We start from the raw sequence: 57,671 nt of genomic DNA, 5'->3' as shown, positions 1-57,671 counted from the left end.
GTTTTATGCAGGCTCTGCGGGACCAGGGGATCACGCCCCGCGAAGAACACATTCTCTTCGGGGACTTCCACATTGAAAGCGGCTACCGCCTCATGAAGGATCTCATGGAGCAGCCGGACCCGCCGCGCACGGTGATGATTGCCAACTACTTCATGCACATTGGAGTAATTCGCTATATCAGCTTTCAACGCTCCATGGTTCCTCCGGATCTATACCTGGCAGCTTTTGACAACATGGAATTCTCCGCCGTATCCAATGTCCCCAGTCTTTCGATCGCGCAACCCATCGATCAGATAGGACGACACGCGGCGGAACGAGTATTACAGCGAATTCAGGGAAATACCGAAAACTGGCCCTGGATTGAACGCCTTCCAACAGAGGAGATCACCTACAATGACCCAAGCAACGACGGATCTTAATATTTCGTATGCCCTGCGAACCCAGGTGGGGGCGGTCTGCATCGCCCTGATCACCGCCGGGGCCTTTGTCTCGGTTCCCCTCCCGGGATCGCCCGTACCGATCGTACTGCAAAACATGTTTGTGATCATAACGGGCCTGATCATGACTCCCCTTTGGGCTCTCCTTGCGACAGGGACCTACCTTCTTCTGGGGGCTCTGGGGTTACCGGTTTTTGCAGGGGCCACCGGCGGATTCGCTCATTTTGCCGGTCCCACAGGCGGGTTTCTCCTCTCCTATCTCCCTGCGGCGGCTCTCACATCCTGGCTTGTGCGAGTCGGACGAGGAAGAGATTCATCAGCCCACGATGCCTCAATGATACGGAAAGTTCTGGCCCTTCTGGCAGGCTTCTCTCTGATTCACCTGGTCGGATTGCCCTGGCTTGCCATGGTCCTGGAGATGCCCCTGACCCGCGCCTTCTGGATCGGCACCGCACCTTTTATTCCGGGAGATCTCCTGAAAGCCGGAGCGGTGATCATCCTTCTGCGCTCCCTTCCCTCTTCACTATGGCGCTCCTGGTCCTAGAAGGGGTTTCGGTTTCCCTGGGGGAGCCTCCCAGGGAAATCCTCCGTGATATCGACCTGACCATTCCCTCTGGAACGATCACCCTGCTTCTGGGAACAAACGGGTGCGGAAAATCCGTGCTCTTCCGGACCATGCTGGGATTAACCGGAGGATACCGGGGAGAAATACGCCTGAAGGGAACCCCTTTGGGACGCGACGCCAGTCCCCTCCACCGACTGGCAGGGGTGGTTTTCCAAAATCCTGACCAGCAACTTTTCGGAGCAACCCTCCGGGAGGATCTGCTCATCGGGTTACCACGGGACACTCCCCTGGATCAGGAGATCCTCTCCTCTCTGGGACTCTCTGACCTTCTGGAGCGCGCCCCAGCCGAGCTGAGCGGAGGACAACGCCGCCGTCTTGCGATCGCCGGAGCCCTCATGGGACAACCGGAGCTGCTCTTTCTGGACGAACCTTTCATCGAACTGGATTACCCCTCCATCCAGAACCTTCTGGAACGTCTCGATACCCTTCGCCAGGGTGGCTCTTCGGTGATCCTGGCCTCTCACGAGTGTCAGGACATCTGGCCTCTGGTGGACCAACTGATAGTTATCGCCGAGGGACGCCTGCTCTACCAGGGGCCACCTTCAGGGGGCGCCCATCTGATCACTCCCGACCAGGGTCTTCGCCCTCTGCCCTCAGAAGGAGTTCTTTCATGAGATCAGATACCTCCTGCGCGGCGCTCCTCCTGGGAGCGCTTCTTCTCCAGGCTCTGCTCCTCGCCATAACATCACCAGTCCTGGCACTGGCGGCGGCGGGGGGAGGCATCCTTCTGGCGATCCACCCGGGGGGCTATACCCCGAAGCGTCTCTGGAAAACCCTCGGCGGACTCCTGATCATGATGGGGGCTGTCCTGGCAGCACGGTTGCTTTCTGATCCATCCATGGAGACTCTCGCTGCCTGGACAAGCTACGCAGCTCGCCTTACAGCGGCGGTAACGGTGGCCCTCACCCTCCTGAGTCTGTGTGGCCCTTCAGGAGTCCTCCGGGGGCTGGCACGTCTGGTGACCCCGCTTCCCTCGGGTATAACCAGGCCTGTCCTGGACCTGACCGCCTCAGCGGTCTATCTGATGCCGGCTCTGCGCAAGCGCCTTGAGGAGAGCCGGGGGGCAGCCCAGATCCGGCTGAGCGCTGCATGCCATGGCAAGGGCGCGCTCCAACGGGTGCTCCTTATCTCCCGGGCTTCGCTGATCTCAATTGCGGAACTACCCCGGCAGCGAGCTGAGGCGATGGTCGTACGCGGCGCTTTGGAGATCAGGAGGGATCGCCCATGATTCAGGTAGTACTCTATGAACCCGAAATTCCCCCGAATACAGGAAACATAGCCCGCACCTGTGCAGCCACAGGGACACCATTGCATCTGATCGAGCCTCTGGGATTCTCCATCTCCGATAAACATCTGCGCCGGGCAGGCCTCGATTACTGGGAACACCTGGCGATAACCACCCACACGAACTGGTCTGCTTTCCTGGACCACGCCGGGGAGCAGCAGGGTATCCTGTCTTTTTTCTCGACCCGAGGCAAAAAGTGCTACACGGAACTTCCCTTGCCGGAGAGCCCCCACAGGGTTCATGCATCCGATCAGACAGGCCAGGTCACGCAGAGTGATTCCGGGAACGGCCCCTTGTTCATCATCTTTGGCCCCGAGACAAGAGGCCTTCCCGGGGAAATTCTCTCCGCCTATCCCGGGCAAACCTATCGAATCCCCTTGCGCCCCGAGCTTCGCTCCCTGAATCTCTCGAACGCCGTTGCCTTGGTCCTCTACGATCTTCTGCGTCGGCAGGGATTTCCGGGCATGCACTAGACTCGAGTCAAAACAGAACCAGCCACAAGAGAGCTACATACAAAGGAGCAGAAGGTGAAAAAAATCGGACTCATTGGTGCAGGATTCATGGGAACCGCCGCAACCCGGGCGATCCGGGCAACGCGCCCCAATATAGACATTGGCCTTGCCGAGACAGATCCCTCCCGACGTCTGGCGGCGCTGGAAGAGTTTTCCGCTTCTGATTTCTCCGGAAACCCCCAGGATATGCCCTCTTGGGCCGATGTGGTGATCCTGGCGGTAAAGCCCAAGGAACTCCCGGGTCTCGCTACGGCGATTCGCGAGAAGGATCCCGAGGCTTTCAACAAAACCTTCATTGTTTCACTCCTGGCAGGAACCACCGTGGCAACTCTCCACAGAACCCTGGGCTCAGAACGGGTTATACGAATGATGCCTAACCTGGCAGCCCAGATCAGCCAATCCGTAACGGGAGTTGCTTTCTCCGAAGCCCTCCCGGAAGAATCCCGACAGGAAATCCTTCAACTTTTTTCGGGGCTTGGCCCGCTTCTCTCGCTGGAGGAAGAGCAAATCCACGCAATCACTGCTCTTTCGGGAAGCGGGATCGCCTTCGCCCTGGAGTTTATCCAGGCTCTCACCCTGGGAGGTGTAAAAGAGGGGCTCCCCTACGGGCAGGCCCTGGAAGCGGCCTGCGGAGTTGTCCGTTCTGCAGCAAACCTGGTGGCCCACACCGGCCAGCATCCTCAGGAAATCGTAAGCCAGGTCTGCTCCCCCGGAGGAACAACCATCGAGGGAGTCCATACCCTGGCCGAAAACCGCTTCCAGGCCGCGGTAATGGAAGCGGTAACCCGCACCGCCAGACGATCACGGGAACTCGGAAAAGCCACAGAAGAACCGGGAAAATAATAACACCCAGGAAAAAAGAAACAGAGGGGCTGGTTGTTTCCGGGGGCCTCTCTCGGATACAATCACCCCATGCTGGACCTTAAGTTCGTCCGGGAAAACCCGGAACTGATACGAGAAAACCTGGAGAAACGCAACACCTCAGCCGATGTAGAGGCCCTCATCACCGCTTTTGACAAACGAAGCGAACTGATTCAGTCAACCGAGGCTCTTCGTGCCGAGCGCAACGCCAACGCCCAGGCCATGAAGAAACGGGACCTCCCGCCTCAGGAGCGGCAGGAACTAATAGAAGAAGGCAAGACCCTGAAACAGCGCATCGCCCAGTCCGAGAAAGAGCTGGCCGAGACAGAACAGGCGCTCCAGGAACTGGCTGATAATCTCCCTAACATGACCCACCCCGACGTCCCCCGGGGAAGCGCAGAATCTGACAGTCGGGAACTGGAGATCGTGGGGACCCCGCCGGTCTTCGACTTCACCCCCGCCGATCACGTCGCGCTGGGAGAAAAACTCGATCTCCTTGACTTTGAGACAGCCGCCAAGGTTTCGGGAACCAAATTTTACTACCTTCGAAACGAAGCGGTCTACCTGGAACTGGCCCTGACCCGCTTTGCCATGGACATCCTCAGGGATCACGGCTTCACTCCCATGATCACTCCTGACATCGCCCGAACCCAGGTCGTGGCAGGAATCGGCTTTAATCCCCGGGGGCCGGAATCGAACATCTATAACCTTGAGGGAGAAGAAACCAGCCTGGTGGGAACAGCCGAGATAACCCTGGGAGGGTACTACGCAGACCAGACCCTCCCTGCCGAGGATCTCCCCATCTGCATGGCCGGGATATCCCACTGTTTCCGCCGTGAAGCAGGGTCGGCAGGGCAATTCTCGCGTGGCCTCTACCGGGTGCACCAGTTTACCAAGGTGGAAATGTTTGTGGTCTGCCTCCCCGATGAATCAGAGCAGATGCATCAGAAACTCCTGGACATTGAGAAGGAAATTTTCTCGAGCCTGGAGATACCCTTCCGTGTGCTGGATATCTGCGCTGGCGACCTGGGTGGCCCGGCGTACCGCAAGTTCGATCTGGAAGCATGGATGCCGGGACGGGGCGATCAGGGTGAATGGGGAGAGGTCACCAGCACCTCGAACTGCACCGACTTTCAGAGTCGTCGCCTGAATATCCGTTATACCAAAAAAGATGCGGACGGAAAAAAAGAGCGTGGATACGCACACTTGCTGAATGGAACAGCCGTAGCGGTCTCCCGAGCCATCATTGCGATCATGGAAAACTTCCAGCAGAAAGACGGCTCCATCAGGATACCCCGGGCCCTTCAGCCCTACACGGGCTTCGACACCATCCCTGCCGCCCCCCGGAAGCGCCCATGACACCAGGTCATCCCCGGATCATCGCTGAAATCGGCACAGCCCATGGAGGGGACCTCTCCCGGGCCCGGGATTTGATCCATGCCGCCGCCGAAGCTGGCGCGGACCTGGCGAAGTTTCAGATGGTTCTGGCCGATGAGATCCTCCACCCGCGAGTCGGATCTGTTTCCCTTCCAGGGGGTGTCATCCCCCTCTACGAGCGCTTCCGTGAGCTCGAGCGACCTGCGGAATTTTTTGCCCGCCTGATGGAGCTCTGTGAAGAAGCGGGGATACAGTTCCTCTGCACCCCCTTCGGCCTGGAGAGCGCACGGATTCTCCGCCGTCTGGGGATGCAGGAATACAAAATTGCCTCGCCTGAACTGAATCATCTCCCCCTGTTGCGATTCATCGCAGCCATGGGCGTTCCCATGATCCTCTCTTCGGGGGTCTCCACCGTAGCAGATCTGGCCGAAAGCATCGACGCCGTGCGAATTGCCGGAGCACGATCGATCACGCTGCTCCACTGCATCACTTCGTACCCTGCTCCAGAGGAAGAGTACAATCTCCGGGCAATCCCGGCGATCAGCCACATCTTCGGTGTACCCACGGGCGTCTCCGATCATTCCTTAGACCCGGTTCTCGTGCCTGCCCTGGCAACTGTTACGGGCGCTTCCATGATAGAAAAACACATTACCCTGAACAAGAAGAACTCCGGTCTTGACGACGCCATTGCGCTGGAACCCCGGGAGTTCACCAGGATGGTGCAAGAGGTGCGCGCCGTGGCGGAGGAGCTTCTTCAGGGGCGGGACGATCCGGTGGAGCTTCGCCGGCGCCAGGTAGCAATTACCCGAGAACTCTCGCAACGCTATGGAGAGGAGCGAGTCCAGACGGTACTGGGATCGGGAGTAAAGCATCTGGCCCCTTCGGAGCAGCGCAACTACGGGTACACCAACCGAAGCATCCACGCCGTGGAGCGGCTAAAGCCGGGCGACACCCTCTCCGAGGAGAACGCCGCCATCCTGCGCTCGGAACGGAACCTTACGCCGGGGTTGCACCCCCGCTATTGGGATGTGATCCTGGGAACCCCCATCGCCAAAGAAGTCGCCCCGGGCGAGGGAATTCTCTGGTCCCACCTGCTGGAAAAGCAGGCCTGCCCCGACCCGACATACTGACTCTGTTTCGGGCCTTTCATTGGAGCTCCCGGCCCTGTCCCGGGCCGGGCCGAGGCAGGGTGTGGAATCAATCATCCTTTTTCGGCCAGAGACCTGAGCACCGTTTTCAGAATTCCCCCGTTCCGATAGTAGACAACCTCCACAGGGGTATCAATCCGGCAGATCGCTGAAAACTCTCGGGAAGCCCCATCCCCGGACAAAACAGTAACCCCTATTGTCTGGGCCGGTTCCAGAGAATCATCGATGGCGATGGAAAAAATCTCCTGACCGGTCAACCCCAGGGATCGAGCGCTCTCACCGGGAAGAAACTGAAGAGGCAGCACGCCCATTCCAACGAGGTTGCTGCGATGGATCCGCTCGTAACTCTCGGCAATCACGGCTTTCACTCCCAAAAGCTGGGTCCCCTTTGCAGCCCAGTCCCGGGAACTTCCCATGCCATAGTCCTTGCCCGCCAGGATGATCGTGGGCGTCTGGGCCTTCCTGTAGCGGCGAGCGGCCTCAAAAATGCTGACCTCCTCGCCCGTAGGCATATGGATCGTTCTGGATCCCTCTGTTTCAGGAACAAGGAGGTTTCTGAAACGAATATTGGCGAAGGTCCCCCTGGTCATGATCCTGTCATTACCCCGTCGGCTTCCATAGGAGTTAAAATCATCCCTCTCCACTCCCAGGTCCTGCAGGTATTCCCCGGCAGGACTCGTCGGGTCGATTGCTCCGGCAGGGCTGATATGATCGGTCGTAATGCTGTCACCCGCCATAACCAGGACCGCTGCATGCTCGATCGCACCAATGGGATCAACCTTCAGGGACATCTCCTGAAAAAAAGGAGGCTCCTGGATGTAGGTTGATTCCTGATTCCAGGGATAGATTGCCTCCCGGCTCGCGGGAATCGAGTTCCACTGGGAATTGGACTGTTCCACATCACGATAACTGTCGATAAAGGCATCCCTGTCCAGGGCCTTCGCAAGATATCCCTGGAGCTCCTCCGGGGCTGGCCATATCTCCCGGAGGTATACGGGATTACCCTCTTCATCGTGGCCCAGGGGATCCTCGTCGAGGTTGATGTTCACCGTTCCCGCCAGGGCATAGGCGACAACCAGTTGCGGAGATGCCAAGAAGTTTGCCTTGGTATGAGGGTTGATCCGGCCCTCGAAATTGCGGTTTCCCGAAAGCACTCCGGCCACAACAAGATCGCCCTCCTCCACGGCCTGCGCCACCGGCGCAGGAAGCGGCCCGCTGTTACCGATACAGGTGAGGCAGCCGTAGCCCACGAGGAAAAACCCCATTTTTTCAAGGTATTCCATGAGCCCTGTCCGCTGGAGATACTCCGTGACCACCACCGAACCAGGGGCAAAACTGGTCTTCACCCAGGGATTGTGGCGTAGTCCCCGTTCCCAGGCCTTCTTTGCCAGCAAGGCAGCTCCCAGCAGGACGCTGGGATTGCTGGTATTGGTACAGCTGGTGATTGAAGCGATCACCACATCACCGTGGGTGAGGGATTTCTTTGCGTCCTGCTTCACCTGTGACCCGTGGCCGATCCTGTCGGCCTGGAGATCCAGGGGGGAAGATTGTGTCGCTTTTTCCGGGGCAAGGCCAAAGCCCCGCTCTTCCACAGGAGCGGTCAGGAGCTTTTGCCAGGAATTTTTCAACTCCTTCACGGTGATCCGGTCCTGGGGCCGCTTGGGCCCGGCCAGACTCGCCTCGATCTCTCCAAGCTCCAGATGGAGCACCGTCTCAAACTCGGGATCCGGCGAATCGGCGGTGCGGAACATCCCCTGGGCCCGGCAGTAGAGCTCTACCGTCTTGATAAGCGCCTCGCTCCGGCCAGTCGACCAGAGATAGTCCAGTGTTTTCTGATCTACCGGGAAAAACCCCATGGTTGCACCGTATTCGGGCGCCATATTGGAGATTGTTGCCCGGTCGGGAACGGTCATTTCTTCAAGACCGGGGCCAAAGAACTCCACGAACTTCCCCACAACGCCATGGTCCCTCAACATCTGGGTTACGCGAAGAACCAAATCAGTAGCGGTGATTCCCGGCTTGAGCTGCCCCGTTATCCTCACCCCCACCACAGCAGGAGAGAGGACATAAATTGGCTGCCCCAACATCGCGGCCTCGGCCTCGATGCCTCCGACCCCCCAACCGATAATTCCCAGACCATTGATCATCGGAGTGTGACTGTCGGTGCCGACCAGGGAATCAAAAAAAGCGACCTCTTCCCCCGAGCTGTCCCGGGCAACCTGCACGACTTTCCCCAGATACTCCAGGTTTACCTGATGACAGATCCCGCTGGCCGGGGGGATCACCGAGAAGTTCCGGAACGCTCCCTGTCCCCACCGCAAAAACTCGTAGCGTTCGCGGTTGCGGGAAAACTCCAGATCTGTATTTTGTTGATGCGCCTGGGGACTGTTGAAATGGTCTACCTGGACGGAATGGTCAATGACGAGGTCGACCGGAAGCTGGGGATTGATACGCTCCGGATCTTTTCCGAGACGGGCCATGGCGCTGCGCATGGCCGCCAGATCAACCACACTGGGTACCCCTGTGAAGTCTTGCAGAAGCACCCGGGCTGGCTTGTAGGGGATTTCGTCCCTGGCTGGATTCGCCGGACAATAGGAAGCCAGCGATGTAATATGATCCCGGGTAACGGCGAAGCCCTCCTCGTTGCGAAGGACCGATTCGAGCAGGACACGAACAGAAAAAGGAAGGCCTCTGATACCGGGAAATCCCTGATCGGCCAGCGCCTCAAGACTGAAATAACTTACCCTCCCCAAGGGCGTGTCCAGGCTCTTCCGCACACCAAAACTGTTTGTTTGCACCCCATCGTTCATCACACGGCTCTCCTTAACTTCGAGTTGACGCTTCTTGATCCTCCACTATAACGTTCCTGCCCGGTGATCGCCTACCCTCCCGGAATCGTGAAGAGCCCCGGCAGACCCGACACCGCAGACCAGGGACCGAAGGCGGAAAGCAGCTGGAATCCTGCGGAAAGCGAAATATATGGAATATGTGGAGAGGTAAAAAAGAAAAAACCCCCGGGGGAAAGGAGGTGAAATCCCCGGGGGTTGAACAGAAACCAACAATGATCTCACCCATTACAACAACCGGGAACCGTCGCGGTTACAGGGAAGAGGAGAAATTCTCTTCCTCAACGTATCGGACGAAGCGCCCCACCTGTTTTTGCACACCAGGCAGATCAATCTCGGCCTGATCCCGGTTCTTCCCTGCACAGGCTTCCTCGAGTTGTCTCGCCGCATCCCCCAGGTCGGAGCAGGAGAGGTTCCAGGCCCCTCCCTTTATCGCGTGAGCGGTGATACGGGCTTCCTCGAAACGGCTCTCGCGAAGGTCCTCCCGAATTTTCTCGATTTGTCCGGGAAGTCGTTCCGAGAACTGCCGGATCACCCGTTGCGCCGTTGCCTCATCGCCCATAAACGCCTCAACAGCGGCTGCGTAATCAATAGGGTTTCCCTCCACTTCTTCAACTCCTCCAACTGCTTCAGCCTCATCCATGATGGGATCACCCTCAGGAGATTCCAGTTCCTCAAGATCCAGAGCATCCTCCACGAACCCTCCTCCAGCGATCTCTTCCACTGAGTCTGGAGCAGACGAGAAAAACCCTTTCTCCTGGAGTCGCAGAAGAACGTCATCAATATCAGACTTCTTGAAGGGCTTGGTCATGTAATCATCCATCCCGACCCGCACACAACGGTCCCGGTCTCCTGCCAAGGCATTTGCCGTAACAGCAACAATGGGAGTAGAGAACCCCATCTCCCGGATTCGAATCGTTGCGTCGTAACCGTTCATATTCGGCATCTGCACATCCATAAAAATGAGCCCGATTCCCGAAAATTCCTGAACGCACCGAACCGCCTCTACTCCATCGGCCGCAAGAATTGTCCGAAAGCCTCTTTTTTCGAGAATTGTCTGAAAAAGCTGCTGATTCACAAAATGATCTTCGGCGATCAGGACCGTCTCGGGCAAGGAAGTGCTTCGTTGCTTTGGAGAATTCTCCTGACGCAGGTCCTCCTCGGAGACCTCCTGCAGCTCCTCCAACCCTCCCGAGAGGACCTCCGAAACCGTCTGTGAAAGAAGCCCTTTTTTCACGGGTTTACTGATGTAGCCATCGAACCAATGGAGAAGTTTCATCTTTGCCTCGCCCGTACTCATGCCCGTGGGAGTCATGAGAATCAGGGGCATCGCCTCGATTCGTTCATCATTGCGGACTTCCGAAGCCAATTGCCAGCCGTCCATATCGGAAAGCATGAGATCGACGAGGACAAAGGAAAAGATCGACCCCGACCGTGACGCTTCGCGAAGCGCAGCAATTCCCTCAGCCCCGCTGGAAGCGGCACGCGATTTCATTCCCCAGGAGGCAAGAACCCTTCCAATGACCCGGACGCTCTCGGGATTGTCGTCCACGATCAGTGCTCCACTCCCCGGAGGAAGGTTGCCAGGCACCGCGTGATCGGCAGACCCCTCCTCTACCACATCCAGGGGAAGGGAAAACCAGAAGTTGGACCCCACTTCGGGACGGCTCTTCACCCCGATGCGACCTCCCATCATGCCGACAAGATCACGGGAGATGGACAGCCCCAGGCCGGTTCCGCCAAACTTGCGGGTCATTGAGGCATCGACCTGACTGAAGGGTTTAAAAAGCCTGTCCTGACGGGATGGATCGATCCCGATCCCCGTGTCCCGGACCTGGACCAATAGCACATCGCCTTCGGAAACGGCGCGTCGCTCGGCAGAGATTCTGATATATCCCCTCTCGGTGAACTTCGTGGCGTTATTGACCAGATTTACCAGAACCTGGCGCAGACGGGCAGGATCACCCCGGACCGTCTGCGGGATCCCTTGTTCAACCGCAAGGATGACTTCCAGACCCTTGCGGTGAGCTTGCATGCTCACCATGTCCACAGCGTCCTCGATGGTCTTCACCGGATCATAGACGATGGATTCCAGCTGAAGCCGCCCCGCCTCAATCTTGGAAAAGTCAAGAATGTCGTTTATGAGCCCCAGAAGAACATCGCCGGCAAAAAGCACTTGCTGAAGGTATTCAATCTGTTCTTCGTCGAGGTTGGTCTCGCGAAGAAGCTCCGAGACAGCGTTGATTGTGTGCAGGGGGGTCCGTATCTCGTGGCTCATGTTAGCCAGGAAGGCGCTTTTTGTCCGTGTTGCTGCCTCGGCGGTCTCCTTTCCCCGGCGAAGCCGCTCCTCATCATTTTTTTGGGATGTTACATCGTCAATCACTCCCAGAAGAAAGGGATCCTGACCGGGAGCGTGGACGGCCCGGATATCAACCCGCCACCAGGCCTCCTGCTGATTTCGGGGCCTGCAGCGGGATACAACCTGAAAGGAATCCCGGTCTCCTTCAAGGAGTTCGGAAAAGAGCGTCTGGAAGAAATCTGAATCATCCCAGTGGGAATAGGCCGTAAGAAATCCTCCGGCAAGATCCTTCTCGTCGCATCCGAGGAAGGTGCGAACCGCCTGGTTGGCATACTCGATCCGGCCGGATCCGTCCATGATCACCAGGCCTATGGGAGAATGTTCAAAGACAACCTGAAACCTGCGGCCCGAATGATCTTCCATGGACACCTAAAAGTTCAGCTGCAGAATTTCCGATGCTTTCGTCCGGATATCCTGGGGTTTCAAGGGTTTGATCATGTAACTGGTCACCCCCATTTTGAGCGCCTCCAGGACCGTCTCGCGCTTCGAAAGGGCCGAAAGGACTACGATTGGAAGCCTGGTTTGTTCCTCTTTCAGAGCCCTGAGAACCTGAAATCCATCCATCTCGGGCATCATCAGGTCCAGAAAGACCAGGTCCGACTCTCGCCCCAGGGAACTCTCGACAAAACGCTTTCCGTTGTCGTAGGTATCTATTGTCACGCGGGTATCGGAGAAGGCAGCCTTGATCAGTTCCTGGATAATGAGGTCATCGTCAACGATTGAGACGCGGATATTGTCTCCCAGGTTGGAGAAATCCCTGGCGGGAGCACGCTCTTCCTCGAAGCGCATGTTGATCGCTTCTTCCCGATCCTTCTTGGGAGCACTTCTCTGGACCAGATCGTCCCGGGCATCGTTCTTCTGTTCCAGAATGGGACCACCCACTTTTTTTCCCAAAAGGCCGTCCATAATCGCGTCGAGATTTCCTGTTACCTCGATCCCGGAGAAATCCGGCCGGTGGGACACAAAATCCCGCACAAGGGAATCCTTGGTGAGAACCTTGCAATAGCGCTTCATCACCCCTGTGGCACCTACGATAGTGGTAAGCAGCGCTGAGAGCTTGATTGAATCGGCCGTGGTAAGCTCCAGACCGGACATCATGATGAGCACTTTGGGATTTGTCAGATCGTAGAGGTCAATCAATTCGGTCAGCTTGTATCTCAAGAGGTCCACCTTCTCACGGTTGATCCCCTGGGCAACCTCGATGAAGATGATGTCGTCGTTGACGTGAGCCTCGATGATGCACGGAGTTTCATCGATAGTGACAGAGACGTCCAGGGTCTCACCTACAGCCTTGAGGAGCGCGTCTACCCGAAGGGGCTTGGTAAGAAACTTCTTGATTTTGTAGGGTGCCACCGAGACGAGAGAGGCTCGATCAACCTTGGAAGAAGCGATAATGACGGGAATCTCCTGGGTATTACGGTTAGCCTGCTTTTCCCGGAGCAACTCGGTAATCGGCTTCCGGCTCAGATGGAAATCGGAGATGAGCAGATCGGGCAACTCCCGCCGCAACTTGGTTGCCCCATCGAGGCCGCTCACGGCGGTAAAGACGGTAAATCCGTAATCTTCCAGCTTCCGTTTGAGGTAGTCCCGAAAAAGCTGGGACTCATCGATGACCAAAATTTTTTTCATGTACCTTCCACCTTGCCTACTTTCCTCCCATTATCGCCAGCGCTGGTGGAAAAGATCAACCTCTTTGGTATACTCCGCCTATGAATACAATAAATCATCACAGCTCCGGGCAATTCAGCACCAGCCCGGAGCGGGAAACGATTCTGCAACAGATGGTTCTCTCGGCCTCGGGCTGGAGGCTTTGTTTTGGCACCGACCAGGACTCATCCTCTCCGGCCATATCACCGGCTCAGCGGGATCTGGTAATTCTGGGAGCAACGGTCTTTGCCAGACATCTCAAGGATCATGACCCCACAAGACCTCTCACGGTGGCTATCGCCACGGACACCCGCCCAACGGGTCCGGCAATTGCCGAGGCCGCCATGAGAGCGTTCCTGGCTGAAGGAATTTCCCTGGAATGGCTGGGAGTTTGCACCACGCCAGAGATCCTGGCCTACACGAAACAAAACGACGCCCTGCGGGGGTTTTTCTATGTCACCGCCAGCCACAACCCGCTCGGGTACAACGGCTTCAAGTTTGGCCTCTCCGACGGGGCCGTCCTGCCCGGATCCGCAGCCTGGGGCCTGATCGACACCTTCCGGGCCCTTGCCCCGAACCAGAAAGAGGCCCTGCCTGTTCTGGAACAAGCGATGGCCGTCTCCCGGAAAGTCCTGGCCGAGCTCGATCAGGCCGGCCCGGCCCATAAGGAAGCGGCCCGGGAATCCTACCGCCGCTTTGCCCTGGCCGTTGCCAGCGGAACACCACCAGGGGAGGAGCCCGAAAGCTCGCTGGAACAGGAGTTCCTTGTTCCCCTGCGAAGGGCCCTGGCAGAACGTCCTCTGGGAATCGTCGCTGATCTGAACGGCAGCGCCCGCACCACCAGCGTAGACCGCACGCTGTTCCCCTGGCTGGGCGCCCGTCTGGTCCTCCAGAACGATGAACCCGGGATGATTCGCAACCAGATTCTTCCCGAAGGCCCCGGACTGGCGCCGGCAGCACAACTCCTGGAACGGCACCATCGTCAGGATCCGGCTTTCCAGATCGGCTACGCTCCCGATAACGACGGAGACCGGGGAAACCTGATCTTCATGGACAAAACCGGCAAGGCCGTCTCTCTGGAGGCCCAGGAGGTCTTTGCGCTGGTGGTAACAGCAGAACTGGCCTGGCTTCATCGGAAGGGCGAGGCCCCAAAGCGGGTCTGCCTTGTTGCAAATGGCCCCACCTCGTCCAGAATCGACGAAATCGCAGACTGGTTCGGGGCAACTCTTTTTCGTGCCGAGGTGGGCGAGGCCAACGTAATCTCCCTGGCCCGGGAGAAGCAGGACCAGGGCTGGTGCGTTCCTGTCCTGGGCGAGGGGTCCAATGGCGGCGCGATCGTACCGCCTGCTACGGTGCGAGACCCCCTGAGCACCGTTTTGGCCATGATGAAGTTCCACGCCTTCTCCCTGGAGCGCATCCTGGCAGAGCGGTGCCAAATCACTTTGCCCCCGGGTGGACCGCTTCTGCTCTCGGAGGTGGTGAACCTTCTTCCCCGGTACACCACCATCGAAACTGACGATCCTCTGGCAAAGATGCACGTCGGATCCTGCTCCCACAAGGATCTGAAGGCGCGCTACGAGTCTCTGGTTCCCCGAAAAATTGCGCCGCTTGAACGGGAACTCGCCGAGACGCTGGGGGTCACAACCTGGGAAATCTGGAACTACGAAGGAACCCGGGCAACCCGGGGGCCCGGGAATCGCACAGCCAGGGAAACAGGAGGGCTGCGAATAGCCTTTCTCGATGATCGGGGAAGAACGCGCGCCTCTCTCTGGATGCGGGGGAGCGGGACCGAACCGGTCTTTCGAATCCTGGCAGACTGTGCCGGTGACAACCGACCCCTGGCAGAGCGGATGATCCGTTGGCAACGGGCCCTCGTTCAGGAAGCTGTCGAGACATAACTCCGGGTGTCGCTTCTGGAAAAATGAACGGTCACGAAATGAGGCAGACCCTTCCCTGACCGTTCTGCTCCAGAAGGCCCTCCCGGGCGAGCCGATCAAGGACAGAATCGGCCCGCTCGGGAGCCACCCCCAAATACTCCGGGATTTCCTGGGCCACAACCTCCCCCTTTTCCAGCAACAGCCTCAGGAGGGCTCCCCGAATCTGCCGATCGCTCCCCTCGAAGGGCGACTGGACCGCGTAGTGGGCACTGCGCCGGTTTGCATTCTTGCCGGTCCGCGCCAACAGAACACCGTAGTCCATGAGTGCCCAATACCACTCCCGGGAGCGATCTTTCTCCAGAGCCGCCTCGACCAACGGAAGGATCTCCCTGTCGTGGACCTTCTCCCGATGGGGGAAAAAATGTTCCAGAAAGACTCGCCGGATGTTTGTTTCGATAAAAACGACCGGCTCGTTAAAGGCAAAGGCCGCGATGGAACCAGCCGTATTTGGCCCGATCCCCGGCAGGGTCTGAAGCACCTTGGTGTCTCGAGGTAGATGCCCCCCCTGGTCTTCCAGAATTTTTCGGGCCGATTCCTGGGCGTAGCGGGCACGGCGGTTGTACCCCAGGCCACTCCAAACAGTGAGAACCTCAGGAAAAGGCGCCTCTGCAAGCTCCCGAAACCCGGGGAAACGCTCAACGAAGGGAGGAAACTTTTGAGCTACCCGGGAAACCTGCGTTTGCTGGAGCATAATCTCCGAGATAAAAACCCGGTACGGCGAGGGATCGCTGCGCCACTCCATGGGTCGGTAATGACGGTGATACACAGCCCAGACCGTCTCCCGGAACTGGGCCAACCGGGCCTGCGACAGAGCTACCCCGGCCAGAGATGAATCCATCCTTATCGGGCCGCCTTCTCTGCCTTGCGGCGAATACTGTTCCAAACTCCGCCCAGACCGGTGGCCTTCCGAACCTCCGCAAGGGTCTGACGAGCTTCCTCGCGAACCCGCAGGGTCCCCTCCAGGATAATCTTGTCCACCAGGCCTTTTTCAGCCTCGTAGGCAGCGCGGCGCTCCCGGAGAGGGTCCAGAAATCGGTTCAGAGCCTCTGCCAGACGCTGTTTTACTTCCACATCCCCCACTGTGCCGGACCGGTAGCGTTCTTCCAGATCTGCCACCTCGGCCGTGTCGGGATTGAAGATTCGATGGTAGATAAACACGGGGTTTCCCTCGACGGTACCTGGCACATCAGCACTGACTCGGTTGGGATCGGTGAACATACCCCGGACTTTTTTCTCCACAGCCGTGGCATCATCGGAGAGATAAATTGTATTGTTCAGCGATTTCGACATTTTTGCCTTGCCGTCGGTCCCTACCAGAGTGGGGACATCTCCCACCAGGACCTCAGGAATCGGAAAGACCTCACCGTAGAGGTGGTTGAAACGGCGGGCAATCTCGCGGGTCAGCTCTACGTGAGCTTCGTTGTCCTTCCCCACCGGCACCAGGTGCGCCCGGGGAAGCAGAATGTCACCGCTTTGAAGGATCGGGTACCCCAAAAGCCCGAAGGGCATCTCCTGCAAGTTTGCACTGCGCGCCATGTCTTTCAGACTGGGGAGCCTTTGAAGGCGGGGAACGGTCACAAGCATCTCGAAGAGAAGGTTCAGTTCGTATATCTCGGGCACCGCACTTTGGAGATACACTGTAGAAATTTGGGGGTCGACACCGGCCGCCAGGTAGTCCAGCACCATTTCCCGAGCGTTCCCGGCGATCTCCTGGATAGCGGTTTTTTCGGGGCGGGTGGTCAGGGTATGCAGGTCTGCAATAATAAAGAAACACTCGTACTGATCCTGGAGCTTTACCCGGTTCTGTAAAGAACCGACGTAGTGACCAAGATGGAGCCTCCCGGTAGGACGATCTCCTGTGAGAATGCGAGGCTTCTGCACCGTCTCACGGCTCGCAAGAGGGGTATCTTCCGAAGACTGGCAAAGGGGCTTGTTGGTTTCCACAGTTCTGTTTTCCTCTCTGCAATAGGTCTGGTTTGAATCAGGGAGGGCTCGTTCCGGGCCTCTTTCGGCCCTGCCGAACCCGGCGAGGAGCAAAGTTACCGGTACCCATAAGAATTCCAAAGGGTTCAAGGCCCGGAATGTGCTCGAGAACAATTTTGATCACCACGGTGAGGGGAACCGCCAGAAAAAGCCCGGCAGGACCCCAGAGCCACCCCCAAAGGAGAAGGGAGAGAAGAATCACTACAGGGCTCAGATTCAACCGGTCCCCCAGCATCTTGGGATCTACCACGTTTCCAATCGTGAACTGGGTGATGGACATCCCGATTATGGTGGCAAGAATGGGACTCCAGTCGGGGAAGAACTGGATCACTGCAAACACCCCGGTAATAAACGTGATCGCCACAGAACCAATGGAGGGGATGAAGTTGAAAAGAAACGTCATGATCGCCCAGATGAGGGGAAAATCAACTTTGATGATGGTAAAGAGAACATAGACGATCACAGCAGTGATGGAACTCACCAGTATCTTGATCGCCAGATATCGGGCAATCTGACTGTTGATATGCGCCAGCACCCTGTTCAGACGCCGTCGTGTTTCATTCCCCAAGGCAAGCTCCATCTTCTTGCGCACATAGGGTTTTTCCACCAGCAAAAAGAGGAGAAAGATAATAACCACCATGAACCCGCTGATGAAGGCCATGAAGTTGCCCGAAAAGGAGATTATCGCGTTCCCCACGGTCCGGGTGATCTCCAGCTGGCTCACGATATCGGCGGGCAAGTTATATTGCTCGATAGCTTCCCGAAGCAGAGCGGTAAACCGCATTTGATACTTGGGGAACTCCCGAAGCAGACTGTGCACCGTAGAATACAGGACCAGCACTACCAGATAGCCCAGGAAGAGAAAGAGCGCCAGAACTGCCGTAATTGCAAGGAAGCGCGGGACACGATACTTCACCAACGTACTTACCACAGGGGCAAAGACAAACGAGAGGAGCAGGGCTATTACAAAGGGAATAAAAATGCCCCCGGTAAGACGTAAAACCGCGCCCACCGCTACCAGGGCAATAACAAAAAGGTATGCCGTATTGGCACGAAGAAGGGCCAGAGGCATACGAAACTGTTGCCCCGGGGGAGGCAACGGGCTCCCTTGACGGGGAGATTCTTCCTGATCTTTCCTCTCAGAACTGGTGCTCATGGGTTTGCGAGAATACCCTTTCCCCTTCGTTATTGCAACACACACCGGAAGGCGCGCAAGACCACAGGCAAGACTGAAAAACCGGAGGTCGCTGATTTTTCTGACAACCTCCGGTTCACGGGCAGGCCTGTCTTACCCGTGAATAGCCCACCCCTCGACTTTACGGGCCGCTTCCATCACCGCTTCTGAAAGCGTAGGATGGGCATGGACCATGGTGGCCAAATCCTGGGGAAGAAGTTCTGATTTCTTTGCCAGGAGCAGTTCGTGGATGAGCTCTGTCGCGTCCGCTCCGGCCACATGGCCCCCGAGAATCTCCCGGGTCTCTCGATCATAGACGATTTTCACAAGTCCTTCGCTCTTCTCGATAGCCACCGATTTACCCGCTCCCCGGTAGGGAAAAGACGCTGTCTCCACGTCAAGGCCCTGGTCGCGCGCTTTCTTCTCGGTGAGGCCAAAACTTGCAACCTGGGGCTCGCAATAGACTGCCGAAGGAATCTCCCCGGGATCAATTTGCTTCTCCGGGTTTCTCCCCGCCATATGTTCCACGGCTATCTCGCCCTCTTTGCTTGCCACATGAGCAAGCAGAGGCGAAGCTGTCACATCGCCGATCGCGTAAATCCCGGGCACACTGGTCTGGCCGTAATCGCCCACAGTGACAAAACCGCGATCGAGGGTCACACCCACTGTCTCAAGACCGATTTCTGCGGTATTGGGAACCCGCCCGACGGCAACCAGCAACTGCTCAGCCTGAAGGGTCTCCTGCTCCCCATCTTTCTCTACCACCAGGGAGACACCTTCTCCTTTGGTATCCAGCGAGAGCGCTCGGGTTCCCAGGTGAACCGTTATGCCATACCGCTTGAAGGCCTTGGCAACAACATCGGCCGCCTCCTGGTCCTCGAGAGGCAGAATCTGGTCCAGCATCTCCACCACGGTTACCTGAACCCCGAAAGCATTCATCACATAGGCAAACTCCATCCCTATGGCCCCAGCCCCCAGGATCACCAGACTCTTGGGTAGCTTCGTCTGCCCCAGGAGGTCCCGGGAAGAGAGAACTTTTTCATGATCGAACTCGAAGCCCGGGAGTTCGCGAGGACGAGAACCCGTGGCAATCAGAAGGTGCTTCCCTTTGATCGTCTTTGTCTTCTCCTCCGATTTCACCTCCACCAGAACTTCCTGAGGGCCTGTAATAACCCCGGAACCGCTGATGTAGTCAACGTTGTTTTTCTTGAGAAGTGCCTGAACTCCCTTGGAAAGTTTTTGGGCTGCTTCACGGGATTTTCGGTGGACCACGGCATAATCCAGTCCCTCCAGGTCGATCCGGGCACCGAGCTTCTCCAGGTCCGCCACGGAGCGGACCAGTCCGGCCTGATGGATCAGGGCTTTCGAGGGGATACATCCCCAGTTCAGACAAACCCCGCCGGGCGCTTCCTTTTCAATGATGCCCGCCCGAAGCCCCAGCTGAGAGGCTCGTATCGCCGCCACATAGCCTCCCGGGCCAGCTCCAAGCACAAGCACATCGTAGTCATGATCACTCATTGTTATTCTCCTTCATATCCGGCTGCGTTCCCCCCATGGCCCGCAGCCTCTCCGATACCATCGTCCACCGTCCTGTGTTATCCCCAGAGCTTTGGGAACCTCTCAAAGAATCGCCCGGCCCGGCTCTTCCAGAAGCTGCTGAAGCTCCTTAAGAAACCGACCTCCCGCTGCTCCATCTATCACCCTGTGATCGCAGGAGAGAGTCATCTTCATGACTGTAGCAACACCCAGGGATCCATCAGAACGAACCACCGGGGAGGGCTTGCTGGCCCCCAAGGCCAGGATGGCTGAACCAGGAGGATTAATAATCGCTGTAAACTCTTCCACTCCAAAGGATCCCAGATTGCTGATCGTGAATGTCGCACCTGTATACTCCTGGGATTTCAACGTTCCCTGGCGGGCTTTCTCGATAAGCCCCTGCAGATCCTGATCTATCTCACGCACCCCCCGGGCACCACAATTTCTCACCACCGGCGTTATGAGACCCTTTCCCGCATCGACGGCAAGACCGATATCGATACTTCCCTTCTCAACAATCTCTTTTCCCTGCCAGAGGGCGTTTATTCCCCGATGGCGCTTCAGAGCCTCGGCGACGAGTTTGATAAAAAAAGCGTTCAGCGAGATTTTTGCATCGCTCGGGCCGTTAATTGCGGAACGCAGTTCCTGGAGACGATCCATCTCTACGGAGTTGGTCAGGTAGTAGTGGGGAGCGCTGAACTTGCTCTCGCTCAGGCGCTCGGCGATAACCGCCCTCGCTCCCGCTACAGGAACGGTCCGGTCCTGGATCGCCCCGGCATGGCCATGGGCCGCGTCGTCCCGGGCACCTTCTGACCAGGAACCCGCGCCTCCCGGAACACCTCGAAACGCTTCGATGTCCCGCTTTACGATCCTGCCCCCCGGACCGGTTCCCTTGACCAGATGGAGGGGGACGTTTTTCCGGGCAGCCATCTTTACCGCCAGAGGGCTTGCGGGGCTTCTTCCCTGGCGCCCTGCGCCGAGACTGTCATCTTCCCCAGGATCATCTTCCCCAGAATCAGACGAATCACGGGACACCACTTCTTCTACCGGCTCTTCTCTCGGAGCTTCCTGCGGAGACTCCTTCGGCGCACCCTCTGCCCCACCGTCTTGCTTCGGGGCATCCTTCGAAGAACCTCGGGAGCCCTCCTCTGATCCGGAAGCCCCCTCCTGTTCGATCTCTTTCAGGAAACCGCTGATATCTTCTCCGGACTCTCCGATCACGGCGATGGTGCGCCCCACGGCAGCCCGCTCATCAGCTCCCAGGATTATTTTGAGAAGCGTCCCCTCCTGGGACGATTCGTACTCTACGGTGGTCTTGTCGGTTTCCACCTCGCAGAGCACATCTCCCGCTACGACAGGATCGCCTTCCTTCTTGCTCCAGCTAACAATTGTTCCCTCCTCCATAGTGGGAGAAAGCGCCGTCATTGGTATTTTTTCTGCCATCTTTACTACTCCTTGTACGTGACCCGCTTCACCGCAGCGATGATTTTTTCCACCGTGGGTTGCACCGCCAGCTCCAGCGTGTGGTTATAGGGCATGGGAACATCTTCACTCGATACAAGCTCCACCGGCGCATCCAGGTCATCAAAGCAGTTTCTGGAAATCAGCCATCCCACGTGGGACCCCACGCTTGCCACAGGCCAGGCCTCATCGACAATCACCGCACGATTTGTTTTGGCCACACTGGCGTAGATCGTCTTTTCGTCGAGGGGACGCAGACTCCGCAGATCTACCACTTCGGCATCGATCCCCATGTCAGCCAGCTCGTCAGCAGCCTTGAGAGCCATGTGAACGGGTTTGGAGAAGGAAATCAGCGTTACATCGCTACCCTGGCGCTTGATATCAGCCTTTCCGAAGGGAATCAGGTACTCCTCCTCGGGAACCTCTCCTGCAAGACCGTAGGTCATCTCGCTCTCGAACATTACCACAGGGTTGTCGTCGCGGATCGCCGTCTTCAGCAGACCCTTTGCATCGTAGGGGGTACAAGGAGCTATTACCTTGATCCCGGGGACGTGGACAAAATAACTCTGCAAGGCCTGACTGTGCTGCGACGAGAGGTACTCTGCCGGCCCATTTCCACCCCGAAAAACGATAGGAACCTTGAGCTGCCCCCCCGACATATGACGAAGCTTGGCAGCGTTATTTATCACCTGGTCCAGGGCGAGCAAGGCAAAATTGAAGGTCATCCATTCCACAATGGGCCGAAGCCCCACCGAGGCTGCTCCCACAGCGAGTCCTGTGAACCCCAGCTCTGCGATCGGCGTATCCAGAACACGCCGCTCGCCGTATTTATCCAGCAGCCCCTTGCTGACCTTATAGGCCCCGTTATATTGGCCCACCTCTTCGCCCAAAAGAAAGACGTTCTCGTCACGGGCCATCTCCTCATCCATGGCCTGACGAATCGCTTCACGCATCTGTATTTCCGGCATTATCTTCGTCTCCTTGATCTGGGCTCTCGTTACGCCAGAATGTCTTCGTACATGGTATGGAGAGCCGGTTCGGCGCTCTTCTCGGCAAAATCAACCGCCTCCTGGACCTCTTTCTTTATCTGAGAGTCCATTTCCTGGTAGTCCTGATCGTCAAGAACCCCTGCGGCAATCATTCGTTCCTTGAGTTGAACGATCGGGTCCTGTTGTTTATAGGACTCCAGCTCTTCCTTGGTGCGGTATTTTGCAGGATCACTGGCGGAATGCCCTTTGTATCGGTAGGTTTTAATATCCAGGAGCCAGGCGTTTCCCTTTTCCCGGGCATCAAGAGTAACCTCTTTTATTCCCTCGTAGACAGCCAATACATCCATGCCATCCACCACTTTTCCCTGCAGGTCATACCCGGCCGCCTTCAAAGAGAAATCATCCAGTCCCGACACTCGTTTCACGGCTGTGCCCATGCCAAACTGGTTGTTCTCTACAATGTAGATCACCGGCAGGTTCCATATCTTCGCCAGGTTCAGGCTCTCGTGAAATGCTCCCTGATGAATTGCTCCATCCCCGAAAAAACAGAGGGTCACACCACCGTCGTTATGGTACATCTGCTTGAAGGCCACTCCCGTAGCAATAGGAATCTGGGCCCCCACAATACCGTTGCCTCCCAGAAAGTGGCGTTCGGCATCAAACATGTGCATGGAACCACCCTTGCCGCGAGAGCAACCGGTAATTTTTCCGTAGAGCTCAGCCATGACAGATTTGGGGTCCATACCAACTGCCAGAGCGTGACCATGGTCACGGTAGGATGTGAGCAGATAGTCTTTCTCCAGATCCAGGGCGGCAACGGCTCCAACAGCTACAGCTTCCTGCCCGTTGTAGAGGTGAAGAAATCCGCCAATCTTTCTCAGGCCGTACATCTGGGCGGTTTTTTCCTCAAACCTCCTGATAAGCACCATGTCTCTCAGGAGTTTCTTCAAGAACCCGCCGTCGTAATTTCCAACATCACTCATCTTTTGACTCTTTTTCTCGCTCATCTTTCTGTTATCCCTGCCTTGTTTTCTGTTGCCCCGACCCCTTGATCAATCAGCCAGGGATCCCCGGACCCGATCTCCCCGGGAAGCGGAGAAAACTTCGATCTCATCGGGGACTGTCTCGATGACAACCAGATCGCTTTCCATGGCATTGGCACGCCAGAAGTTCGCCAGATCCTTTCCGATGGCCTCAAGAACATCGGCCTTGAGAGAGGGATTATCCACAACCCGGGCTTCCCCCCGCAGATGGACGATCTCATCCAGAGCCTCATCCTGGAACATCCAGGATACTCCGGGGTTCTTCTCCAGGTCTTTTACTTTCCTGAATCCTGGCGACGTAACGGCGTAGACATAGCCCGGAGCACCCCGAAGCATTCCGGCCACCATCCACCGGAGGCGGGGAATACCCTGCTCGTCCACAGTGGCCATCACCGCCCGTCCCGACGAATCCAGAACGCGTTCCAGAGCATCCAGCAACACCCTTGATTTCATGCACTCCTCCTGAGCTCATTCATAATCGTATTTCTATATTGTTATGACCTTGTCTCGCTGTAAAGTAATAAAACCTCTCATAATGTCAAAGGAAGATCACCGATTTACCTGACAAATCCTGACAAAATATGTATTGTTTTCCCGCTATACCTTTAACGGAAGCTATTGCTATACTAAATGGAGTATTGAGGAGGACTCGTGATCGATCAGTATTTTCAAAAACAGGATGTTATGCGGCGCCTTATCTATGCGCTGATACCGCTCTTTTTTTTCGCGGTACTTCTCTACGGCTGGAGCGTTCTGTTACAAACGGCGGTTGTCTTCGCCGGCGGAATCGCCACGGAGTATGTTTTTACTCGCCAGCGGGGGAAGAAAATCAGCGAGGCCGTTCTGGTAACCTGCGCGCTCTACGCGCTGGCGCTTCCGCCGGCCCTGCCCCTGTGGATCACCCTGGTGGGAATAGTTTTTGCGGTAGCCCTGGCAAAAGAGGCCTACGGCGGTTTCGGCAGGAACATTTTCAACCCTGCCATAGCGGGGCGGCTCTTTATCTTTCTCTCCTTTCCCGTACCGTACAATGCGGGATGGATCGTTCCCGCCTCCCGGGGCCCTCAGGGCTTCTCCGGTCTCTTCGGCACGACCCAGGCAGCAGGAGTTGACACGGTAACGGCGGCTACACCCCTGGCGCTCCTGCGCACCGGCGAAATCCCGCCCCTGATGGACCTTTTCCTGGGCTTCCGGGGAGGCTCCTCGGGCGAATCCAGCGTAATCCTTATCCTGCTGGCTGCTCTCTTTCTGGTGGCAACCAAGACAGCCAACTGGAAAACTATGGCCTCTACCTTCCTGGGAGCACTTACAGCGGCAGGAGCCTTCTTCTTTGGAGGTCTCATTCCCGGATTAAGCCCGGCATCCTTTCCCGGTCTCTCGGCGCTGGTTCCCCTGGCGGCCTACATGATGAGCGGGAGCATCCTCTTCGTCACTGTATTCATGGCCACTGACCCTATAACCGCTCCTAACAAGCCCCTGGCCCAGTTTGTCTACGGTCTCATGATAGGGGGAGTATCCATGACGGTCCGAACCCTGGCGGGTTTTCCCGAAGGAACAAGTTTCGGCATCCTTGTGGCAAACACCTTCAGCCCCTTTCTGGACGAGCACCTGCCCTCTCCGAAAAAGAAGAAAAAGAAACTTCAAACAGCGGGAGCAACCCAATGAACAAGCAGAGTTTACCCTACACCATAGGTTTTACCTTCTTTATCTCCTTTATCTTCGTCCTCTTCCTCTCCTTCGCCCACCACAGCACAGCCCCTCGGGTGGAGCAGAACCGGGAAGTCACCCGTCAGCGATCGATTCTCTCTGCCCTGGGCGTGGAGGCATCCACCCCTGCCGAGGTGCAGAAGGCCTTCAAAACCGTTGAAGAGGTGGAACAGGGCGGAATAACCCTCTTCCGCTTCACCGAAGGAGAAACAAGGGTTTACGCCAAGGAGTTTGTTGGTTCCGGCGTCTGGGGTCCCATTGAGGGGATTCTGGCGGTCACGGGAGACATGGCCCGCGCCAGGGGCCTGGAGATCGTGGATCAGACGGAAACCCCCGGCCTGGGAGGTCGCATCACCGAAAGATGGTTCAAGGAACAGCTCCGGGATCTCCGAATCGTCGATGGGACGATCCGGGTGGCCGCTCCGGGCGAGGGCGACAGTGACAAGGAAAACGGCAAAATCGATGCGATCACCGGAGCAACCCGCACCAGCGAGCGAATGGGAGTGATCTTCAAAAACGAACTGGAGCGGATCGCCTCCGCCCTGGGAGTGGAGTTATGAGCAACCCGAAAGTAATCATGAGGGAAAACCTCTGGACGAATAACCCGATTTTCATGCAGATTCTCGGAATCTGCTCCGCCCTGGCCGTGACAAACCTCATGATCAACACCCTGATCATGACCCTGGGAGTCGTTTTTGTGACGGCCATGTCGAATCTCACGGTATCACTGATGAAAACCCTCATTCCACGAAAGGTTCGCATGATCGTCCAGACCTTGATCATCGCCTTCTACGTTATCATCGTGGATATTCTGCTTCGGGCCTACATGCCCGATATCAGCAGGGCCCTCGGACCCTACGTGGGGCTTATCATAACAAACTGCATTATCATGGGACGCGCCGAGGCCTTCGCCCAAAGCAATCCTCCCATCCTTTCCCTTTGGGATGGGGTAACCAGCGGGATGGGCTACATGGGAGTTCTCATGACGATCGCCTTCGTGCGGGAGCTTCTGGGCTTTGGAACAGTCCTGGGATTCCCGGTCCTCCCCTCGGGTTTCGAACCCTGGATCATCATGGTAACCCCTCCCAGCGCCTTTTTTCTTCTGGGAATCATTATCTGGATCGGTAAGACAATCATGAACAAGGAAGGAGCTGCAGCATGAACGCAGAACCGCTTCTGAATCCCTTTTCGCTCTTTTTTGCATCCATCATAACGAGCAATATTCTGCTCTCAAACTTTTTGGGGATGTGTTCCTTTATCTCAATCTCCAAGGATTCCAGCTCTTCCAACGGTCTGGGCATGGCTGTAACGGTGGTCCTGACGGTAACTACAGCGATCAACTGGTTGATCCTGCACAACATTCTCATTCCTCTGGATCTGGTCTATCTGCGGTTTATTGTCTTCATTGTTTCCATCGCTGCCGTGGTTCAGATTCTCGAAATGATCATTGACAGGGTCTCCCAGGCACTCTATCTGAACCTGGGGATCTTCCTCCCCCTGATCACGGTAAACTGTGCCATTCTGGGTGTCTCGCTCTTCATGGAGATTCGCCAGTATACCCTCCTGCAGTCAGTGGTCTACGGTCTCGGCTCCGGGCTGGGCTGGTGGCTTGCGATCATGCTGCTTTCGGCGATTCGCAAGAAAACCGAAAAATCCAAGGTCTCTCCAGCTCTTCAAGGTCCGGGTCTCACCATGATTACCATCGGGTTCATGGCCATGGCCTTCATTGGCTTTTCGGGAATGCTGGCGGTTCAATAAAAGCCGGTGTCACATAATCCTCCGGCACCGTATACACAGAACTATGTGAACAGGAGCATCCATATATGAACGCACTTTTTTTGACCGGCCCTCTGGCGGTGGGATCCATAGCAGCAGCCCTGGCAGCGCTCATTGCAATCACCGACAAGATCGTAAACAACTACGGGGAAATAACCCTGGATATCAACGGCGGCAGGAAACAGCTCTCCCTGAAGGGGGGGCAGCCTATGCTCTTCGGCCTGGCCGAGGAAGGCATCTTCGTACCTTCCGCCTGCGGTGGACGCGGAAGTTGCGGTGCCTGCAAAGTTGTGGTGCACAGCGACATCGGTCCAGTGATGCCCACCGAAGTTCCGTACCTCTCAAAGGAGGAACTTCAGCAGAAGGTCCGCCTCTCCTGCCAGATCAAGCTCAAGCAGGATGTATCGATCGAGATACCTGAAGAGCTCTTTAACGTGCAGGATTTCTCCGCAACCGTTACCTCCCTCAAGGGTGTAACCCACGATATCAAGGAGGTTCTCTGCACGCTTCCCCAGGGCCGGGAGGTCTCGTTTCTCTCGGGGCAGTACGGGCAATTTGAGGTCCCCCCCTACGGCAAGGTCAAGGAACGAACCATGCGGGCCTATTCCATATCATCCCCCCCGGGAAACAAGACAGAACTGGAGTTTCTCATTCGTCTGGTTCCGGGCGGCATTGTGACCACCTACGTCCACGAACATCTGAAAGAGGGAGACACGATTCGCCTGGTTGGCCCCTTTGGAGACTTTGCTGTGCGTCAAAGTGGCGCCGCCATGATTTGTGTCGCCGGGGGATCCGGGATGGCACCCTTCAAGAGTATCTTCCAGGACATGATCGACAAGGGGACCCTTCAGGATCGGGAAATATGGTACTTCTTCGGGGCCCGCTCGCTACGGGACCTCTTCTATCTGGAATGGCTGGAAGAGCTGGATCGGACCTGCGATACCTTTCACTTCATCCCGGCCCTGAGCGAACCCCAGCCGGAGGATGACTGGAAGGGTGCCACAGGCCTCATCACGGATGTTCTCGACCGGTACCTGAAAGAGGAGATCTCTTCAGATCTCCCCAAGGAAGGGTATCTGTGCGGAAGTCCGGGTATGCTGGACGCCTGCATGGCCGTCATGACCGATAATAGCATGAACACTGAAGATATTTTCTTCGATAAATTTGCCTGACCAGGAGGAGCGCGAAATGAAGATGTCCCCCCACTACAGCAAGGCCCAGGCCAACATGCAACCCGGAGTCATCACCGCCGATGGCTTCCTCGGCGACGATCACCGTAGTCTGGCTGATATAATCGAGGCAGACGAAGAACAGTTTTCCCGCCTTGATCTCTCCTTCCAGGTGGTATCCGAAAAATTAAGGCACCTTATAGAGGAAGGCAGAAAAGGCCTGGGAGAACCGGTCACGGTGGACGGAAAGTGGATCGTCACCATCAGCGAAGCCCGGGGTCGCCTCGCCTCACCTTTCGAGGACGGTGTCTTCCGGAAGATAAACGCCACCGTCGTGACCGCACGGGACGGACAACCCCAGGGAACACCTCTTCTGGTGAGCGATCTCTCTCTTCACCTTTTGGAGAAACATCATTTTCTCGAAGGGAAAGGAGCCCCCTTTCGGCTTGAACCAGCAGATCTCAAGCGCGTCCTGGATCTGTAACGTTATGATACTCCGGCTCTTTATCGTTGCTTTTTCTCCTAAGACCTTCTATGCTGTTGATCAACTGCTATGGTGAGCCGACGAGTATTAATCGTAGAAGACGAGAAGATCATTGCCCTTGATCTTCAACGACGTCTGGAAAAATTCGGGTATCGCGTGGTTGCCCTCTGCGCCACCGCCGACGAGGCTGTGGCGCAAGCTCTTGAGCATTGCCCCGACATAATCCTCATGGATATAATGCTCGGAGGAGACCGGGACGGTATTGATGCAGCCATAGAGATCAAGGAGCGGCAGAGCACGCCGATCGTTTTTCTCACGGCCTACGCCGACGACAACACCGTAGCCCGGGCAAAGAAGGCCGAACCCGTCGGATACGTCCTCAAGCCCTTCAAGGAGCGCGAACTCCGGACAACCATAGACATCGCCCTCTACAAAGCCGATGTGGACCGGAAACTCCAAGAGCAGGAACAACTTTTCGAAACGATCTTCGACACCATGAACGACGGCCTTATTGCCGTCGGTGCCGATCAGACGATCCGCTTTCTGAACCCCGTGGCGCGGGATCTTACGGGAGTTTTTGACCAGGATGTGACGGGCCTGCCCCTGCAGGAAGTATTCTCGCTTTTCGACGACCACTCCCAGATTTCGGCGAACATCCCTTTCACCTCGGTTCTCTCGGGAGACACCTTCACCTTCGAAAACCTCTATCTGGAAACTGAACAAGGTGGTCGCGTCGACATTGCCGGCTCAATATCTCCAATAAAAACAAACTACGGCACCGATGGAGCGCTGGTAACCTTCCGGGATATCACCAGTCTCCGAAAAATGTCACAAGTTATAGAGTACCAGGCCAGCCACGATACACTCACCGGCCTTATGAACAGGGACGAGTTCTTTTCACGCCTGAAACAGGTTGCCGAAGCAGCCCGGGACGCATCTCTTCAGCACACCCTGATCTACCTGGATCTGGACCAGTTCAAGATCGTCAACGATGTCTGCGGGCACCAGGCCGGGGATGAGCTCCTTCGCCAGGTATCGAGCGATGTAAAGGGGATCGTTGCCTCTGAGGAGCACCTCCTGGCCCGCCTTGGAGGGGACGAGTTTGGCATTCTTCTGATCAACACTGATATTGCCCGGGCCATGACAACGGCCAACGCGATCCTCACGAGCCTGAATCGCAAGTTTATCTGGCAGAAGCACGCTTTCCACGTCACTGCCAGCATCGGAATCGTCCCCGTCCGGGGAACGAACGCCGATGTCTACAACATCCTCGCCGCAGCCGACGACGCCTCGTACCTTGCCAAGGAAGAGGGCGGGAATATCATTAAAGTCTACGAGATGGAAGACTACACCTTCCTCAAGCGACGGGGCGAGATGCAGTGGATATCACGGCTCAACCATGCCCTGGACGACGACAAGTTCGAGCTCTGGGGACAACCCATCGTCTCCACCAACGGCACTGTCCGGGATCACCAGGAAGTGCTTATCCGCATGATCGACACCGACGGCCGCCTGATAAGCCCCTCGGATTTCATCCCGGCTGCAGAGAAATACAACCTCATGCCAGCGGTGGACCGGTGGGTTCTGGCCAAAGCACTTGATCTCCTTGCGGCCATGCACAAGGCGGGTCGCAACCCGCTCTTCAGCATCAATGTAAGCGGCGCCTCCCTGGCTGACGAGAGCTTCCTGGATTACGCCGAGGAGTTGATAAGCACCCATTCGATTCAGGGGTCACAGATCTGCCTTGAGATCACCGAGACCGCGGCGATCGCGAACCTCTCCCGGGCAACAGCTTTCATGCGAAGACTAAAGAATCTGGGCGTCACCTTTGCACTGGATGACTTTGGAAACGGCTTCTCCTCCTTTTCGTATCTCAAGACCCTCCCCGTGGATTACCTCAAAATTGACGGGTCCTTCGTCAAGGACATCGCCGATGATCTTATTGACCGCGCTCTGGTGGTGGCAGTAAACGATATTGGCCACGTGATGAACATGCAGACGATCGCCGAGTTCGTAAAAGATAATGAAACACGAGTGCTCCTGGAAGAAATCGGCGTTGATTATCTCCAGGGCTACGAGATCGCAAAACCGGCTCCCTTCGCTATGCCCTGATGAGTTCTCCAGGATATCTCACTCTGACAGGACTGAAACACACTGGAAAGTCCAGCATAGCCCGGGGGCTTTGCCAGGCTATGCCAGGAACAGCCTGCCTCGACACCGATCTGGTTATGCTGGAACAAGCCTCCCAGGAAGGGCTTGTTGATATCCCCTCATCCGATAATGCGCCGGAGAACAACCCTCCTGGTTCGACAGTGCTCCTGCGGCAGCTCTATCGGAACCTGGGGAAAAAATCCTTCACCGAGAGGGAAAGCCTGGCACTTCGGCATATACTGGAAGAACCTCGGCAAGGAAAGGCCATCATTTCCACCGGCGGAGGTGTTTGTGACAACCCTGAAGCGATGGAACTTCTGGAGCAATGCCGGCCGATCCTGTACCTCTGGACAGATCCGGAAGTGCTTTTTGAGAGAATCTCTGCCGGAGGAATCCCCCCCTTTCTGGACCCCCAGGACCCCCGGGGATCTTTTCTGCGTCTTGCAGACCGTCGAGACCGTCTCTACCGACAGAAGGCAGACCACGTGGTGGATCTATCGGACCTCACCGTGGATGAGGCTGTCAAAGCCATAGAGAAACTTGGATACTTGAAGTAGCATCCGTACAAGGCAATTATCAAAACTACCGAGGTGCATCATGGCAGGAAATAACTTTGGCGAGATTTTTCGGATCACAACCTTTGGGGAGTCCCACGGGGGCGCCGTGGGCGTTGTCGTAGACGGAGTGACCCCCGGGGTAGATATCTCGGAAGAAGACGTTCAGAAAGAACTGGACCGCCGCAAACCGGGACAATCCTCGGTAACGACCCCCAGAAAAGAACCTGACCGCGCTCACATCCTTTCGGGGATTTTTCAGGGCAAGACCACGGGAACTCCCCTGCTGGTGATTCTCTACAATTCTGACGCCGATCCCTCAGCCTACGATGATATCAAGAACCTCTTCCGTCCTGGCCATGCCGATTACACCTACCTGAAAAAGTACGGGCTTCGGGACTGGCGGGGAAGCGGCCGGGCTTCGGGACGCGAAACAGCCGGTCGGGTTGCTGCAGGAGCAATTGCAAAGAAGATCCTCGCCGCACGGGGAATCTCCGCAATAGCCTACACCAAAGCAAGCGCAGGCATAACCTGCAAAAGCTACCAGCCCGACCAGATCGAGAAGAACCCTCTTCGTGCCTGCGATCCCGATGCAGCCCGGGAGATGCTTCAAAAGATCACCGCTATCCAGGAGACCCAGGACAGCGTTGGCGGAGTTATCGAGTGCCGCCTGCGGGGCGTGCCTGCAGGCCTCGGAGAACCTGTGTTTGACAAACTCGACGCCGAACTGGCTCGGGCGATGCTCTCCATCGGCTCTGTGAAGGGAATCGAGTTCGGCGCAGGATTTGCCGCAGCTGCCATGACGGGGAGCGAACACAATGACGAAATGACCCCCTCAGGTTTTTCCACAAACCACGCAGGAGGAATTATCGGGGGTATCAGCACGGGCGAGGAGATACTGTTCCGGGTTGCCGTAAAACCCACCAGCTCCATTGCCCGGCCGCAACAGACCGTTGACACCGGGGGCGCAGCCCGGACGATCAGGACCGAGGGAAGGCACGACGCTTGCATCTGCCCCCGTATCGTCCCGGTTATCGAGGCTATGGCGGCGATAGTCCTCCTGGACCACCTGAAACGACAGATCGCCCTGCACGCACCAGAATCCTGACAATCGCCTTCCCCTGCCCCTGCCCTTCCTGTGGCGGGGGCTTGCGCTTTTCACCCCCCCAGATCGTCGTCCTCAAGTAAATCGAGCGGATCCAGAGGCTCCTCCTCTGGCAAGCCTTCCTCACCCTCGGGAACAGAGCGCCCGGGAAGAAGAATCAGGATTCCCAGAGGAATCAACAAAATCGGCCACCAGCGAATAGCCACAGAAGCAAGACTTCCCTGGACAAGATCAAGGCTGAAGAGGAGGAAAAGGAGAGAGAGAAGAACAATCGCTCCCCCCGGAATCACCAGGGAATAGAGATGCCGCTCCCCCCGGCGGAGACCATAGGCGACCAAAGCCAGCCCTGCAGAGGTAATAAAAACAGGCCAGAGAGTTTTGAGGTCCGTCTGGGTCAGAACTGTCTGCTGCAGGACAAAAAATATCCCCAGAAGCGTCAATAAGGTTCCGGAAAAGACGTTCACCTCTCTTCCTTCGGGAATAAAGGCGCGATAAAGCAGGAAAACCCCCGCACAAATCAAGAGGAGGCCGCCCCCCGTATCACCCATAGACAGGAAGCCCGTGGTAAAGGGCAGGAGGGATACCCCCCCCGCCGTCATACCAAGGCCTATCAGAACGCGCCGCTGTATAGCCATAGGTCGTCACGCATCAGCCGGCTGGTCAGTCATATGACTGATGATCGCCTCACCAAAGCCGCTGGTGGAAACTTTCCTGGCGTCGTTCATGAGACGAGCAAAATCGTAGGTAACCGTCTTGGCGGCGATCGCCCCCTTCAGTCCCCTGAAAACCATATCGGCCGCCTCCTGCCACCCCATGTACTCGAACATCATCCGTCCCGAGAGGATAACCGAGCTGGGATTAACCATATCCTTACCTGCGTATTTCGGTGCGGTACCGTGGGTTGCCTCAAAGATTGCATAACCCGACTCGTAGTTGATATTGGCTCCCGGGGCGATTCCTATCCCCCCTATCTGGGCAGCCAGAGCATCGCTCATATAATCACCGTTCAGATTCATGGTGGCTACCACATCAAACTCGGCTGCCCTGGTCAGAATCTGTTGCAGAAAGGCGTCGGCGATGGCGTCTTTGACAAGAATTTTTCCCTCGGGAACATCGCCACCGCAGTCATCCCACGTCACGATTCGATCACCAAACTCCCGTTTTGCCAAGTCGTACCCCCAGGAACGGAAAGCCCCTTCGGTGTACTTCATGATGTTACCCTTATGCACAAGAGTAACACTTTTCCGGTTATTCTTGATGGCATAGTTGATCGCAGCCCGCACCAGACGCTCCGTACCGGTGACGGAAATGGGCTTGATCCCCATTCCTGAATCGGGCCGTATCTCCCAGCCGTAGGTTTCTTTCAAAAAATTTATGAGCTTTGCCGCATCAGCCGTCCCGGACTCCAGCTCCAGACCAGCATAGACATCCTCGGTATTCTCCCGAAAGACGACCATGTCCACATCTTCGGGGCGTTTTACCGGCGACGGAATTCCCGGCACATAGGCCACCGGACGGAGACACACATACAAATCAAGCCGTTGCCGGAGGGCAACATTCAAACTTCGAAATCCTCCACCCACGGGCGTAGTCAGAGGCCCCTTGATGCCCACCAGGTAGTGTCGGAACTGCTCCTCTGTTTCCAGGGGAAGCCACTCTCCGGTCTTCTTGAAGCTTTTCTCTCCCGCCAGGACTTCTTTCCACTGGATCTTGCGACGCCCCCCGTAGGCCTTCTCTACGGCGGCATCGAAAACACGAACGGCCGCAGCCCAGATGTCCGGCCCCGTACCATCACCCTCGATAAAAGGAATTACCGGGTTATCCGGTACAATGAGCGCATCGCCCTCTTTTCGTATAACCTCTTCCACCAGGACACTCCTTTCTGCCTTCGAATTTCTACCTTCGACCATAACGCTTTCAGAATACCCAAAATAACGTTTGAGCCCGTAGTGTACCTGTAGAGTCCCATGTTGCCAATAACGGGAAGTCAAGATATTGTGTAAGAGGAAATGGGACGCATCACAACATCGGCACTTTTGCTCGCACTGACAACAGGAGCTTTCCTCTTCGTCTCCTTTCAGGACCCCTCCGATGCACAGGTTCTCCCCCTGCAGAACTACGAGGCCTTCGGTGATCAATCACCTCCTTTTCCGGTGGTTGAACGGGCAGCCCGAGCCGTACGTCAAACCGACGGAGACGAGGAAATGATTGCCTTCCTCACCACCCATGTAGCCCGCCATCGGGAGGACCCCAACAACGGCTACTACTTGAGCGTTGCCGCTGATCTCTATCGGGAAAAGGGCTTAAGCGAACTTGCCCGGCAGTACTACCGCCGGACGCTCTTCCGGTATCCCGATGTAACCGTTCGGGGCGTCCCTTCCCACAGGATTGCAATAAACCGCCTCCTGACCCTGGAGAAAGATCCCCGACAACGAGTTGACTATCTCCACTACCTGCAGGATCAGTACGCCGGATCCCTGGACCGCGGGCTTGTGGCCTATCACCTGGCCAGATCGTATGAGGAGGCAGGCCGCTGGGCTGAAGCCTTTGAGAGTTACCGGGTCTTCCTGGCTCACCCTGGCACAAAAATTCCGGGAGAGCCAAATGCACGCCAGGAGACGCAACGGCGTGTCGCCTTCTACGATTCAAACCGTCGATGGACATACCAGGATCTGGATACTCTGGTGGCACGCATCAAGAATGCTCTCTGGCGACAGGACCCCGCAGCGCTTCTTCGGCTCCGGGCAGGGGAAAACTTCTTCACCATGTCCTGGCAACAGGACGAGATGGATGCCAACAGCGATATCCCCACCTTTGACATCGGAGCCTTTCTCCGACGATCCCGGGTACGCTTTAGCCGGGACCTGGAAGTAAATTCCAACGCCACCGAGGCTTACCTGCGAACCTGGGGATGGTCGCACCGAATCCCCACGTGGTATCTCTACTTCCGCCGCATCGACTTTCCAGCTGATCCCGAAGTGCACGGAAACTGGGAATGGGGAGGCATTCTCTTTGGCGAAGCGTTCTAGCACTCCCCCGGCACGCCGAGACAGCGCCTCTTCAGCCTCCTCCCGGAGTTGCCGACAATCGCAATAATGGAAAGACCGGAACGATCCACGGCGACACCCTGCAAGATCATCCTGCGGAGGGTGTTCTTTTCCATCGCCCTCATTTCGACCGGCCTCGTCACAGGAACACTTCCCGCCTCGGGCCAGGACACCCCTCGCGTAACCAGCTCTATCAACTGGGAAAAGAGCGCCCTGGAAATTACCGTCACTCAACGATCCCCGGAGAGAGACACCAACAGCCCGGCCCAGCTCTATCGGGCCCAGCGGGAACTGGAGGAAGAGTTTCCATCGCTTCTCTTTTCTGAACTTCTCTCACTGCAGATTGATTCTACCCGAACTATCAGAGACGCGATCCTGGCCCGCCCCGAGCTGGCAACAGAAATCAGGAGCCTTGCGACTCGGGCAGACCGGGGATTTCCCCGGCCATCCCTCGATTTTTCATCCATCACACGAAGTTACGACGTTCCGCTTTTTCCCGATGTCGCGAGTCTTTTTCTCCAGCATCAGCACCCGTTCCGGATGGAGCGGGTCCTCTCCTGGGTGCCAACACGAAACTTCACGGGGCTTCTCATCTACGCAGTTGATGAACTTCCCCTGCGAGGAACGGAGGAAACTGTCCGCATCATTCCTGCCCTGCTGCCGGAAATATTCGACACCGACCTCAGGCCGGTACTGGAACAGGACATGCTCCTGCCTGAAGCAATTAACCGCTGGGGCGTGGCCGCCTACACCGAGCATTACAACGAAGAACCATGGCGAGACCGGATAGGAGCAGATCCACTGCGAATCATGGCTCGCCAGGCCTTCGGCGTGCATCCCACGGATATTATCATCAGCCGGGAAGATGCCGACAGGATTCTCAGCTCTCCCCACAACCGACAGCTGCTTCGCGAAGGAAGGATTCTGATCATTCTTGCGCCCGGTGTGGCAACAGGCCGTTGACCCGGCGCTATTGGTTGTGATCATATTGGGGTGCTATGAAATCTCTCTTGGCGTTATGGGGTTCCCTTTTTGTTCTTGCGTCCTGTTCTCCCCGCATTGTCGGCTATGCTGTGGTCCTCTGGCCTGAACCGGGCTCAGCCTTTTCGGCGGGAGATATTCTGCCCGTCACCGAGACCTCTCGCATCCAGAACACCGTCACCGTTCAAGCCGCAGGCGAAGCCCATGCCCTTGATATGAACCGGATCACCTTTTTCGATGAAAAAGAGCCGGCAGAAAGTTTTTCCGAAGACTTCGAACCCTGGAAGGACACCTATGCACGAAGTCTCCGCACCGCTCTTCCGGTACGAGCCATGCCGGACCGCACGACCACGCGCCTGTACCGTCTGCGCGACGGCGAGGTGATAAAGATACTCTCCCGCACCGAGGAAATGTCCAACGAGGCGGGGCTCCTGGGCTACTGGTACCAGGCGCTTACGGAATCAGGCATCACCGGCTGGGTCTTCGGCAGAAGCATTGAACTTATCAGCGCCGGAGGGCGGCCCCTGGATGCATCGGATGATCAGGACCAACTGGATCGCCTGGTTCGCGACATCAGCTCCTCGGTATGGCGACCTGTCTATTTTGAAGACATGATGCGTTCCGGACAGATCAACCTGGATCTGTTTTCTCCACGCTATGGATTCTTCGGAGATCTGGACGAATCCTCTTTTCGCATCGTCCTGCCCACCTACCAAAAAGATTTTTCCTATCAGGAATACCAGGCCGCAGGATTAAACGCGGTCCGCTTCGAAGAGGAAGACCTCACCCTCGCTCTTCGTGGCAACGAACGGCTGGAAGTATCGTTTCTGCTCAACGACCGCCAGCGAAGAGAGACCTTCCTTCTCATTGACGACGATCTCCAGGAGATCATCCAGGAAGAGCGAGACCGACGACGGGAACTGCTGGAAGAGTTCCTGAGCCGTGGCAGCGGGCTTGTCAGCACCGCCTTCGGCTCCATGGAACTGGACGAAGGAGGCTCTCTCCGATGGGAAGGCTACCAGCGGCTGGTCCCGGATATTCTCCCGGCCTCCTTCGACGGCAGGGCAACAATGGAGTTCAGCCTTTTCATTGCCGGAAATCTCCGCAGTCGCTACGATGGAGCCCTTCGCCTGCTCATGCAGAACGGCCTCTCCTCGGCCTTCCTCTATACCTTGACCGACGATGGGGTCCGTTTTGTCTACATCCCCGAAAGCTCCATCGACGATCGCGGAGTAATCCAGACAGAACCGGCGACACCAATCGTGCTCTTCTTCAGGTTCTATCAGGAGTAACAGGACCGCCCATGATTTCTGTTACCCAGGCCTCCCTCGGTTTTGGAGGCCAGCACGTTCTCTCAGGGGTGTCTCTCACCCTGAATAAAGAAACCCGCGCTGCTCTGGTGGGTGCCAACGGGAGCGGGAAGACCACGCTGCTGCGAATACTTGCAGGGAAGACGGCCCCTGACAGCGGCTCTGTCACCATCGCCCGGGGAATGACTGTGGCCTATCTACCCCAACAAAGCACGTTTCCCCCGGGAGCAACAATCTACCAGGTCGCCGAAGAGGGGTTTCAGCGGGAACAAGCCCTGGCCGAACAACGACGGGAAAAAGCCCTGGCCTTGCAGAAATCCCCCCATAGCGAGAGCCTTCTCATGGACGTGGCGGCCCTGGATCAGCATCTGGAAGAAGCCAGTTATCACACCCGACACGTCCTGCTCCATCGGGTTCTTAAAGGATTGGGCTTTGCCCGGGAAGAACTTGATCGGCCAATCGCTACACTCAGCGGAGGGTGGGCCATGAGAGTGGCTCTCGCCAGGACACTTCTCACCCGTCCTGATTTTCTCCTTCTTGATGAACCGACCAACTATCTGGATAGCGAATCACGGCTCTGGCTCTCGGGATTCCTCTCCTCCTTCGAGGGAGGCTTTCTTCTGGTTTCACACGATAGAGCCTTCCTGGACGACACAACCAGGGAAATATTCGAACTCTTTATGGGCACCGTAAAGCGCTACCGGGGTCCTTATAGCGCCTATCAAAAACAGCGGGAAGAAGAAGTGGCCCTCCTGGTGAAACGATGGGAGGAGCAACAGCGCGAGATCGCCCGGCAGGAAGATTTTATTCGCCGCTTCCGTGCACAGGCCAACAAGGCGCGGCAGGTCCAAAGCAGAATCAAAATGCTTGAAAAAATCGAGCGCGTCGAGATACCCGAGCACCTTGCCCCCATCACCATTACCCTTCCCCCGGCGGCTCCCTCGGGAAAAGTCGTGCTGGAGGCCCAGGAGCTTTCCCGCAGTTACGGAACCCGGTGCGTGCTGAAGGGCGTCTCTTTTACCATGACCCGAGGCCAGCGCCTGGCCGTGGTTGGTCGAAACGGAGCGGGAAAATCCACACTCCTGCGGATCCTTGCACAGGAAGACCAGGATTATCACGGCCTGCTGAAAACAGGAACGGGTGTCCTGGGAGGATATTTTGCCCAGGATACCCCGGAAAAGCTGCCCGGAGAGAAAACCGTCTTGACCTACCTGGAAGAACAGGCAGCCCCTGGGTCGATCTCGTCCGTTCGCGACATTTTGGGGGCCTTCCTTTTTCGGGGCGAGGCGGTGGAGAAGCGCCTGGGCGTCCTCAGCGGTGGCGAACGAACCCGCCTGGCCATGGCAGCCCTCCTCTTGCAGCCGCTCAATCTCCTGATCCTGGACGAGCCCACGAACCATCTGGATATCACAAGCCAGGAAGTCCTGGCCAGAGCACTCAGGACCTACCAGGGAACAGTGGTCATCGTCTCCCACGACCGGCATTTCCTGCGGGCTGTTACAACCGACGTACTGGCTCTCTGGCCGGAAGGGTCTTCCCCCGGGCAAAACTGGCAGTTCTATCCAGGAACATTCCAGGAGTTTGAAGAAAGCTCCCTGGGGAGAATCTTCGATGATCCAAACCCTGTCACGGAGGCCTCACCATCTCATTCTTCACGAAACAAGGGGAATGCCCTTCACGGGGATACTCATGAATCGACGAGTTCGGGGCCTGCCGCTGTCCAATACGCCCGGCAAAAAGCACAAAAAGGAGAGATCCGTCGCCTGGAACGCCTCGAAGCCGAACAGATGGCGGAAATTGAACGCCTGGAGGAAGAACTTGCCACACTCCACCAGGAGATGGCCCTTCCTGAGGTATACCGGGACCCCCAAGCGATCCAACAGCGCCAGGCTCGCCTGCCTCTCCTGGAGCAAGCCCTGGAGGAGACCCATGAAACCTGGGAAAAGACAACCCAAGCTCTGGAAGAACTTACCATTTGATTCCTTCCGCAAGGGGCAGTACTTTACAGGCGTGATGCGCGTACCTGTCTTTCCCCTGGGAGTTGTCCTCCTGCCGAGAATGCCTCTGCCCCTGCACATCTTTGAGGAGCGTTATCAGCTCATGATCAACCGGTGCCTGGAAGAAGCACATCCCTTCGGGGTGCTCTTTCACACAGGCTCGTCAATTCTGAAAATCGGCTGTCTCGCTCAAATCGAATCCGTTATCAACCGCTACAACGACGGAGGCATGGACCTTCTTGCAGCGGGAACGGAGCGATTCAGCGTCTCCCGATTTCACGACGACAAGCCGTATCTGGAAGCGGAGGTGGCCATCTTTCACGATGAACCACCAGAGCCCCGGAACGAAGCCGAAGAAATTTCGGCAGCCCAAAGGGCAATTCACCATCTGGAGCAATTCGCCCGGGCGGTGGGATACGATATCGACCGAACGATTCTGAACAACCTGGACCACGAAGAACTTTCCTTCCTTTTGGCCACCACCGACATCTTCAGCACCGAGGAAAAGCAGCGCCTCCTGGAGAGCCGGTCTACCCTGGAGCGCATGGAAGAGGCCTCCCGAGCCCTTCAGACAAGCTGCCAGCGTCGCCTTATGGAACACCGTATACGGAAGATCCTCAATAAAACCGACACGGAGGATCTCACAAATCTCTTTAACTGATATCCCGGGCCACCCAGGCCCGGAAGGAGCCATCAATGATTATGGAAGTAACTCTTCAGGACGGCCCCCGGACGGTACAGGTACCAGCCAACTCACAGGAGCTAGCCCTCCGCAAGGGACCGGGTGGAGTAGCGCGTCCTGACCTGTGGCTATCTTCGGTGGCTCTCCAGATCCGAGCCCCCGAGTCGTGGTGGAACCAGGCTCGAGCCTACTTCCCTGAAGTTCTCTGGTTGCGATCCCGGCCGGACAAGGATGAAACAGGCGAGCGAAGACTCACCCAGGAGGATTTTGAAACCCCCCTTCCCGAAGGGGTGATACAGGCCCTGAACAATTATATCCTTTGCGGTGACCGCTCTTCGCTACGGGCGCAACTGCCGGCGAATTTCATCCGAGTTGGTGTGGTTCAGACAAACCTGGCCATCGTCGCCGATCTTTTTCGGGAACGAGGACACTACAATGACGGGCACTGGGCCAGTTTTTGTCGTATACTTCGGGATGAGCCACGCCTCGCCCGAGCTTTCGATCAAGAGAAGGGAGAAAGGTCATGAGAGATTATGCAAAACGAATCCGGCAACTGACAAAAGAGCAGGGAAACACACTGAAAGGCCTGGAACAGGCCCATAGGGAAGCCGGCGTCCACGCCGTTGATCTCCCGGAGGGCGAGAGACCCTCGTCAACGGTCTCTCTCATCGAGGAATACCTGGCAGTCCGGAAGAAAATTGAAACAGCCAGCACCGCTATTGACCGAATGATGCACATCGACGCGCGGCAGGAAGAAATAAAACAAAAGCTGAAAGCCCTCCAGGATGAGCGGGACAGCATGAACGTGCGTCTCTCAGGGGTCTACGAACAGATTGGAGCGGTAGCGTTCCGCCTCTTCAAGGAATCTTCCCTGATCGACGCTGGTTATTCATCAATTTTTGAGACCCTTGTGAGTTACCACGACGAAATCCAGAATCTGGAATCAAAAATAAGCGCCCTCGGCACCCAGGAAAATCCCGAAACAAAGGCACCGCTCCTGGGAAAAATAAAGACCAAAAGCAAGAGCCTCTACCTCCGAAACAGGAAAAACGTCCGGGAAAATCGCTTGCCGGAGCTCCTCAAAACTGCAGGAGAGCAACTCGCCCAAGGCGATTTCATTGAGCAGGTGGGCGACGAAGAATTGAATCGCGTCTCTGAGCCACTTCTGACAGCACGAACCCGCTGGCAGGAAATTGACAGGGAGCGACAGGAACTCACCCTGGAATCAGGCCGCCTCGTGGAGGAGTTCAACGCCCTCTCGGACAACCGGGGGCTGGACCGGGCTCGGGGCGAGCGGGAGGAAGAAATCTCCCGGGCCAGGGAAGAGCTGTCAAAAATATCCGCAGCCATCGGGATGATTATCGAGGAAGAAACTCCCGAAGGGTTTGCCGACTGCATCGGCCAGATCCGGAACTTCCGGGAAGAGATCAGTCGCCAGGAATCACTCCTGAAACGCCTCCAGGCAGGACAGGAACTGGAAACGGTAGAACGAAACCTGGCGAGCTGCCACAAGCATCAGGAAAAAACCCGCAACGAAATCGCCGATCTGGAAGAGCAGTTGCGGCAACTCAACAGCCAGGAAGAATCGCTTCGTCAACAGGAACAGCAACTCTCTGCCGAGCGAGGAAACCCCGAAGAGCTCTTTCCCACCTGAGAAGCGGGCACACGAGACGATGGAACAATCCCTTTTTGAGCAGGGAAGACTGCCCCTGGCAGCACGATTGCGCCCGCGAACTCTTGAAGAGTTCATCGGACAAGAGCACATTCTGGGCCCCGGACGACTCCTGCGTCGCGCGATCGAAGCCGACCGCCTTCAATCGCTTGTCCTCTCGGGCCCCCCGGGCACGGGGAAAACCACTCTGGCCCGGGTTATCGCCGAGAAAACCTGCAGCCAGTTCCTCTCGGTGAACGCCGTTCTCAGCGGTGTAAAGGACATCCGCGAGGCCATCACCAAGGCCCAGGCCTTTTCAAACAAAACAAACCACAGGACGATCCTCTTCGTCGATGAGGTTCACCGGTGGAACAAGAGCCAGCAGGATGCGCTCCTGCCGTGGGTGGAGGATGGCCTCTTCATCCTGGTGGGAGCCACCACGGAAAACCCCTTTTTCGAGGTGAATAAAGCGCTCCTCTCCCGAAGCAGGGTTTTTCTCCTCACCCCCCTGACAGAGCAGGAGCTGCACCGGGTAATCGATTTTGCCCTGAGCGACACCGACCGTGGCTACGGCCACTACCAGGTTAATCTTACCCTGGACGCCCGGAACCATCTGGTCAGATCATCCTCGGGCGACGCCCGGACGCTCCTGAATGCCCTGGAGCTGGCTGTGGAAACCAGCGGCGACAGATTTCCTCCCCTCCGGGGTGAGCCAATTGACGTCACTCTGGAGATAGCCGAGGACAGTATCCAACGGCGCGCCGTATTGTACGACAAGGATGGCGACTACCATTTCGACACGATTTCAGCTTTTATCAAGTCCCTTCGAGGCTCCGATCCCGACGCAGCGCTTTACTGGCTCGCCCGGATGGTCTCGGCCGGGGAAGACCCGCGCTATATCTTCCGGCGCATGCTTATCCTTGCTGCTGAGGACGTAGGCCTGGCAGATCCTGATGCACTGTCCCGAGTCACCACGTGCGCCAACGCCTTCGACCGGGTGGGCATGCCCGAGGGACAATTTCACCTTGCCCAGGCAGCCCTGTATTGCGCACTGGCTCCAAAATCAAACTCGACCCTGGGATATTTTGACGCCCTCAAGGCAGTCCAGCAGGCCTATTCCGATGATGTCCCGGCCCATCTCCAGGATCCATCCCGGGACGGCCCCGCCCTGGGTCACGGCCACGGCTACCTCTACCCTCACGCCTACCGCGACCACTGGGTTGCCCAGCAATATCTCCCGGAAACCCTTCAGGGAAATATTTTTTTCCACCCCGGCAGTCTGGGTTGGGAAGAAACACGCCGGGAATCCCTGGAAGAGCATCGGAGGCTTCAGCTTGCAGCAGAGCAGGAACACCCCCTGCTGATGCACACCGTCCCGGCTCTCCAGGGAGCCTCCGCCCGGTGGCTGCAACGGATTGATGGAGCCACTCTGGAAGAGGCTGTTGCACTGCGGGAAGAGGTCCTGCAGCTCCTCGCCCCCCTTTCCACCGACAGGATACTCCTCTGCGGAGCCCCTCTCCAGCTTTTCCTGTGGGAAACGCTGCGTCGGACTCCCGGCGGGATTACCCTAGTCTGGGGATCAGACCAGCGGGACCTGGAATCGATGCAACATCTTCTGGATCGATCTCCCCTGGGCGATCTGGAAGCCCCTCAAATCGCAGGCCCCCTAGAGCCGGGGGCAATCCCCGAAGAGAAAGGAGATTATTCCGGCCCCTTTGACCGGATCCTTTGTCGCCTGTGGCCCGATCATCCTCCTCAAGAGATCCTGAAGCGACTGCTCCCCCTCTGTCTGCCTCGGGGAACCCTGCTTTTTCTTGATATAGAACCGACCCGGGGAACTCGCCCTTCCCGGCTCTTGCAAGATCTTGCCGCTCTTCCACTTCAGGCTCTGGAAGCCCTGGTTGCGGCCGAGGAAACTCTCTTCCCCCAACGCCAACCCCTGTGGGAGGAAGCCCTCTCTCGCACCTTTCCCTCAACCGAACAGGACCACACGGTCCTTCGCTCCTGGATACATACCCAGGTCTCACGAAAGGTTTCCCCCTCCCTGGTTCAGAGCTGGTTTGCCCCTGACCAACCGCTAGCGCAGGAACTGCTCCGACAGGATCAGGCCCGGGCTCTGGAAGAAATCCGGGAGGAAGCTAAAAAGATTCCTCCCGGGCAATACAACTGGGAGAGGGTCTTTATGGCGGTAAAAATCACGAAACCTGCTTGACAAAAAACGAGCAACACGGCATATTCCTCCCCACACACGGTGGGTGTAGTTCAATGGTAGAGCGCCAGATTGTGGTTCTGGTTGTTGCGGGTTCAAGTCCCGTCATCCACCCTGTTGATGCGCCCGTAGCTCAGCCTGGATAGAGCGTCGGACTTCGAATCCGCAGGTCGCAGGTTCGAATCCTGCCGGGCGTACAACACTTTTAGGGCCGTTAGCTCAGCTGGCAGAGCAGCAGACTCTTAATCTGCGGGTCGAAGGTTCGATCCCTTCACGGCTCAGGGCTGGCAAAAAGCAGCACACAAAGATGCTGCAGGTGCTTGACATAATGCAGGCCTTTGGCTAGCATTAGCGAGAGTGGTGAAATTGGTAGACACGCCAGATTTAGGATCTGGTGCCGGAACGGCGTAAGGGTTCGAGTCCCTTCTCTCGCACGGAAGGGACGCACAGTCCGATGGTCTTCCCATACAACCACCGCTCCGGGTTTCGCGTCATGCGAGCCGTTTTTGCGAGAGTAGCTCAGTGGTAGAGCTCCACCTTGCCAAGGTGGATGTCGCGGGTTCGAATCCCGTCTCTCGCTCTCTCTATAGTAAGGCGGTTCGGGAATCCCCGAATCGCCTTTTTTGTTACTATTTTGAAATCTGGTATGTTCGAGAGGGTTACAGATGATCCAGGAAAAGAAGATCGAGAAACTTGAAAACTCGGCGGTACAGTTACACATTACCATACCCCAGGATGAAGTCCGGGTGGCCTACGACGACCTCGTCAAAAAATACGCAAAATCGGCTCAGATCAAGGGATTCCGCAAGGGCAAAGTCCCCCGGGATCTCCTGGAACGCCGTTTCGGAGAGGGCTTCCGTGCAGAAGCGCTCCAGAACCTTCTTGAGGCTGGCCTGGAAGAGGCCCTGAAGGACGTGGAAGAGCGTCCCCTCCCCTATGCGCGCCCGTCCCTGGTAGAAGAAGATCTGGAGCTCACCCTGGACGCCCCCCTTTCCTTCAGCGTCACCTACGATGTCTTCCCCGAAGTCACCCCGGGAACCTACGAGGGCCTCACCGTGGCAGAGCCCAAAGTCTCTATCACGAAAGCCGATGAAGACCGTGAGCTGGAAGAACTCCGTCAGCAGAATGCCCTGGTCATCGAGAAAGAAGACGGCACCGTCGCAAAAGGCGATATCGCCACGGTAACCCTGGAAGAGCTCGATGAGGACGGATCGCCCCTGGATGGGACACGGCAGGAAGACCTGACGGTCACTGTGGGGGAAGAAGAAAACCTCTACCGCATCGACAAGGATATCATCGGTTTCTCCCGGGGCGAAACACGGACCATCGAGAAAGAGTACTCCCAGGAAGACGACCATGAATCCCTGAAGGGCCAGAAAAAACGCCTCCAGGTAACAGTCTCCACGATCAAACAGCGCGACGTACCCGAACTGGACGATGAATTTGCCCAGGATGTGAGCGATGAGTTTGAAACACTCAAGGATCTGCGAAAGGACATCAAGAAGCGCCTTGCAGAAAACGCCGAGAAAAAAATCCGGGCTCAAAAAATCGATGAGCTCATGAAGCAGATCTCCGAAAACACAGCCCTGGAGGTCCCCGCCTCCATGGTTCAAACGGAGCTGGAGTCCAGCTGGCGCGGACTGGCCGAGCAGTACCATGCAACACCGGAGCAGCTTGAGCAACTCCTTGCCTTCCAGGGGAAGACCCGGGATGAGATCTTTGACGAGTGGCGCCCCTCGGCCCTGGAACGACTGAAGCGAAGCCTGATCGCCCAGAAGCTGATTGAGCTGGAAAAAATCGAGGTTAGCGACGCCGAGGCTGAAGATCAGATACGCAAGGACGCCGAGGAGCGAAAGGCCGACCCCGAACCGATCCTTGAATATTACCGGAACAAAAATATGCTTTCCTACGTTAAACAGGACCTGGCCGAGCGCACGCTCTTTGACCGGCTCCTGGAAAAAAGTACCGTGACTCCCGGCGAAAAGATCAAATATCTGGACTTGATGGCCGAGAATGGGTAAGTTTCCGAGTATGAATGAACAGAGTAATACCCTGGTGCCGATCGTTGTAGAACAGACCGGCATCGGTGAGCGTTCCTACGACATCTTTTCCCGCCTCCTGAAAGACAGGATCATTTTCCTGGACGGTCAGATCCACGACGCCGTTGCTGACCTTGTGGTGGCCCAGATGCTTTTCCTCGAGAGTCAGGATCCGGAAAAGGACATCAGCCTCTACATCAATAGCCCCGGAGGATCTGTAACGGCAGGCCTCGCAATTTATGACACCATGCAGTACATCCGGCCCGACGTTCAAACGATCTGCATGGGTCAAGCGGCGTCCATGGCAGCCCTTCTCCTCACGGCGGGAGCTCCCGGAAAACGACGGGCGCTCCCCTCCTCAAGAATTCTGATTCACCAGCCCTGGGGCGGAGTCCAGGGGCAGGCAACGGACATCGGCATCCAGGCTCGCGAAATCGTCCGGCTGAAAAAAATGCTGATCGATTACTTTGCACACCATACCGGCAAGGCAGCGGACAAGATCGCCCAGGATCTGGAGCGGGACTACTTCATGTCAGCCCAGGAGAGCGTCGAATACGGAATCGCAGACGAAATTCTTGTCCGAGGTAATAATGATAAAACAAAAAAATGAGACCGGAAAATCCTGCTCCTTCTGCGGGAAAAAGGCCGAGCATGCCCGGCGGTTGATCGCCGGACCAGGCGTCTACATCTGCGACGAGTGCGTGAATGTCTGCAAGCGCATGATCGACGAAGAAGATGACATTCTGACCTCCACGATTCTTGAGACTGTCCCCAGCCCCAAGGAGATCAAGGAGTACCTGGATAACTATGTAATTGGCCAGGATGTGGCAAAGAAAATCCTCTCTGTGGCGGTTTATAACCACTACAAGCGGATCAGCCACAAAGTTGATCTGGAGGATGAGGTAGAACTGGAAAAATCCAACGTTCTCCTGATCGGTCCTACGGGAACAGGAAAAACCCTTCTGGCCCAGACCCTGGCACGCAAGATGAAAGTCCCCTTTGCAATAGCCGATGCAACGACCCTTACCGAGGCCGGTTACGTTGGAGAGGACGTGGAGAACATCCTCCTCAAGCTCTACCAGGCAGCGGGAGGGAACATTTCCGCCACCGAACGGGGGATCATCTACATCGACGAGATCGACAAAATAGCACGCAAAAGCGAGAATGCTTCGATCACCCGGGATGTGAGCGGTGAAGGTGTGCAACAGGCCCTGTTGAAGATCATCGAAGGCACCAGCGCATCGGTTCCTCCCCAGGGAGGGCGGAAGCACCCCAGCCAGGAGATGATCCGCATCGACACATCCAATATCCTCTTCATTGTGGGGGGGGCTTTCGTAGGTCTTGATCGGGTGATTGACTCCCGAATCTCCAAGCAACCCATGGGTTTTGGAGCAGATGTCCAGACCTCGGCCGAGAAGGATCTTATCAGCCTCTACAAGCAGATTCACCCGGACGACTTGATCAAGTTTGGCCTGATCCCGGAGTTTGTGGGCCGTCTGCCAATCCATGTTACCCTGGAAGATCTGGACATCACCGCCCTGACACGCATCTTGAAAGAACCAAAAAACAGCGTGGTGAAACAGTATCAGCTTTCAATGCGCCTGGATAATGTAGACCTGGTCTTTGAGGAAGGTTCTCTGGAAGCGATCGCAGAACAGGCTCTTACCCGCAAAACGGGAGCCCGGGGATTGCGAGCCATCGTCGAGCGCATCATGACCGAGGTGATGTACGAAATTCCCTCCATTGAGGGAGAAAAACGCGTGGCAATCACGAAGGATGACATCCTCAAGGGACAAAAACCTACTATTGAGCTGATCCAGAAATCCGCATGAGGTTCATCCCCGGGAAGCGGGAGCACCCAGAGCTTCCGCTACTCCCCCTGAAAGAGACCTTCTTTTTCCCCGGGATGTTGCTTCCACTGGTCATAACCCGAGCCGAGGGAAAAGCGGCGATCCGCCAGGCCATGGAAAGCGACAGGAAGGTCCTGGCCGTGGCCCAGAAAAACCCCCAGGCCCCTCCCCCGGGAGAAGCTCTCTCGCCGGAAATGCTCCACCCTGCCGGCACGATTGTACACATTGTACAGCTCATGAAGATGCCCGATGGGGCTGTGCGGGTTATGCTGGAGGGGCAGGAACGCGTCTCCCGAAAGACCACAGCTCTACGGGAAGATCTCTTTCTGGCCCGCACCGAGGCGATCACCCCTGACCGAGCCGATCCCGGAGGAATCCTTCCGAAGATGGTTCGCGTTATCCAGGATACTTTCAAGGAATACGCTATTCTCTCGGGGGTGATCACCACCGATGTGCAGCGGAAGGTGGCGGCCGCAGAGAGCGCCGACAGGATCGCTGATCTTGTGGCCGGCTACGTCTCCTTTGACAGCGAGAGCCGACTCCAGCTTCTCCAGGAGCGGTCCACCATAAAACGGGTCCACCACGTATCGGATTTGCTGAACGGCGAGGTGGAGCTACTCAAACTGAAACGCTCCATAAAGGATCGGGTACGCCGACGCCTTGAAAAGAACCAGAGAGATTACTTCCTTCAGGAGCAAATCCGGGAACTCAACAAGGAACTCGGCGAGGATCCTTCTGAAGATGATACCCTTCGGGAAATAAAAGAACGGCTCAAGGCAAAAGCCGTCCCCGAGGCCGTCTCCGAGCGCGTCACCAAGGAAATGGATCGCCTCAGAAAACTGCCCCCTGTCTCGCCCGAATCGGGCATTATTCGAACCTATATCGACTGGTTGCTTGACCTCCCCTGGGAACCGGCGCCCCGTGAATCCATTGATATTCATCGAGCAGCGGAAGTTCTGGATGAAGACCACTACGACATGCGAAAACCCAAGGACCGTCTCCTGGAATACATCGCAGTCCACTCCCTGAATCCCGAGATAAAGAGTCCTATTCTCTGCTTTGTGGGCCCCCCCGGAACGGGGAAAACATCGCTGGGGCGCTCCGTTGCCCGAGCCCTGGGAAGATCCTTCGTGAGACTCTCTCTGGGAGGCGTGCGGGACGAAGCAGAAATCCGGGGGCACCGAAGAACCTACGTGGGGGCCCTGCCCGGCCGAATCATTCAGGCCATGAAACGCGCAGAGGAACACAACCCGGTGATCCTCCTGGATGAAATTGACAAGATTGGAACCGATTTCCGGGGAGACCCCTCAAGCGCACTCCTGGAGGTTCTGGACCCCGAGCAAAACAGCACCTTTTCTGACCACTATATCGAGATTCCCTTTGACCTCTCCCAGGTCACCTTTCTCACCACAGCCAACTCTCTTCATACCATTCCCGCCGCGCTCCGGGATCGCCTTGAGATCATCGAGATTCCTGGTTATACCGAGCCGGAAAAGCGCCGAATCGCCCGGGACTTCCTCATTCCCGAACAAATTCAGGAAAACGGCCTGGGCGAGAGCAAGATCGTCTTCAGAAAAGACGCGATCACCACCCTCATCACGGAGTATACCACAGAAAGCGGCGTTCGCAGTCTGAAACGGGAGATCGCATCGGTAACGAGAAAACTGGCCCGGGAACTTCTTGAGGCAGGAACATCGCCTGCCGACTACAGTAAAACCCTGGGATCGGGAACGATCGCCCGACTCCTGGGGCCACCCCGATATCGTCATGATCTGGACAAACACGATGAAAACCCGCCCGGACGGGTCCAGGGGCTTGCCTGGACCGAAACGGGTGGCGTGGTCCTCTCCGTGGAGGCCGCGCTCCTGAAGGGGCCCGGCGAAATGGTTCTCACGGGAAGTCTGGGCGATGTGATGAAAGAAAGCGCACGCATAGCTCTGAGCAGAATTGTCTCGGGAACAGCTTCGGAAACCCTGGCCTTTGATCGGACATCTCAATCGGTCCATATACATGTTCCCCAGGGAGCGATCCCCAAAGACGGCCCCTCGGCGGGTATTACAGTCTACACGGCGCTTTACTCGCTTCTGGCGGGACTGCCGATTGATGATGATCTGGCCATGACCGGCGAACTCACCCTGACAGGAAGAGTTCTTCCCATAGGAGGAATCAAGGAGAAGCTCCTGGCAGCGCAGCGCCGGGAAATCTCCCGGGTTATACTCCCTCGAGGCAATAAGGCCGATGTGGAGGTCCTCTCCAGGGAAAACACTCGAGGCCTCACCTTTTTCTACGTTGACCAGGTAGACCAGATTATCCCCATCGCCTTTTCTGACCGGAAAGAAACGGGAGAACCTCGACAGGATAGTCCCGCCTCACCCGATAACCCCAGCAACCCCAGTAACCCCAGTAACCAAACAATCAAAACCAGGGAGCCCTGACAGAGGGCATGTCTGGCAAATGCGTTCTGGAACACCTATGCTGAAGCACACCTATGCTGAAGCACATATAAAGGAGGCCGTTTCGTGAAATCTCTTGAAGGAAAATCTCTTCTGGCGCTTATAGACTGCACCCCCGAGGAGATCCGCTATCTCCTGGATCTCTCTCACCGGGTCAAGCAGGAACAGGCCACGGCGGAACGCCCCCAGCGCTTTCGGGGGCAAACACTGGCAATGCTTTTCGAGAAACGTTCCACCCGCACCCGGGCAGCTTTCGAGACTGCCTTTGGCGAGGAAGGAGGCCATCCGGTTTTTCTTTCCAGTGCAGACATCCAACTGGGAGCCAAGGAAACCGTGGAGGATACCGCCCGTGTCCTGGGGCGAATGTTCGATATTATCGAGTTTCGCGGATTCTCCCACAGAACCGCAGAAAAACTTGCTTGCCATGCCGGGGTCCCTGTGATCAACGGGCTCACTGACCAGTGGCACCCAACCCAGGCTCTTGCCGATCTTCTTACCATAGAAGAGCACACCGGCGCGCTCGAAGGGGTCACCTCAGTTTATTGCGGCGACGGCAGAAACAACGTGAGCAACAGTCTCCTGGTAGGAGCCGTTGCCATGGGATTGCACCACCACATAATCTGCCCGCCAGAACTTGCTCCGGACCCGGACCTGCTGGCAACAGTGGCAGCCCGCCAGGACTATCCCGGCACCGTCACCGTTCACCACGATCTCCAGTCCCTCCCTCCCGAGGCGGAGGTAATCTACACCGACGTGTGGGTATCCATGGGTGAAGAGGGCCAGGAAGCAGAACGAACGGGGCTGCTCTCTCCGTTTCAGGTAACCGATCACGTGATGGCCCGGGCACCGAAGGCAATATTCCTCCACTGTCTCCCGGCAGTGCGGGGAAACGAGATGACCCCTTCGGTGATTGACGGGCCCACCTCACGGGTATGGGATCAGGCAGAAAACCGAAAACACACAATCAAAGCGGTGATGCTTGCTTCCCTGGGACTCGCGTAGTACTATATTTACTATGAGAACAATCAAGGCGTTGGCAGTTTCTTCGTTCTTTCTTCTCTTGGCAGTTCCGGCTTTCGCCCAGGATCAAGGAGGAGCCGATTCTTCTTTACTGGCCATGACCGTCCAGGTTCAGCGAGTATATCCCCACAGGCTCGGCTACAAGGTCATCTACAGTCGTTCGGACCTCTATCCGGGTGTAGTCTATATGCCCGGCCGGTGGTTCACCGAGGCAGCGGGCAAGGCCGAGATAATCTATACATCGCATCCCAGCGCACCCTATCTCACGGTATTTTACCGGAACGGTGAAGTCTCGCACCTTCGTCTCGTTGTTCAATCCAGTCGCACTCACAGAACGTGGGGAGCCCTGCCCAGCAGTCAGGATCCCCGCGACGCCTTTGAGAGCGACGAGTTTCGTATAGTCTACTGACGCAGCAGGAGCAGCATGCCACAGGACACCCTTCTCGAGGTACCGAAGGAGTTAATAGACTTTCTCCTTCGGCATTCCTCTTTTGTGATTGCAGGACACAAAGAACCCGACGCCGACTGCCTGGGAACCCAGCTTGCCTTGGGAAGCGCCTTGAGACGCTTGGGCAAGGAGGTCCTTCTTGTCAATGCAGGCCCCTTCGAGCGGCACGAGATAACTCCCTTTGAGCACTATTTCTTGCCGGGGCCTGAATCCCCGCCCCGGGCCACGGCATCTTCTGATCTGGTGCCGGAGGCGGCCATCATCGTTGACTGCTCCAGCGCAGACCGGCTCGGATCCATGGCAGAACAGATCCTCAATTTGCCTCTGGCGGTTGTGGATCACCACGCCAGCGGAGAACGACTTCAGGGAGTGCATTTCATCCTCCCCGAGGTTCCGGCCGCAACAATTCTCGCCACCGCCCTCATTCAGGGCCTTGGCCTTGAAATAACCCGGGAGGAAGCGGAGTGGCTCTTTCTGGGCCTCGTCACCGATACGGGCTTTTTCCGGTTTCTGGCACCCCACCAGCACATTGCCTTTACCACGGCGGCAAAACTGGCACAAAGGGGCGCATCACCCCAGGGGACCGATCGCTTTCTCTCATCGGGCCGCTCCTGGGAGAGCCGTCAGCTCATTGCCCGGCTTCTCCAAAGGTCCGAACGTCTTCTGGAGGGATCGGTTCTGCTCACATACCAGACAGCAGGCGATGAAAAGGAATTCGGTCGACACCGCGACTCCGATGCCCTCTATCGTCTCCTCCTGGCTGTAGAAGGGGTCCGGGTTGTTGTCCTGGTAAAAGAAAAACCAAAGGGCTGTGCGATCAGTTTCCGCGCCACCGACTCAACCGATATGGGTGCCCTGGCCGCTTCCTTTGGGGGCGGCGGACACCAAAAGGCCTCTGGTGCCTTTGTTGCAGAACCCCTGAACCAGTTTCTTCCCCGCCTCAGGCAGTCCCTGCTGGGGATCGCTTGAGGAACCCTCTTCCCCGTTAATACTTCGAAACTTTCATTTTCCCCTTTCATTTAACAACTTCTTTTCCATGGGCATGCAGAAATTTTTGGCATGATTTTTGCATATCCTCTATAAAGGAGGATATAGATGAAATCACTGGATCAATACTACAGAGGTTACCAGAGCCAGACCATATCCTGGGACCGGTTTGTAGCGGAGGCCCTGAAGTTCATGAGGAGAGTCCTGGGAAAACGGCATCGTCTGGACACGGAAGAGATGGAAGAGATCATCGCCGATTTCTATCCCCGGCTGGTAAAGATGGCAGAAACCTACCAGGATCAGGGCGCATCCTTCGAGGGGTACCTGGCGACGACCCTCTACCACAGCAGCCGGGAGTACATGCGAAAGAAAATTGATCACAGGAACTGCCATGTATACCTTTCGGAGAGCTCCGGAAGCGTCTCTTCGATTCCTGAACTTGTCAGCGAGATGGACCAAACCATTCACTATGGCACGCACCGACCGGAAATCATTCGTCTTCAGGGAGCAGGAACCGAGGAGGCCTTGAAAAAACAACTGCTCTATCTCTTTTGCAAGAACGTCCCCCTCCTCTCTCTCCAGGACTGCCAGAGCTTTTCCCACATCTTTGATCTCCCCTTGTCCTGGATGACTGCCATAGGAGAATACTGCCGCCACCATCGGGCCGATCGGGCCCAGCGAAGAACAATTTTTCAGGAACGCCGGGACAAACATTACTCGGCCATGCTGCACTTCGAGCGGGAGTTGCAGGAAGAGTTCTACCCCCCTATCCGGGAGAAACTGAAACGGCGAAGCAATCACCACCGGAAACTCTGGCTCTTGTATATCCAGAGATTGAAAAAGCAAAATATTCACCTCTCAAACAAGGAAGTTGCTCTTCTTTTGGGGGTTCCCAAGGGAACAGTGGACAGCTCTCTCCACAACCTTAGCAAACGCCTTGCATCATCCCTGGCAACACAGTAGCATCGGACAATGCATATTCTTCTTGCCTCAAACAACGAGCACAAGCGCCGGGAAATAGATGGGATTTTGAAACACCTCGGGGCGACAGTCACCGTTCTTCAACCCTGCGATCTCGGATTTTCCTTTGACGTGGTCGAGGATGGAGATACCTTCGCTGCCAACGCTCTTCTGAAAGCCCGGGGGCTCGCTGCGCTGATTCGTGGCGAGCTTCTTCCCGGAACGTCTCTGGACGCCTCTCTTGAAACAGTGAAAGAGAAGCTGCACGCCCTCTGCGGATCCCAGGTACCGCCAGTTCTTGCCGATGACTCCGGGATCTGCGTCCATGCCCTGGACAACCGGCCCGGCATCTACTCTGCCCGTTACGGGAACACCCCTGACGCCCCTCCCCTGGATGATACCGGCAGAAATGCCCTGCTCCTTCGGGAACTGGAGGATCATCAAGATCGGGGCGCCCATTACGTCTGCAACGCTGTCCTCCTCTATGAGGATGATCGCTATCTCCAGATTCAGGAAACATGGCACGGAGAAATTGTGAAGATCCCCCGGGACGGGAAAACGGGATTCGGCTACGACCCGGTCTTCCTGTTGCCTCATCGGGGCGAGACGGTGGCCGAGATTTCCCAGAGCGAAAAAGACCAGATTTCTCACCGGGCCAAAGCCCTGGCAGCACTTGCCCGGGCAGCAGACTGGATCAGCGTCTCCGGTAAATAATTCCCCGCACGCGGCGGTGCCAACCGGGACCGCCGCCCTGGTTGACCAGTCCGGCCCCTTCCCGTATCGTCCTGACATGACTACTGTACCGAACCGGGACGATATCCCCCGTGAGCATCAATGGGATTTGGGGTCACTGTACCAGAAGGAAGAACAATGGGAAGAAGACCTGTGCCGTCTTTCGAGCCTGGAATCCGAAGTTCAGACCTACCCGGGCAAGCTCGCAGAATCGGCCGACACCCTCCTGGCCTGGCTCCAGTTACAAACCCGAATTGAGGAAACCGAGGAGCGGCTGGGCTACTACGCCATGCTCCGCCACTCCGAAGATGCAGGAAACAGCGAGAACCAGGACCGTCTGAGCAGATATACCCAAACAGCGTCCCGCCTTGATGCAGCGACAAGTTTTTTTGCACCCGAGATCCAGCAGATCCCGGACTCCAGAATGGAAGAACTCCTGGCAGACCCCCGACTGGAAGAGTTCCGTATTACTCTGGATCGGGTGCTACGCTACAAGCCTCACACCCTCACTCCCGGAGAGGAACGTATCCTGGCGATGCAGCAGGAGGCAAACCAGACCGCTTCCAAAGCTTTCAGCGCCCTTCTTGATGTAGATCTCGATTTCGGTGAGGTCGAAACCCCGGAAGGCCCCAGGAGCCTGACACAATCCAGTTTTGGCAGCCTTCTGGAGCATCCCGACCGGTCGGTGCGGGAACGAGCCTTCCACCAGTTTTACCGCTCCTTTGATCAACACAAGAACACCTTGGCCGCACTGTATGCCGGCAGTGTCAACCTCGATGTCTACCGGGCCCGGGTGCGGAAATTCCCTTCAGCCCTGGCAGCCCGACTCTTTCCTGACGATGTTCCCTCCAGGGTCTACGAGAATCTCCTGGCGGTGGTACGGAAAAACCTTCCCCTGCTGCACCGCTATTACCGAATCAGAAAGCGGGCTCTTCACCTGAAAGACCCTGCGATCTGGGACACGCGCGTTGCCCTGGTTCCGGCTATCACGGTCAACAATCCCTACGAGAAAGCTGTTGAAACGGTCCTGGCCTCTCTGGCCCCCCTCGGAGAGGAGTACGTCACTACCCTCCGGGGAGGACTCCTGGGAGGGTGGGTTGACCGCTACGAGAACAAGGGAAAGCGGTCCGGAGCCTTCTCAGCGGGCAGCTACCGGGGCGATCCCTATATCCTTCTGAACTACAAGGATGACACCCTGCGGGATATGTTCACCTTGACCCACGAAGCGGGTCACAGCATGCATTCCTGGTATTCCGTACGCAACAATCCCTTTCAGCACTACCAGTACACGATTTTCGAGGCTGAAGTGGCCAGCACCTTCAACGAGCAACTCTTGGTGCACCATCTCATGGGGCAGGAACAGAGCCGCTCCATGCGGGCTTATCTCATCAGCAAGCACGTCGATGATATTGTGGCCACGCTCTTTCGCCAGACCATGTTCGCCGAGTACGAAAAACTGGTCCACGACCACGTGGAGGGGGGAAAAGCCCTCACAGTTGACTGGTTTCGCCAGACCTACCGGGATCTTCTCCTGGCCTATTTTGGCGATACCCTGGAAATCCCTGACTTGCTTGATCTGGAAGGGCTGAGGATTCCCCACTTCTACCGCTCTTTCTATGTATACAAATACGCCACAGGGATTTCGGCAGCAATAACCCTCTCCCGAAGAGTTCTTGAGGGAGGCCCCGGCGAACGGGATGACTATTTCCGGTTCCTGCGCTCGGGGGGATCCCGCTTTCCCCTGGACTCCCTCAACGCCGCAGGGGTAGATATGGCACAACCGGAGCCGATTCAGCTGGCCCTGGACCTGCTTTCGCAGCAACTGGATCTCCTGGAAGCCACTCTTTTCGACGAAGACAGCCCGGACAGCAAAAATAAACGGGGATGCGCCGGAACTCCTTGACACTCTCTGGAGGGCGTGATATCTTGCGCATCGTTCTGACGCGGCAGTGGCGGAACTGGTAGACGCGCTAGCTTGAGGGGCTAGTGTCCGCAAGGACGTGGAGGTTCAAGTCCTCTCTGCCGCACAATAAAGTCCGTCAGTGTAATGAATCACACTGGCGGACTTTTTTTTGGCGTAAATCCTGTATAGCTGACACCGGACACCGGACACCGGACACCAGGTTGCCCGGACCACCGCCACCAGCGCTTTCAGTCGGCGAATCAGACAAACCCCACAGAATTTACTTTTCTAAATGACAAAAACTATATTACACTTACGTTCTATGGGACTTCAGACATCGAAACAGAGAAGCAAGAAAACCACAGTAGCTACCAATACACAGAGCCGGAAACCTCCGGTATTTCATCTTCGTTTGCGTGCCAAGATGCTCATTGCCTTCGGCTCTTTGTCCTTGATCATCCTCGGGGCCGGCGGAACGGGGGCCCTCCGGATTGCCCGCCTCCACCAGGATGCCCGGCAAATCACCGATCAGGCAAACCCTCATCTCTACGCTATCATGCGCTCCCGCCTGGCTGTGACTCAGGCCCAACTGTTGCTCGAGAACGTGATCGCCGGATTTGAAGACACCCGGGAGCTTGAGCGGGTCCGGGGGCTCTCGACCCTTGCCAACGAATATTTGGAGGCAATTCTTGAAGGGGGCGTTGTGGAGGGTCAGGAATTTCTTCCCGCCTCGTCGGAGGAAGCGGAGTTTGCTCTGCGACAACTCCAAACCTTCTCCATGTCCATGCGAACCATGGTGGATAACAGGCTGAACTTTTTTGAATCGGCCGGCCGGGACAACGTGACGCTCCGGCAGGGCTTCATCCGAAATCAGCAGCAGTACGAGAGTGCTGCCGAACGAGCCCAGGCCGTAATCGACCAGGAGGTCCTGGAGACGGTGGCCGTGATGAACGCCAACGCCGCTCAAGGAATGCGCCTGCTCCTGGGAGCAACCGCAGTGAGCCTGGTCCTTGCCCTGGTCCTGGCCATCGGCCTCTCGCGGCACGTGGTCAACCGGGTGCGCCTCACCAGGCAGGTCTCGCAAAAACTCGCCACGGGGGACCTCACGGCCCGCGTCACCGTCCGGGGCCACGACGAGATCGGCGAGATGGGCCGGGATATCTCCTCGGCCGTGTCGGGGTTGAACCGGATCATAGGCACCGTGGTGGACCGCATCCAGGTCCTGAACGCCACGGGAGA

At 56.7% G+C, this 57,671-nt stretch carries 50 protein-coding genes and 6 tRNA genes (1 of these 56 running past the window's edge); 43 read left to right on the top strand and 13 right to left on the bottom strand.

The features are described 5' to 3' along the window. The 8 genes from BW950_RS01940 to BW950_RS01905 form a co-directional block, all read left to right on the top strand. Positions 1 to 419: the 3' portion of a LacI family DNA-binding transcriptional regulator gene (locus BW950_RS01940; RefSeq protein WP_159438702.1), read on the top strand. The gene continues 571 nt to the left of window position 1, outside the view; the window shows 419 of its 990 coding nt (coding positions 572-990); the start codon falls outside the window, past its left edge; its stop codon occupies positions 417 to 419. Beyond that, the gene (locus BW950_RS01935; RefSeq protein ID WP_076487610.1) at positions 394 to 981 is read left to right on the top strand and encodes a biotin transporter BioY; all 588 of its coding nucleotides are present in this window, start codon (positions 394 to 396) and stop codon (positions 979 to 981) included. The genes BW950_RS01940 and BW950_RS01935 overlap by 26 nt, the downstream gene beginning before the upstream one ends. After that, a complete protein-coding gene (locus BW950_RS01930) occupies positions 963 to 1,676 on the top strand; it encodes an energy-coupling factor ABC transporter ATP-binding protein (RefSeq protein WP_076487609.1) in 714 nt (237 codons plus the stop codon). Before BW950_RS01935 ends, BW950_RS01930 begins: the two co-directional genes overlap by 19 nt. Next, positions 1,673 to 2,290, top strand: coding sequence for a hypothetical protein (locus tag BW950_RS01925; RefSeq protein WP_076487608.1), 618 nt, complete (start codon positions 1,673 to 1,675; stop codon positions 2,288 to 2,290). Before BW950_RS01930 ends, BW950_RS01925 begins: the two co-directional genes overlap by 4 nt. Next, complete coding sequence (locus BW950_RS01920) at positions 2,287 to 2,820, top strand: tRNA (cytidine(34)-2'-O)-methyltransferase (RefSeq protein WP_076487607.1); 534 nt, start codon at positions 2,287 to 2,289, stop codon at positions 2,818 to 2,820. Before BW950_RS01925 ends, BW950_RS01920 begins: the two co-directional genes overlap by 4 nt. A gap of 54 nt (positions 2,821 to 2,874) precedes the next feature. Then, positions 2,875 to 3,702 carry a pyrroline-5-carboxylate reductase gene (gene proC / locus BW950_RS01915; protein WP_076487606.1) on the top strand — a complete coding sequence of 276 codons (828 nt, stop codon included), beginning with the start codon at positions 2,875 to 2,877 and terminating at the stop codon, positions 3,700 to 3,702. 69 nt (positions 3,703 to 3,771) lie between these two features. Continuing rightward, positions 3,772 to 5,079 (top strand): serine--tRNA ligase, encoded by a 1,308-nt coding sequence (serS, locus tag BW950_RS01910; protein WP_076487770.1) that lies wholly within the window; start codon positions 3,772 to 3,774, stop codon positions 5,077 to 5,079. Continuing rightward, the gene (locus BW950_RS01905) at positions 5,076 to 6,227 is read left to right on the top strand and encodes an N-acetylneuraminate synthase family protein (protein WP_076487605.1); all 1,152 of its coding nucleotides are present in this window, start codon (positions 5,076 to 5,078) and stop codon (positions 6,225 to 6,227) included. Before serS ends, BW950_RS01905 begins: the two co-directional genes overlap by 4 nt. Positions 6,228 to 6,298: 71 nt before the next feature. On the opposite strand, the gene acnA is transcribed toward BW950_RS01905, so the two are convergent. The 3 genes from acnA to BW950_RS01890 all read right to left on the bottom strand — a co-directional run bounded on the left by acnA (position 6,299) and on the right by BW950_RS01890 (position 13,079). Further along, positions 6,299 to 9,055 (bottom strand): aconitate hydratase AcnA, encoded by a 2,757-nt coding sequence (gene acnA, locus BW950_RS01900; protein WP_076487604.1) that lies wholly within the window; start codon positions 9,053 to 9,055, stop codon positions 6,299 to 6,301. A 289-nt stretch (positions 9,056 to 9,344) separates the two neighbouring features. Then, positions 9,345 to 11,813: a PAS domain-containing hybrid sensor histidine kinase/response regulator gene (locus BW950_RS01895; RefSeq protein WP_143559089.1), complete on the bottom strand. Its 2,469-nt coding sequence runs from the start codon at positions 11,811 to 11,813 to the stop codon at positions 9,345 to 9,347. A 6-nt stretch (positions 11,814 to 11,819) separates the two neighbouring features. After that, a complete protein-coding gene (locus tag BW950_RS01890) occupies positions 11,820 to 13,079 on the bottom strand; it encodes a response regulator (RefSeq protein ID WP_076487602.1) in 1,260 nt (419 codons plus the stop codon). Positions 13,080 to 13,159: 80 nt separating this feature from the next. Here BW950_RS01890 and BW950_RS01885 point away from each other — a divergent pair, with 80 nt between their 5' ends. After that, a complete protein-coding gene (locus BW950_RS01885) occupies positions 13,160 to 14,995 on the top strand; it encodes a hypothetical protein (protein ID WP_076487601.1) in 1,836 nt (611 codons plus the stop codon). A gap of 31 nt (positions 14,996 to 15,026) precedes the next feature. Here BW950_RS01885 and BW950_RS01880 read toward each other — a convergent pair whose 3' ends face one another. The 8 genes from BW950_RS01880 to BW950_RS01845 form a co-directional block, all read right to left on the bottom strand. Continuing rightward, positions 15,027 to 15,872 carry an HhH-GPD family protein gene (locus BW950_RS01880; RefSeq protein ID WP_076487600.1) on the bottom strand — a complete coding sequence of 282 codons (846 nt, stop codon included), beginning with the start codon at positions 15,870 to 15,872 and terminating at the stop codon, positions 15,027 to 15,029. A gap of 2 nt (positions 15,873 to 15,874) precedes the next feature. Then, a complete protein-coding gene (trpS, locus tag BW950_RS01875; protein ID WP_076487769.1) occupies positions 15,875 to 16,915 on the bottom strand; it encodes a tryptophan--tRNA ligase in 1,041 nt (346 codons plus the stop codon). 100 nt (positions 16,916 to 17,015) lie between these two features. Continuing rightward, on the bottom strand, positions 17,016 to 18,173 hold the full coding sequence (locus BW950_RS01870) for an AI-2E family transporter (protein WP_083943642.1): 1,158 nt from the start codon (positions 18,171 to 18,173) through the stop codon (positions 17,016 to 17,018). A 132-nt stretch (positions 18,174 to 18,305) separates the two neighbouring features. Next, a complete protein-coding gene (lpdA, locus tag BW950_RS01865; protein ID WP_076487598.1) occupies positions 18,306 to 19,709 on the bottom strand; it encodes a dihydrolipoyl dehydrogenase in 1,404 nt (467 codons plus the stop codon). 102 nt (positions 19,710 to 19,811) lie between these two features. Further along, a complete protein-coding gene (locus tag BW950_RS01860) occupies positions 19,812 to 21,170 on the bottom strand; it encodes a dihydrolipoamide acetyltransferase family protein (protein WP_076487597.1) in 1,359 nt (452 codons plus the stop codon). A gap of 5 nt (positions 21,171 to 21,175) precedes the next feature. Continuing rightward, positions 21,176 to 22,174, bottom strand: a complete 999-nt coding sequence (locus tag BW950_RS01855) for a pyruvate dehydrogenase complex E1 component subunit beta (protein WP_268759555.1) — start codon at positions 22,172 to 22,174, stop codon at positions 21,176 to 21,178. Positions 22,175 to 22,185: 11 nt separating this feature from the next. Beyond that, entirely contained in the window at positions 22,186 to 23,184 is a 999-nt protein-coding gene (pdhA, locus tag BW950_RS01850; protein ID WP_234968999.1) for a pyruvate dehydrogenase (acetyl-transferring) E1 component subunit alpha, read from the bottom strand. A 45-nt stretch (positions 23,185 to 23,229) separates the two neighbouring features. Next, complete coding sequence (locus BW950_RS01845; protein ID WP_076487595.1) at positions 23,230 to 23,673, bottom strand: pyridoxamine 5'-phosphate oxidase family protein; 444 nt, start codon at positions 23,671 to 23,673, stop codon at positions 23,230 to 23,232. 198 nt (positions 23,674 to 23,871) lie between these two features. Here BW950_RS01845 and BW950_RS01840 point away from each other — a divergent pair, with 198 nt between their 5' ends. The 9 genes from BW950_RS01840 to aroC all read left to right on the top strand — a co-directional run bounded on the left by BW950_RS01840 (position 23,872) and on the right by aroC (position 32,166). Further along, the gene (locus BW950_RS01840) at positions 23,872 to 24,882 is read left to right on the top strand and encodes an RnfABCDGE type electron transport complex subunit D (protein WP_200796778.1); all 1,011 of its coding nucleotides are present in this window, start codon (positions 23,872 to 23,874) and stop codon (positions 24,880 to 24,882) included. Beyond that, a complete protein-coding gene (locus BW950_RS01835) occupies positions 24,879 to 25,484 on the top strand; it encodes an FMN-binding protein (protein ID WP_076487594.1) in 606 nt (201 codons plus the stop codon). Before BW950_RS01840 ends, BW950_RS01835 begins: the two co-directional genes overlap by 4 nt. Continuing rightward, positions 25,481 to 26,086, top strand: a complete 606-nt coding sequence (locus BW950_RS01830; protein ID WP_076487593.1) for an NADH:ubiquinone reductase (Na(+)-transporting) subunit D — start codon at positions 25,481 to 25,483, stop codon at positions 26,084 to 26,086. Before BW950_RS01835 ends, BW950_RS01830 begins: the two co-directional genes overlap by 4 nt. Continuing rightward, positions 26,083 to 26,682, top strand: coding sequence for an Rnf-Nqr domain containing protein (locus BW950_RS01825; protein WP_076487592.1), 600 nt, complete (start codon positions 26,083 to 26,085; stop codon positions 26,680 to 26,682). The genes BW950_RS01830 and BW950_RS01825 overlap by 4 nt, the downstream gene beginning before the upstream one ends. Positions 26,683 to 26,747: 65 nt before the next feature. Further along, positions 26,748 to 27,872: an NADH:ubiquinone reductase (Na(+)-transporting) subunit F gene (locus tag BW950_RS01820; RefSeq protein WP_076487591.1), complete on the top strand. Its 1,125-nt coding sequence runs from the start codon at positions 26,748 to 26,750 to the stop codon at positions 27,870 to 27,872. Positions 27,873 to 27,888: 16 nt separating this feature from the next. Further along, a complete protein-coding gene (locus tag BW950_RS01815; RefSeq protein WP_076487590.1) occupies positions 27,889 to 28,353 on the top strand; it encodes a hypothetical protein in 465 nt (154 codons plus the stop codon). Positions 28,354 to 28,422: 69 nt separating this feature from the next. Further along, positions 28,423 to 30,465 carry an EAL domain-containing protein gene (locus tag BW950_RS01810; protein WP_076487589.1) on the top strand — a complete coding sequence of 681 codons (2,043 nt, stop codon included), beginning with the start codon at positions 28,423 to 28,425 and terminating at the stop codon, positions 30,463 to 30,465. Then, positions 30,465 to 31,061 (top strand): shikimate kinase, encoded by a 597-nt coding sequence (locus BW950_RS01805; protein WP_083943641.1) that lies wholly within the window; start codon positions 30,465 to 30,467, stop codon positions 31,059 to 31,061. Before BW950_RS01810 ends, BW950_RS01805 begins: the two co-directional genes overlap by 1 nt. 40 nt (positions 31,062 to 31,101) lie before the next feature. Beyond that, positions 31,102 to 32,166: a chorismate synthase gene (gene aroC, locus BW950_RS01800; RefSeq protein ID WP_076487587.1), complete on the top strand. Its 1,065-nt coding sequence runs from the start codon at positions 31,102 to 31,104 to the stop codon at positions 32,164 to 32,166. A 50-nt stretch (positions 32,167 to 32,216) separates the two neighbouring features. Here aroC and BW950_RS01795 read toward each other — a convergent pair whose 3' ends face one another. Continuing rightward, positions 32,217 to 32,798, bottom strand: a complete 582-nt coding sequence (locus tag BW950_RS01795; protein WP_076487586.1) for a LiaI-LiaF-like domain-containing protein — start codon at positions 32,796 to 32,798, stop codon at positions 32,217 to 32,219. Positions 32,799 to 32,804: 6 nt separating this feature from the next. After that, entirely contained in the window at positions 32,805 to 34,031 is a 1,227-nt protein-coding gene (gene icd, locus BW950_RS01790) for an NADP-dependent isocitrate dehydrogenase (protein ID WP_076487585.1), read from the bottom strand. 141 nt (positions 34,032 to 34,172) lie between these two features. Here icd and BW950_RS01785 point away from each other — a divergent pair, with 141 nt between their 5' ends. The 25 genes from BW950_RS01785 to BW950_RS01665 all read left to right on the top strand — a co-directional run. Continuing rightward, positions 34,173 to 35,192 (top strand): tetratricopeptide repeat protein, encoded by a 1,020-nt coding sequence (locus tag BW950_RS01785; RefSeq protein WP_076487584.1) that lies wholly within the window; start codon positions 34,173 to 34,175, stop codon positions 35,190 to 35,192. A gap of 66 nt (positions 35,193 to 35,258) precedes the next feature. Then, positions 35,259 to 36,173 (top strand): TP0624 family protein, encoded by a 915-nt coding sequence (locus tag BW950_RS01780; protein WP_076487583.1) that lies wholly within the window; start codon positions 35,259 to 35,261, stop codon positions 36,171 to 36,173. A gap of 35 nt (positions 36,174 to 36,208) precedes the next feature. Then, a complete protein-coding gene (locus tag BW950_RS14885; RefSeq protein WP_076487582.1) occupies positions 36,209 to 37,483 on the top strand; it encodes an SH3 domain-containing protein in 1,275 nt (424 codons plus the stop codon). Positions 37,484 to 37,494: 11 nt separating this feature from the next. Further along, positions 37,495 to 39,480 carry an ABC-F family ATP-binding cassette domain-containing protein gene (locus tag BW950_RS01770; protein ID WP_076487581.1) on the top strand — a complete coding sequence of 662 codons (1,986 nt, stop codon included), beginning with the start codon at positions 37,495 to 37,497 and terminating at the stop codon, positions 39,478 to 39,480. Then, on the top strand, positions 39,431 to 40,159 hold the full coding sequence (locus tag BW950_RS01765; RefSeq protein ID WP_083943639.1) for an LON peptidase substrate-binding domain-containing protein: 729 nt from the start codon (positions 39,431 to 39,433) through the stop codon (positions 40,157 to 40,159). Before BW950_RS01770 ends, BW950_RS01765 begins: the two co-directional genes overlap by 50 nt. 35 nt (positions 40,160 to 40,194) lie before the next feature. Continuing rightward, positions 40,195 to 40,707, top strand: a complete 513-nt coding sequence (locus BW950_RS01760) for a hypothetical protein (protein ID WP_076487579.1) — start codon at positions 40,195 to 40,197, stop codon at positions 40,705 to 40,707. Beyond that, entirely contained in the window at positions 40,704 to 41,834 is a 1,131-nt protein-coding gene (locus BW950_RS01755) for a coiled-coil domain-containing protein (protein WP_076487578.1), read from the top strand. Before BW950_RS01760 ends, BW950_RS01755 begins: the two co-directional genes overlap by 4 nt. 19 nt (positions 41,835 to 41,853) lie before the next feature. Continuing rightward, on the top strand, positions 41,854 to 44,043 hold the full coding sequence (locus BW950_RS01750) for an AAA family ATPase (protein ID WP_076487577.1): 2,190 nt from the start codon (positions 41,854 to 41,856) through the stop codon (positions 44,041 to 44,043). A gap of 39 nt (positions 44,044 to 44,082) precedes the next feature. Then, positions 44,083 to 44,154, top strand: a tRNA-His gene (locus BW950_RS01745). Positions 44,155 to 44,162: 8 nt separating this feature from the next. Continuing rightward, positions 44,163 to 44,237, top strand: a tRNA-Arg gene (locus BW950_RS01740). Positions 44,238 to 44,248: 11 nt separating this feature from the next. Beyond that, positions 44,249 to 44,321: transfer RNA gene (locus BW950_RS01735), tRNA-Lys, on the top strand. Positions 44,322 to 44,391: 70 nt separating this feature from the next. Then, a tRNA-Leu gene (locus BW950_RS01730) sits at positions 44,392 to 44,474 on the top strand. Between the two features lie 74 nt (positions 44,475 to 44,548). Continuing rightward, a tRNA-Gly gene (locus BW950_RS01725) sits at positions 44,549 to 44,620 on the top strand. 85 nt (positions 44,621 to 44,705) lie between these two features. Beyond that, complete coding sequence (gene tig, locus BW950_RS01720; protein WP_076487576.1) at positions 44,706 to 46,061, top strand: trigger factor; 1,356 nt, start codon at positions 44,706 to 44,708, stop codon at positions 46,059 to 46,061. Positions 46,062 to 46,071: 10 nt separating this feature from the next. Continuing rightward, positions 46,072 to 46,689 (top strand): ATP-dependent Clp endopeptidase proteolytic subunit ClpP, encoded by a 618-nt coding sequence (clpP, locus tag BW950_RS01715; RefSeq protein WP_076487575.1) that lies wholly within the window; start codon positions 46,072 to 46,074, stop codon positions 46,687 to 46,689. Then, on the top strand, positions 46,670 to 47,911 hold the full coding sequence (gene clpX / locus BW950_RS01710) for an ATP-dependent Clp protease ATP-binding subunit ClpX (protein WP_076487574.1): 1,242 nt from the start codon (positions 46,670 to 46,672) through the stop codon (positions 47,909 to 47,911). The genes clpP and clpX overlap by 20 nt, the downstream gene beginning before the upstream one ends. Further along, positions 47,908 to 50,364 carry an endopeptidase La gene (lon, locus tag BW950_RS01705; RefSeq protein WP_076487573.1) on the top strand — a complete coding sequence of 819 codons (2,457 nt, stop codon included), beginning with the start codon at positions 47,908 to 47,910 and terminating at the stop codon, positions 50,362 to 50,364. The genes clpX and lon overlap by 4 nt, the downstream gene beginning before the upstream one ends. An 84-nt stretch (positions 50,365 to 50,448) precedes the next feature. After that, positions 50,449 to 51,384: an ornithine carbamoyltransferase gene (gene argF / locus BW950_RS01700; protein WP_076487572.1), complete on the top strand. Its 936-nt coding sequence runs from the start codon at positions 50,449 to 50,451 to the stop codon at positions 51,382 to 51,384. A 13-nt stretch (positions 51,385 to 51,397) separates the two neighbouring features. Next, positions 51,398 to 51,811 carry a hypothetical protein gene (locus tag BW950_RS01695; RefSeq protein WP_076487571.1) on the top strand — a complete coding sequence of 138 codons (414 nt, stop codon included), beginning with the start codon at positions 51,398 to 51,400 and terminating at the stop codon, positions 51,809 to 51,811. Between the two features lie 15 nt (positions 51,812 to 51,826). Next, positions 51,827 to 52,819, top strand: a complete 993-nt coding sequence (locus BW950_RS01690; protein WP_076487570.1) for a DHH family phosphoesterase — start codon at positions 51,827 to 51,829, stop codon at positions 52,817 to 52,819. A gap of 126 nt (positions 52,820 to 52,945) precedes the next feature. Next, on the top strand, positions 52,946 to 53,800 hold the full coding sequence (locus tag BW950_RS01685; RefSeq protein WP_076487569.1) for a hypothetical protein: 855 nt from the start codon (positions 52,946 to 52,948) through the stop codon (positions 53,798 to 53,800). Between the two features lie 9 nt (positions 53,801 to 53,809). Continuing rightward, complete coding sequence (locus BW950_RS01680) at positions 53,810 to 54,511, top strand: non-canonical purine NTP pyrophosphatase (protein ID WP_076487568.1); 702 nt, start codon at positions 53,810 to 53,812, stop codon at positions 54,509 to 54,511. Between the two features lie 76 nt (positions 54,512 to 54,587). Continuing rightward, complete coding sequence (gene pepF, locus BW950_RS01675; RefSeq protein WP_076487567.1) at positions 54,588 to 56,432, top strand: oligoendopeptidase F; 1,845 nt, start codon at positions 54,588 to 54,590, stop codon at positions 56,430 to 56,432. Between the two features lie 40 nt (positions 56,433 to 56,472). Continuing rightward, a tRNA-Leu gene (locus BW950_RS01670) sits at positions 56,473 to 56,556 on the top strand. 288 nt (positions 56,557 to 56,844) lie between these two features. Beyond that, positions 56,845 to 57,671 (top strand): HAMP domain-containing protein (locus BW950_RS01665; protein ID WP_159438701.1); only part of this gene is annotated, 827 nt, incomplete at its 3' end.

Origin of the sequence: Alkalispirochaeta americana (assembly GCF_900156105.1) — a bacterium.
Classification (GTDB): Bacteria; Spirochaetota; Spirochaetia; order DSM-27196; family Alkalispirochaetaceae; genus Alkalispirochaeta; species Alkalispirochaeta americana.
The sequence above is the reverse complement of the archived record's forward strand: the minus strand, read 5'-3'. Positions and strand labels throughout refer to the sequence as shown.

Bases quoted from the DNA above. Each gene is read 5' to 3' on its own strand.
- BW950_RS01935 (WP_076487610.1), top strand. From the start codon at position 394: ATGACCCAAGCAACGACGGATCTTAATATTTCGTATGCCCTGCGAACC.
- BW950_RS01930 (WP_076487609.1), top strand. From the start codon at position 963: ATGGCGCTCCTGGTCCTAGAAGGGGTTTCGGTTTCCCTGGGGGAGCCT.
- BW950_RS01925 (WP_076487608.1), top strand. From the start codon at position 1,673: ATGAGATCAGATACCTCCTGCGCGGCGCTCCTCCTGGGAGCGCTTCTT.
- BW950_RS01920 (WP_076487607.1), top strand. From the start codon at position 2,287: ATGATTCAGGTAGTACTCTATGAACCCGAAATTCCCCCGAATACAGGA.
- serS (WP_076487770.1), top strand. From the start codon at position 3,772: ATGCTGGACCTTAAGTTCGTCCGGGAAAACCCGGAACTGATACGAGAA.
- BW950_RS01905 (WP_076487605.1), top strand. From the start codon at position 5,076: ATGACACCAGGTCATCCCCGGATCATCGCTGAAATCGGCACAGCCCAT.
- acnA (WP_076487604.1), bottom strand. From the start codon at position 9,055: ATGAACGATGGGGTGCAAACAAACAGTTTTGGTGTGCGGAAGAGCCTG.
- BW950_RS01895 (WP_143559089.1), bottom strand. From the start codon at position 11,813: ATGGAAGATCATTCGGGCCGCAGGTTTCAGGTTGTCTTTGAACATTCT.
- BW950_RS01890 (WP_076487602.1), bottom strand. From the start codon at position 13,079: ATGAAAAAAATTTTGGTCATCGATGAGTCCCAGCTTTTTCGGGACTAC.
- BW950_RS01885 (WP_076487601.1), top strand. From the start codon at position 13,160: ATGAATACAATAAATCATCACAGCTCCGGGCAATTCAGCACCAGCCCG.
- BW950_RS01880 (WP_076487600.1), bottom strand. From the start codon at position 15,872: ATGGATTCATCTCTGGCCGGGGTAGCTCTGTCGCAGGCCCGGTTGGCC.
- BW950_RS01870 (WP_083943642.1), bottom strand. From the start codon at position 18,173: ATGAGCACCAGTTCTGAGAGGAAAGATCAGGAAGAATCTCCCCGTCAA.
- lpdA (WP_076487598.1), bottom strand. From the start codon at position 19,709: ATGAGTGATCATGACTACGATGTGCTTGTGCTTGGAGCTGGCCCGGGA.
- BW950_RS01860 (WP_076487597.1), bottom strand. From the start codon at position 21,170: ATGGCAGAAAAAATACCAATGACGGCGCTTTCTCCCACTATGGAGGAG.
- pdhA (WP_234968999.1), bottom strand. From the start codon at position 23,184: ATGAGCGAGAAAAAGAGTCAAAAGATGAGTGATGTTGGAAATTACGAC.
- BW950_RS01845 (WP_076487595.1), bottom strand. From the start codon at position 23,673: ATGAAATCAAGGGTGTTGCTGGATGCTCTGGAACGCGTTCTGGATTCG.
- BW950_RS01835 (WP_076487594.1), top strand. From the start codon at position 24,879: ATGAACAAGCAGAGTTTACCCTACACCATAGGTTTTACCTTCTTTATC.
- BW950_RS01830 (WP_076487593.1), top strand. From the start codon at position 25,481: ATGAGCAACCCGAAAGTAATCATGAGGGAAAACCTCTGGACGAATAAC.
- BW950_RS01825 (WP_076487592.1), top strand. From the start codon at position 26,083: ATGAACGCAGAACCGCTTCTGAATCCCTTTTCGCTCTTTTTTGCATCC.
- BW950_RS01820 (WP_076487591.1), top strand. From the start codon at position 26,748: ATGAACGCACTTTTTTTGACCGGCCCTCTGGCGGTGGGATCCATAGCA.
- BW950_RS01815 (WP_076487590.1), top strand. From the start codon at position 27,889: ATGAAGATGTCCCCCCACTACAGCAAGGCCCAGGCCAACATGCAACCC.
- BW950_RS01810 (WP_076487589.1), top strand. From the start codon at position 28,423: ATGGTGAGCCGACGAGTATTAATCGTAGAAGACGAGAAGATCATTGCC.
- BW950_RS01805 (WP_083943641.1), top strand. From the start codon at position 30,465: ATGAGTTCTCCAGGATATCTCACTCTGACAGGACTGAAACACACTGGA.
- aroC (WP_076487587.1), top strand. From the start codon at position 31,102: ATGGCAGGAAATAACTTTGGCGAGATTTTTCGGATCACAACCTTTGGG.
- BW950_RS01795 (WP_076487586.1), bottom strand. From the start codon at position 32,798: ATGGCTATACAGCGGCGCGTTCTGATAGGCCTTGGTATGACGGCGGGG.
- BW950_RS01785 (WP_076487584.1), top strand. From the start codon at position 34,173: ATGGGACGCATCACAACATCGGCACTTTTGCTCGCACTGACAACAGGA.
- BW950_RS01780 (WP_076487583.1), top strand. From the start codon at position 35,259: ATGGAAAGACCGGAACGATCCACGGCGACACCCTGCAAGATCATCCTG.
- BW950_RS14885 (WP_076487582.1), top strand. From the start codon at position 36,209: ATGAAATCTCTCTTGGCGTTATGGGGTTCCCTTTTTGTTCTTGCGTCC.
- BW950_RS01770 (WP_076487581.1), top strand. From the start codon at position 37,495: ATGATTTCTGTTACCCAGGCCTCCCTCGGTTTTGGAGGCCAGCACGTT.
- BW950_RS01765 (WP_083943639.1), top strand. From the start codon at position 39,431: ATGAAACCTGGGAAAAGACAACCCAAGCTCTGGAAGAACTTACCATTT.
- BW950_RS01760 (WP_076487579.1), top strand. From the start codon at position 40,195: ATGATTATGGAAGTAACTCTTCAGGACGGCCCCCGGACGGTACAGGTA.
- BW950_RS01755 (WP_076487578.1), top strand. From the start codon at position 40,704: ATGAGAGATTATGCAAAACGAATCCGGCAACTGACAAAAGAGCAGGGA.
- BW950_RS01750 (WP_076487577.1), top strand. From the start codon at position 41,854: ATGGAACAATCCCTTTTTGAGCAGGGAAGACTGCCCCTGGCAGCACGA.
- tig (WP_076487576.1), top strand. From the start codon at position 44,706: ATGATCCAGGAAAAGAAGATCGAGAAACTTGAAAACTCGGCGGTACAG.
- clpP (WP_076487575.1), top strand. From the start codon at position 46,072: ATGAATGAACAGAGTAATACCCTGGTGCCGATCGTTGTAGAACAGACC.
- clpX (WP_076487574.1), top strand. From the start codon at position 46,670: ATGATAAAACAAAAAAATGAGACCGGAAAATCCTGCTCCTTCTGCGGG.
- lon (WP_076487573.1), top strand. From the start codon at position 47,908: ATGAGGTTCATCCCCGGGAAGCGGGAGCACCCAGAGCTTCCGCTACTC.
- BW950_RS01695 (WP_076487571.1), top strand. From the start codon at position 51,398: ATGAGAACAATCAAGGCGTTGGCAGTTTCTTCGTTCTTTCTTCTCTTG.
- BW950_RS01690 (WP_076487570.1), top strand. From the start codon at position 51,827: ATGCCACAGGACACCCTTCTCGAGGTACCGAAGGAGTTAATAGACTTT.
- BW950_RS01685 (WP_076487569.1), top strand. From the start codon at position 52,946: ATGAAATCACTGGATCAATACTACAGAGGTTACCAGAGCCAGACCATA.
- BW950_RS01680 (WP_076487568.1), top strand. From the start codon at position 53,810: ATGCATATTCTTCTTGCCTCAAACAACGAGCACAAGCGCCGGGAAATA.
- pepF (WP_076487567.1), top strand. From the start codon at position 54,588: ATGACTACTGTACCGAACCGGGACGATATCCCCCGTGAGCATCAATGG.